General features: G+C 46.3%; 63 protein-coding genes and 4 tRNA genes (1 of these 67 cut by a window edge). 24 read left to right on the top strand and 43 right to left on the bottom strand.

Annotated features, from left to right (window positions below):
- The 6 genes from A596_RS05510 to A596_RS05485 form a co-directional block, all read right to left on the bottom strand.
- A protein-coding gene (locus A596_RS05510; protein WP_052417260.1) for an HlyD family type I secretion periplasmic adaptor subunit crosses the window boundary here: on the bottom strand, window positions 1-698 show its start. 751 nt of this gene lie to the left of the window's left edge; only the first 698 of its 1449 coding nucleotides appear in the window; it begins with the start codon at window positions 696-698; its stop codon lies beyond the left edge, outside the window.
- Window positions 698-2866, bottom strand: coding sequence for a type I secretion system permease/ATPase (locus A596_RS05505; RefSeq protein WP_052417259.1), 2169 nt, complete (start codon window positions 2864-2866; stop codon window positions 698-700). The genes A596_RS05510 and A596_RS05505 overlap by 1 nt, the downstream gene beginning before the upstream one ends.
- A 217-nt stretch (window positions 2867-3083) precedes the next feature.
- Window positions 3084-4865 carry a TolC family outer membrane protein gene (locus tag A596_RS05500; protein WP_039913164.1) on the bottom strand — a complete coding sequence of 594 codons (1782 nt, stop codon included), beginning with the start codon at window positions 4863-4865 and terminating at the stop codon, window positions 3084-3086.
- Window positions 4866-5089: 224 nt separating this feature from the next.
- Window positions 5090-5896, bottom strand: a complete 807-nt coding sequence (locus tag A596_RS05495) for a putative RNA methyltransferase (RefSeq protein ID WP_039913163.1) — start codon at window positions 5894-5896, stop codon at window positions 5090-5092.
- A 140-nt stretch (window positions 5897-6036) separates the two neighbouring features.
- The gene (locus tag A596_RS05490; RefSeq protein WP_039913162.1) at window positions 6037-6843 is read right to left on the bottom strand and encodes a PhoH family protein; all 807 of its coding nucleotides are present in this window, start codon (window positions 6841-6843) and stop codon (window positions 6037-6039) included.
- 467 nt (window positions 6844-7310) lie between these two features.
- The gene (locus A596_RS05485; protein ID WP_039913160.1) at window positions 7311-8687 is read right to left on the bottom strand and encodes a DEAD/DEAH box helicase; all 1377 of its coding nucleotides are present in this window, start codon (window positions 8685-8687) and stop codon (window positions 7311-7313) included.
- 133 nt (window positions 8688-8820) lie between these two features.
- Here A596_RS05485 and A596_RS05480 point away from each other — a divergent pair, with 133 nt between their 5' ends.
- Window positions 8821-9792 carry a tRNA dihydrouridine synthase gene (locus tag A596_RS05480; protein WP_039913159.1) on the top strand — a complete coding sequence of 324 codons (972 nt, stop codon included), beginning with the start codon at window positions 8821-8823 and terminating at the stop codon, window positions 9790-9792.
- Window positions 9793-9877: 85 nt separating this feature from the next.
- Here A596_RS05480 and A596_RS05475 read toward each other — a convergent pair whose 3' ends face one another.
- Both A596_RS05475 and A596_RS05470 read right to left on the bottom strand, forming a co-directional pair.
- Window positions 9878-10699 carry an HDOD domain-containing protein gene (locus A596_RS05475; protein ID WP_052417258.1) on the bottom strand — a complete coding sequence of 274 codons (822 nt, stop codon included), beginning with the start codon at window positions 10697-10699 and terminating at the stop codon, window positions 9878-9880.
- 344 nt (window positions 10700-11043) lie between these two features.
- Window positions 11044-11146 (bottom strand) — tRNA-Arg (locus A596_RS05470).
- Between the two features lie 253 nt (window positions 11147-11399).
- Between A596_RS05470 and A596_RS23870 the strand changes: the two genes are divergently transcribed.
- A complete protein-coding gene (locus A596_RS23870; RefSeq protein ID WP_039914262.1) occupies window positions 11400-11576 on the top strand; it encodes a type II toxin-antitoxin system HicA family toxin in 177 nt (58 codons plus the stop codon).
- 54 nt (window positions 11577-11630) lie between these two features.
- Complete coding sequence (locus tag A596_RS05460; RefSeq protein ID WP_039913158.1) at window positions 11631-12041, top strand: type II toxin-antitoxin system HicB family antitoxin; 411 nt, start codon at window positions 11631-11633, stop codon at window positions 12039-12041.
- 98 nt (window positions 12042-12139) lie between these two features.
- Here the strand turns inward: A596_RS05460 and A596_RS21955 are convergent, their stop codons facing one another.
- From A596_RS21955 to A596_RS21935, 24 genes are all read right to left on the bottom strand, one after another.
- Window positions 12140-16687: a host specificity factor TipJ family phage tail protein gene (locus A596_RS21955; protein ID WP_052417257.1), complete on the bottom strand. Its 4548-nt coding sequence runs from the start codon at window positions 16685-16687 to the stop codon at window positions 12140-12142.
- A complete protein-coding gene (locus tag A596_RS05450) occupies window positions 16671-16988 on the bottom strand; it encodes a hypothetical protein (protein WP_152600111.1) in 318 nt (105 codons plus the stop codon). Before A596_RS05450 ends, A596_RS21955 begins: the two co-directional genes overlap by 17 nt.
- A gap of 58 nt (window positions 16989-17046) precedes the next feature.
- Window positions 17047-17562 (bottom strand): hypothetical protein, encoded by a 516-nt coding sequence (locus A596_RS21950; protein WP_052417256.1) that lies wholly within the window; start codon window positions 17560-17562, stop codon window positions 17047-17049.
- Window positions 17559-19040: a carboxypeptidase-like regulatory domain-containing protein gene (locus tag A596_RS21945; RefSeq protein WP_052417255.1), complete on the bottom strand. Its 1482-nt coding sequence runs from the start codon at window positions 19038-19040 to the stop codon at window positions 17559-17561. Before A596_RS21945 ends, A596_RS21950 begins: the two co-directional genes overlap by 4 nt.
- A gap of 1 nt (window position 19041) precedes the next feature.
- Complete coding sequence (locus A596_RS05435; protein WP_039913156.1) at window positions 19042-19419, bottom strand: hypothetical protein; 378 nt, start codon at window positions 19417-19419, stop codon at window positions 19042-19044.
- A 1-nt stretch (window position 19420) separates the two neighbouring features.
- Window positions 19421-21574, bottom strand: a complete 2154-nt coding sequence (locus tag A596_RS05430) for a phage tail tape measure protein (protein ID WP_039913155.1) — start codon at window positions 21572-21574, stop codon at window positions 19421-19423.
- A gap of 28 nt (window positions 21575-21602) precedes the next feature.
- Window positions 21603-21953, bottom strand: coding sequence for a hypothetical protein (locus A596_RS05425; protein ID WP_039913154.1), 351 nt, complete (start codon window positions 21951-21953; stop codon window positions 21603-21605).
- A gap of 2 nt (window positions 21954-21955) precedes the next feature.
- Window positions 21956-22297 (bottom strand): hypothetical protein, encoded by a 342-nt coding sequence (locus tag A596_RS05420; protein WP_039913153.1) that lies wholly within the window; start codon window positions 22295-22297, stop codon window positions 21956-21958.
- Window positions 22298-22300: 3 nt separating this feature from the next.
- Window positions 22301-22738 (bottom strand): hypothetical protein, encoded by a 438-nt coding sequence (locus A596_RS05415; RefSeq protein ID WP_039913151.1) that lies wholly within the window; start codon window positions 22736-22738, stop codon window positions 22301-22303.
- Between the two features lie 14 nt (window positions 22739-22752).
- Window positions 22753-23130 carry a hypothetical protein gene (locus A596_RS05410; protein WP_039913150.1) on the bottom strand — a complete coding sequence of 126 codons (378 nt, stop codon included), beginning with the start codon at window positions 23128-23130 and terminating at the stop codon, window positions 22753-22755.
- The gene (locus tag A596_RS05405) at window positions 23120-23698 is read right to left on the bottom strand and encodes a phage tail protein (RefSeq protein ID WP_039913149.1); all 579 of its coding nucleotides are present in this window, start codon (window positions 23696-23698) and stop codon (window positions 23120-23122) included. Before A596_RS05405 ends, A596_RS05410 begins: the two co-directional genes overlap by 11 nt.
- Window positions 23679-23996, bottom strand: coding sequence for a hypothetical protein (locus A596_RS05400; RefSeq protein ID WP_039913148.1), 318 nt, complete (start codon window positions 23994-23996; stop codon window positions 23679-23681). The genes A596_RS05405 and A596_RS05400 overlap by 20 nt, the downstream gene beginning before the upstream one ends.
- Before the next feature lies 1 nt (window position 23997).
- Window positions 23998-24327 carry a DUF2190 family protein gene (locus tag A596_RS05395; protein ID WP_039913147.1) on the bottom strand — a complete coding sequence of 110 codons (330 nt, stop codon included), beginning with the start codon at window positions 24325-24327 and terminating at the stop codon, window positions 23998-24000.
- Window positions 24328-24390: 63 nt separating this feature from the next.
- Window positions 24391-26619 (bottom strand): head maturation protease, ClpP-related, encoded by a 2229-nt coding sequence (locus A596_RS05390; protein ID WP_039913146.1) that lies wholly within the window; start codon window positions 26617-26619, stop codon window positions 24391-24393.
- Window positions 26594-28108, bottom strand: coding sequence for a phage portal protein (locus tag A596_RS05385; protein ID WP_052417254.1), 1515 nt, complete (start codon window positions 28106-28108; stop codon window positions 26594-26596). Before A596_RS05385 ends, A596_RS05390 begins: the two co-directional genes overlap by 26 nt.
- Before the next feature lie 3 nt (window positions 28109-28111).
- A complete protein-coding gene (locus A596_RS05380) occupies window positions 28112-28312 on the bottom strand; it encodes a phage head-tail joining protein (protein ID WP_039913144.1) in 201 nt (66 codons plus the stop codon).
- Window positions 28313-28315: 3 nt separating this feature from the next.
- Window positions 28316-30280: a phage terminase large subunit family protein gene (locus tag A596_RS05375; protein WP_160280088.1), complete on the bottom strand. Its 1965-nt coding sequence runs from the start codon at window positions 30278-30280 to the stop codon at window positions 28316-28318.
- Window positions 30231-30764 carry a hypothetical protein gene (locus tag A596_RS23095; protein ID WP_052417252.1) on the bottom strand — a complete coding sequence of 178 codons (534 nt, stop codon included), beginning with the start codon at window positions 30762-30764 and terminating at the stop codon, window positions 30231-30233. The genes A596_RS05375 and A596_RS23095 overlap by 50 nt, the downstream gene beginning before the upstream one ends.
- Before the next feature lie 221 nt (window positions 30765-30985).
- Window positions 30986-31207 (bottom strand): hypothetical protein, encoded by a 222-nt coding sequence (locus A596_RS05365; RefSeq protein ID WP_039913142.1) that lies wholly within the window; start codon window positions 31205-31207, stop codon window positions 30986-30988.
- Window positions 31170-31553 (bottom strand): hypothetical protein, encoded by a 384-nt coding sequence (locus A596_RS23460; protein WP_039913141.1) that lies wholly within the window; start codon window positions 31551-31553, stop codon window positions 31170-31172. Before A596_RS23460 ends, A596_RS05365 begins: the two co-directional genes overlap by 38 nt.
- A gap of 2 nt (window positions 31554-31555) precedes the next feature.
- Window positions 31556-31825, bottom strand: a complete 270-nt coding sequence (locus A596_RS05355; protein WP_039913140.1) for a hypothetical protein — start codon at window positions 31823-31825, stop codon at window positions 31556-31558.
- A gap of 2 nt (window positions 31826-31827) precedes the next feature.
- Window positions 31828-32433 (bottom strand): hypothetical protein, encoded by a 606-nt coding sequence (locus tag A596_RS05350; RefSeq protein ID WP_039913139.1) that lies wholly within the window; start codon window positions 32431-32433, stop codon window positions 31828-31830.
- Window positions 32434-32618: 185 nt separating this feature from the next.
- Entirely contained in the window at window positions 32619-33029 is a 411-nt protein-coding gene (locus A596_RS05345; RefSeq protein WP_039913138.1) for a hypothetical protein, read from the bottom strand.
- 281 nt (window positions 33030-33310) lie between these two features.
- Window positions 33311-36106: a DUF5906 domain-containing protein gene (locus A596_RS21935; protein WP_052417251.1), complete on the bottom strand. Its 2796-nt coding sequence runs from the start codon at window positions 36104-36106 to the stop codon at window positions 33311-33313.
- Window positions 36107-36237: 131 nt separating this feature from the next.
- Between A596_RS21935 and A596_RS05335 the strand changes: the two genes are divergently transcribed.
- The gene (locus A596_RS05335) at window positions 36238-36498 is read left to right on the top strand and encodes a hypothetical protein (RefSeq protein WP_039913137.1); all 261 of its coding nucleotides are present in this window, start codon (window positions 36238-36240) and stop codon (window positions 36496-36498) included.
- Window positions 36499-36720: 222 nt separating this feature from the next.
- Here the strand turns inward: A596_RS05335 and A596_RS05330 are convergent, their stop codons facing one another.
- Window positions 36721-36912, bottom strand: coding sequence for a helix-turn-helix domain-containing protein (locus A596_RS05330; RefSeq protein WP_039913136.1), 192 nt, complete (start codon window positions 36910-36912; stop codon window positions 36721-36723).
- Window positions 36913-37006: 94 nt separating this feature from the next.
- On the opposite strand from A596_RS05330, the gene A596_RS05325 reads away from it, so the two are divergent.
- The 18 genes from A596_RS05325 to A596_RS05235 all read left to right on the top strand — a co-directional run bounded on the left by A596_RS05325 (window position 37007) and on the right by A596_RS05235 (window position 48120).
- Window positions 37007-37405, top strand: coding sequence for a helix-turn-helix domain-containing protein (locus A596_RS05325; protein WP_039913135.1), 399 nt, complete (start codon window positions 37007-37009; stop codon window positions 37403-37405).
- Between the two features lie 1099 nt (window positions 37406-38504).
- Window positions 38505-38774, top strand: coding sequence for a hypothetical protein (locus A596_RS05315; RefSeq protein WP_039913132.1), 270 nt, complete (start codon window positions 38505-38507; stop codon window positions 38772-38774).
- The gene (locus A596_RS05310) at window positions 38771-39187 is read left to right on the top strand and encodes a LuxR C-terminal-related transcriptional regulator (protein ID WP_039913131.1); all 417 of its coding nucleotides are present in this window, start codon (window positions 38771-38773) and stop codon (window positions 39185-39187) included. Before A596_RS05315 ends, A596_RS05310 begins: the two co-directional genes overlap by 4 nt.
- 62 nt (window positions 39188-39249) lie before the next feature.
- The gene (locus tag A596_RS05305; protein WP_160280086.1) at window positions 39250-39750 is read left to right on the top strand and encodes a hypothetical protein; all 501 of its coding nucleotides are present in this window, start codon (window positions 39250-39252) and stop codon (window positions 39748-39750) included.
- Window positions 39750-40079 (top strand): hypothetical protein, encoded by a 330-nt coding sequence (locus tag A596_RS05300; RefSeq protein WP_039913129.1) that lies wholly within the window; start codon window positions 39750-39752, stop codon window positions 40077-40079. The genes A596_RS05305 and A596_RS05300 overlap by 1 nt, the downstream gene beginning before the upstream one ends.
- The gene (locus A596_RS05295) at window positions 40076-40333 is read left to right on the top strand and encodes a hypothetical protein (protein ID WP_039913128.1); all 258 of its coding nucleotides are present in this window, start codon (window positions 40076-40078) and stop codon (window positions 40331-40333) included. Before A596_RS05300 ends, A596_RS05295 begins: the two co-directional genes overlap by 4 nt.
- Before the next feature lie 3 nt (window positions 40334-40336).
- Window positions 40337-40786 carry a phage antirepressor KilAC domain-containing protein gene (locus A596_RS05290; RefSeq protein ID WP_039913127.1) on the top strand — a complete coding sequence of 150 codons (450 nt, stop codon included), beginning with the start codon at window positions 40337-40339 and terminating at the stop codon, window positions 40784-40786.
- Window positions 40787-40949: 163 nt separating this feature from the next.
- The gene (locus tag A596_RS05285) at window positions 40950-41288 is read left to right on the top strand and encodes a hypothetical protein (RefSeq protein ID WP_039913126.1); all 339 of its coding nucleotides are present in this window, start codon (window positions 40950-40952) and stop codon (window positions 41286-41288) included.
- A 45-nt stretch (window positions 41289-41333) separates the two neighbouring features.
- Window positions 41334-42170, top strand: coding sequence for a DUF2303 family protein (locus A596_RS05280; RefSeq protein ID WP_039913125.1), 837 nt, complete (start codon window positions 41334-41336; stop codon window positions 42168-42170).
- 402 nt (window positions 42171-42572) lie between these two features.
- Complete coding sequence (locus tag A596_RS05275; protein WP_152600109.1) at window positions 42573-42917, top strand: hypothetical protein; 345 nt, start codon at window positions 42573-42575, stop codon at window positions 42915-42917.
- Window positions 42918-43187 carry a hypothetical protein gene (locus tag A596_RS05270; RefSeq protein ID WP_039913123.1) on the top strand — a complete coding sequence of 90 codons (270 nt, stop codon included), beginning with the start codon at window positions 42918-42920 and terminating at the stop codon, window positions 43185-43187.
- Window positions 43188-43550: 363 nt separating this feature from the next.
- Entirely contained in the window at window positions 43551-45044 is a 1494-nt protein-coding gene (locus A596_RS05260) for a DNA cytosine methyltransferase (RefSeq protein WP_200882875.1), read from the top strand.
- On the top strand, window positions 45044-45388 hold the full coding sequence (locus A596_RS05255) for a hypothetical protein (RefSeq protein ID WP_039913119.1): 345 nt from the start codon (window positions 45044-45046) through the stop codon (window positions 45386-45388). The genes A596_RS05260 and A596_RS05255 overlap by 1 nt, the downstream gene beginning before the upstream one ends.
- Before the next feature lie 2 nt (window positions 45389-45390).
- Entirely contained in the window at window positions 45391-45765 is a 375-nt protein-coding gene (locus A596_RS05250; protein WP_039913118.1) for a hypothetical protein, read from the top strand.
- Window positions 45762-46196: a hypothetical protein gene (locus tag A596_RS21930; RefSeq protein ID WP_052417250.1), complete on the top strand. Its 435-nt coding sequence runs from the start codon at window positions 45762-45764 to the stop codon at window positions 46194-46196. Before A596_RS05250 ends, A596_RS21930 begins: the two co-directional genes overlap by 4 nt.
- Window positions 46193-46849, top strand: a complete 657-nt coding sequence (locus A596_RS05240) for a hypothetical protein (RefSeq protein WP_039913117.1) — start codon at window positions 46193-46195, stop codon at window positions 46847-46849. The genes A596_RS21930 and A596_RS05240 overlap by 4 nt, the downstream gene beginning before the upstream one ends.
- 6 nt (window positions 46850-46855) lie before the next feature.
- Window positions 46856-47059 (top strand): DUF4224 domain-containing protein, encoded by a 204-nt coding sequence (locus A596_RS22600; protein ID WP_084128061.1) that lies wholly within the window; start codon window positions 46856-46858, stop codon window positions 47057-47059.
- Window positions 47060-47163: 104 nt separating this feature from the next.
- Complete coding sequence (locus tag A596_RS05235) at window positions 47164-48120, top strand: tyrosine-type recombinase/integrase (protein WP_160280084.1); 957 nt, start codon at window positions 47164-47166, stop codon at window positions 48118-48120.
- Window positions 48121-48429: 309 nt separating this feature from the next.
- Here A596_RS05235 and A596_RS05230 read toward each other — a convergent pair whose 3' ends face one another.
- The 6 genes from A596_RS05230 to A596_RS05205 all read right to left on the bottom strand — a co-directional run bounded on the left by A596_RS05230 (window position 48430) and on the right by A596_RS05205 (window position 51935).
- Window positions 48430-48906 carry an ImmA/IrrE family metallo-endopeptidase gene (locus A596_RS05230; RefSeq protein WP_052417248.1) on the bottom strand — a complete coding sequence of 159 codons (477 nt, stop codon included), beginning with the start codon at window positions 48904-48906 and terminating at the stop codon, window positions 48430-48432.
- Window positions 48907-48989: 83 nt separating this feature from the next.
- Window positions 48990-49352 carry a helix-turn-helix domain-containing protein gene (locus A596_RS05225; RefSeq protein ID WP_039913114.1) on the bottom strand — a complete coding sequence of 121 codons (363 nt, stop codon included), beginning with the start codon at window positions 49350-49352 and terminating at the stop codon, window positions 48990-48992.
- A gap of 402 nt (window positions 49353-49754) precedes the next feature.
- Window positions 49755-50732: a S49 family peptidase domain-containing protein gene (locus tag A596_RS05220; protein ID WP_200882874.1), complete on the bottom strand. Its 978-nt coding sequence runs from the start codon at window positions 50730-50732 to the stop codon at window positions 49755-49757.
- A 223-nt stretch (window positions 50733-50955) separates the two neighbouring features.
- Window positions 50956-51032: transfer RNA gene (locus tag A596_RS05215), tRNA-Arg, on the bottom strand.
- Between the two features lie 173 nt (window positions 51033-51205).
- Window positions 51206-51293: transfer RNA gene (locus A596_RS05210), tRNA-Ser, on the bottom strand.
- A gap of 78 nt (window positions 51294-51371) precedes the next feature.
- On the bottom strand, window positions 51372-51935 hold the full coding sequence (locus tag A596_RS05205; RefSeq protein WP_039913113.1) for a nitroreductase family protein: 564 nt from the start codon (window positions 51933-51935) through the stop codon (window positions 51372-51374).
- A 156-nt stretch (window positions 51936-52091) separates the two neighbouring features.
- Here A596_RS05205 and A596_RS05200 point away from each other — a divergent pair, with 156 nt between their 5' ends.
- On the top strand, window positions 52092-53339 hold the full coding sequence (locus tag A596_RS05200) for a hypothetical protein (RefSeq protein ID WP_039913107.1): 1248 nt from the start codon (window positions 52092-52094) through the stop codon (window positions 53337-53339).
- A gap of 144 nt (window positions 53340-53483) precedes the next feature.
- Window positions 53484-54863, top strand: a complete 1380-nt coding sequence (locus tag A596_RS05195) for an adenylate/guanylate cyclase domain-containing protein (protein ID WP_039913105.1) — start codon at window positions 53484-53486, stop codon at window positions 54861-54863.
- A 28-nt stretch (window positions 54864-54891) separates the two neighbouring features.
- Here the strand turns inward: A596_RS05195 and queF are convergent, their stop codons facing one another.
- From queF to A596_RS05175, 4 genes are all read right to left on the bottom strand, one after another.
- The gene (gene queF / locus A596_RS05190; protein ID WP_039913104.1) at window positions 54892-55716 is read right to left on the bottom strand and encodes an NADPH-dependent 7-cyano-7-deazaguanine reductase QueF; all 825 of its coding nucleotides are present in this window, start codon (window positions 55714-55716) and stop codon (window positions 54892-54894) included.
- 13 nt (window positions 55717-55729) lie between these two features.
- Entirely contained in the window at window positions 55730-56503 is a 774-nt protein-coding gene (locus A596_RS05185; protein WP_039913103.1) for an ABC transporter permease, read from the bottom strand.
- A complete protein-coding gene (locus A596_RS05180; protein WP_039913102.1) occupies window positions 56500-57447 on the bottom strand; it encodes an ABC transporter ATP-binding protein in 948 nt (315 codons plus the stop codon). Before A596_RS05180 ends, A596_RS05185 begins: the two co-directional genes overlap by 4 nt.
- Before the next feature lie 145 nt (window positions 57448-57592).
- Window positions 57593-57668 (bottom strand) — tRNA-Gly (locus A596_RS05175).
- Between the last annotated feature and the right edge of the window lie 3 nt (window positions 57669-57671).

Genomic DNA, 57671 nt, shown 5'->3' with positions numbered 1-57671 from the left:
GACTGGGTCAATTTTGCCCGCACTTCATTTAATTCTTCTGTGCGCTGGTCCAATTGGCTGCGTGCGATACTTAATTGTTCATCCAATTCCTTGCGGCTGGATTCGTACATGCTGCTTTCATGCGCTGCAATATCGGGCGCTTCGCTGGATAAATCCTGCGGCAATTTAAATGCACTGTTGGAGGTCAACGCTTGCAAACGCGCCGCACGCGCTTGCAGCGACAAATACTCAGCGCGATTTTCACGAAAGGTAGAAATAAAACGCGTAGGGTCGATGCGCAACAATAAATCGCCTTTATTAACCACTTGCCCTTCGCGTACCAATACTTCTTGTACTACACCGCCATCAAACGACTGAATCACTTGCAATTGCGATGAAGGAATGACTTTGCCTTCGCCGCGCGCCACTTCATCGAGCGGCGCAAAAGCAGCCCAGAGCAATAAAATAAAAATAATCAGGGCCATAATGCGTAGTAACAAACGCGCTTTAATTGGCTCTTGTTGCAAACGTGCCCAATCCGAATCTGTCACCCAATCTTTGGGTTGTTCATGTAAAGGATCAAGCCAACGTGCGTAAGCTTTATCAATGATTTTACTGGCGGGAATACCCAATTTATTTAACCAGCGACCAATATTGTCGAACCAGATTTTGTCGCGCGTCGTTTTTTTTACATCAGTATTAACATTTGCCTGATCCATCAGGAAGCCCTCCCGATGCGGCCCTGACGCAAGGCTTCTATCACCTGCTCCTTCGGGCCATCCGCCATAATTTTTCCGCTATCAATGACAATAATGCGATTCACCAATTCCAGTAATGACGTGCGATGGGTAATCACCAGCAGGGTTTTGTGTTCGGCGAATTGCAATAAATTGCGTTTGAATTCTTCTTCACTGGTGTGATCCATAGAACCGGTTGGCTCATCCATTAACAGGATCGGCGGATCATTCAGTAGCGCACGGGCGATACTCACGGATTGCCGTTGGCCACCGGACAATAATTGTCCGTGCTCGCCCACCGGCATAGCCAGCCCCATCGGATGCTGGTTCACAAACTCGGTAAGGCCACTTAAACGTACCGCATTTAAAATCATGTCATCAGTCGCGTGACTTGCTCCCAAGGCGATGTTGTCGCGCAGCGAGCCAAAAAATAAATTCACATCTTGCGCAACGTAACCCATATTGCGGCGCAACTCAGCAGGGTCTAATTGGCGAATATCAATACCATCCAGCAACACAGTCCCTGAACTCGCTTCATATAATCCGGCAATTAATTTCTCCAATGTGGTTTTACCAGAACCATTGCGGCCAAGAACTGCAACCCGTTCACCAGGATTAATCTTGAATGAAACATCACGCAATACTTCGCGTTCATCGTGCGGATATTTAAAAGCAACTTTTTTAAATTCAATTCCACCCTGCAAACGCGGGCGGCTGATCCATTGTTTATCCAATGGACGCTCAATGGGCTTTTCCATAATTTGTTCAAGCGCGGCCAACGCTGTAGCAGCACTGTGGTATTGCATGAGTAAACCAGCCGTTTGTCCTACGGGTGCCATAATGCGCGATGAAAGCATGTAAGCAGCAATCAAACCACCCTGGCTCAAATTGCCTTCAATAATTTGATACACACCAACAATAATAATAACTACCGAAACCGCCTGCTGGATCCAGGCGGTACTATTGCCCACAGAGCCGGACAGCAAGCGCATTTTTACGCCCACGCGCGATACCAGCAACGTTGTTTTTTCCCAAATTGCTTGCATACGCCCTTCGGCCCCCAATACTTTCAGGGCTTCCAAACTGGCAAGGCTTTCGACCAGGGTCGCGTTGCGTTGTGCAGACGCTTGCATGGAGTTTTCAGACAGTACATGCATTTTGTGTTGCACCGCTGCGGTGTAAAGCATTACCAAAACAACACCGACCACTATCGGAAAAACCAATGGCCATGAAATCAGCAGCACCACCACCATAAACAATAATACGAACGGCAAATCGACTAACGCTAAAATAGTTGCTGATGAAATAAAACTGCGCACCGCTTCAAATGATTGCAAACCCGATGCAAAAGAACCGACCGATGCGGGCCGTTCGGATAATTTCATCCCCAGCACCCGCTCCATAATAGTGGCGGACAAGGTGACATCAATACGGCTTGCAGCGAGGTCTACAAACCATGCTCGCATCATGCGCAATGCAAAATCAGCGCTAATCGCAATCAGCATTCCTATCGATAAAATCCATAATGTATCGGTCGCATGGTTGGGTACTACACGGTCATACACATTCATCACGAACAACGGTGATACCAGCGCAAAAAAGTTAATTAATAACGCTGTTAACAATACGTCGCGATACAAATATTTATGTTGCGCGATAACACCCCAAAACCAATGCGCATCGCGATTTTTCAGGTTCGCAGTTTTACCGATATCTGATGCACGCGCATCAAAACGCTCGGTGGGGCGCGTATAAATAACACGACCGGCATATTGCGCAGTCAATTCTTCCAGTGAAATGGCAACACTGGCCTCGCCCAATTCCGGGAAGATTACGCGTGCACCGTTTGCCTCCAGCGCTAATAACACACACGCATTATTGTTATTCAGTAATAACACCACAGGAAACAGCGCGGGGTTCAATTGCCCTAACGAACGTTGTGCAATTTTGCTAGTGAGGCCTGCACGCACCGCAGCACGCGCAAATAACGAAGGGGTAAGGTCATGGGTCTCCAGCGGCAAACCCGCCAGCAAAACCTCACGGGTTGCAGCCAATTGGTGCGCACGGGCAATAATCAATAAACACTCAAGCAATGGGCCGCCCTTCTGTGTCGGGATGGAATCCAATGCGGGTTGAACATCAAGGGTCATGATTGCTCCGTGTCACTCATGAAAACGCTATAAACCAGAGCCAATTCGCAGGTTACGTGATAAGGCCCCTGTAATATAGATGGCGATGTATGCTCTAGCAATTTCGCTACAGATTTTTGGCTGGGGATTTTCCCCGACCACATTATGCCGGCATAAAAAAACGCATCAATCCCGGAGAGTTGATGCGTTTTCAGGAAGCTGCCAGATAATTTCGCAATTAACGGCTACGCGTTACCGTAACATCCACACGGCGATTCGCTGCTTTTCCAGCTTCAGTATTGTTGTCAGCTGCGGGGCGAGTAGCGCCGAAACCGTCCACCGTCATCGGAATAGTTTCCAATCCGTTCAATATAAAATAATCGCGCACTCGCTGGGCGCGGGCTTTGGAGAGCGGAATGTTCAACGCGTCGGTACCGGTGTTGTCGGTGTGGCCTTCGATTTTAATTTGCACTACGTTTTGGGTGGACTTAATGCTGGCAACAACATTATCCAATTTCTGTGCAGCACCAGGCTTTAATTCAGAACTGCCAACATCGAATAATGCATCGCCACTCAATGGAGTTAAATTACTGATGAGATCTGCGCGACTTAATGCGGCGGGTGCATCATCGGGACATGCCGATTCAGAAACATTCAGTGAGTCCTCTACTTTAATCTCATGCAAAATGCCCAAACCATCGCGCACAATACCTAATGCGGGCAACAAGCTACCCATCGCAGCCAATGAGCGCGCATGCGCCACTTCCAACTCACCATTCGCAGTAATCAATGCGCGGCTTGCCTGGAAATATTCATTCTCGGCATCGAGCAAATCCAGCAAGGTGCGCTGGCCAATATTAAATTGCTCTGCGTAAGCAGTGCGTACTTTATCGCTGGATAATTTATGTTGCTCCAGCGAAATTAATTGTTCGCGAATACGTTGTGAATCGTTGTAAGCAATTTGCGTTGTTTGACGCAAATCGACGCACGCCTGATCGCGCAAATCTTTGGCTTGATTTACTTGTTCCAATGAGCGGCGCACTGCGGCACGATTGGCGCCACCACTGTAGAGATTATAAGTAATAGCCACTTCAACCGCATTTTCATCACCCCAGGAATCCGGGTCATTGCGATTATCAAAACCATTCTGGTTGCGGTTAGTCACACCGCGCGCGCGCAATTCCGCTTTCGGGTAATAACCAGAGCGTTCAACTTTTACAGCCGCCTGCGCAGCACTGATATTTTTTATTGCCGCATGAAAACCCGGGTTACCCTGATAAGCCAACACCAATGCTTCACGCACGGATGCCGGCAATTTTTGCGCCGCGAGATCACTGGGATTTAATTCTTCCGCAGGCAACTGGCCAACAATACGTAAATAACGCGCGGTGACATCATGCAAATTGGAAGCTTCCGTCAATAAGTTGGACTCTGCCAATGCCAAACGCCCGGCCACTTGCTCAAGGTCTACACGGCGGCCAACACCGGTAGATACACGCTCTTCAATTTGCGCATACACTTCGCGGTGCTTGGCGTAATTATCGCGCGCCAGTGCCACCAGATCGCGGTTACGTTTTACGTCTTCATACGCTTGTACTGCATCAAGCGCAGTGGTTTCGACGGTGTTGAGTAATTCGTAGTAGCGCACCAGGCGAATACCATCCATACGCTTCACCTCACCCGAAGTGCGGAAACCATCAAACAACATCTGGGTGAGCGTCACTTGCCCTTGACCGGTTGAATAAGTCCCGCGACCATCATAATCACGTGCAGTTTCACCTGATGTTGCAGCGAGATCGACTGACGGCAAATAGCCGGCACGTGCTACACGCACATCCAGTGCCGAGGCTTTGAATTCATGCCAGCTGGCTTGCACGTCAGGGTTGGATTCTATGGCTTTCAAGGCCGCATCTTTCACGTTATTTGCCTGGGCAAAAACGCTGGAAGAAAGTGCATAGAGGGAAACAAAAAGAAGTGACTTTTTAAACGAAACACCGGGTTGAAAGAGTGAACGGATCATTAATGTGATTTCCGATTTTATCAATGTTAGAAATTAATCCTGGTTAGCGTCCCTAACATTATGGCATTCACCCCTCCCGACCAACTTGTGAACACCTGGCAATGGCGCAAAAAACATCCAAAAATAGATTTTCATCATAACTTAGTGAACGTTTATTCCACAATAGAATTTATCTTTGTGACAAATTTCACACAACTATAACTGAAATGCTAATTTTTGCTCTATTAATTATCGCGTTGATAACAGTAGATACCGAAATCCAACTGATCAACCAAACCTTCTGCTTCAAGCTGCATGCGTACGTTTTCCGCTAACTTCCAGGCAAACGGGGTCATTGTTAACAAAGCCTGACACAGGACCTTATCCTTTATTACCAGCTCGTCTGTGAGCCTTTCGCTCGCCATCAACCTGAATCCATTTGGAACAACTGGCGATTCATGGGGACGAACTTCTGCATATATACGTTGGCGCAAGCCCAGCAGGTGGTTTTCAGCCGGTGCAACTATAACCAAAAGCCCCTCCGGCTTTATTACACGCCATAACTCCTCATCTTTACTGGGAGCATAGATACGAGTCACTGCATCCATAGATTGATCAGCAAATGGCAAATCAAAACTGGAAGCCACAGCGAACAAATTGCGGTTTTTATCAATCGCAGATTTTGCTGCAAGGCGCACGCCGGCTTTAGCAATATCCACACCGTAAACCTGGGCTTGCGGTAAAGCCTCGGCAAATGCATGGGTGAAGTAGCCTTCACCGCAACCTATATCCAGCAATGTTTGTATATCCGGGGACAGCAAAGTTTGTAATCGTTTCTTTAGCAGGTCAAAAAAACCTGCCTGCAAAAATTGGCGGCGCGCCTGCAACTGCTCTTTTGCATCACCCGGCTCGCGCGAATGTTTATTTTGCACAGGTAACAAATTGAAATAACCTTCTTTGGAACGGTCAAACTGATGACGATTTTCGCAGGTAAGTCCCAGCGAATTTAATAGCAATGGCTGTCTGCATAGAGGGCAACGCAAATCTTTCATAGTAATAATCGATACGGAAAAATTAGCGCGCAGAATGGCGACTCACTTGCGAATAAGCAAGTCATGCAAGAGGAAAAATCAGAGGGCGTGCCTGTCAATATCGGCCCGGCGCCCTCTGGTTTCTGGTTTCTGGTTTCTGGTTAACTTTCTTCAGCGATTTCGTAGCGATCAATAATATCGCGCACTAACCCGCTGCGAACAATATCTTCACGCTCAAACTCATGCACATAAACATTAGGTAAACCTTGCAAACGTTCAACTGCGTCCGCCAGACCATTGGGGCCACGAATATCGCTTTGCTTGATATCACCGTTAATAACCACTTTACAGTCCTCACCAATGCGCGTTAAAAACATTTTCATTTGCGCAGGGCTAGTGTTTTGTGCTTCATCGAGAATCACAAAGGTTTTACTGTTAAAGGTCTTGCCGCGCATGAATGCAAGTGGTGCAGCCACTATGCGACCGTGGCGCAAACAATAATCTACGGTGCCAGCCCCTAATCGCTCATTCAAAATATCGCGGAAGGCATCGATGTAGACTGAGAATTTCTGGTCCAGATCCCCCGGTAAAAAACCCAGGTTTTCTCCAGACTCCACCGCCGGGCGGGTAAGGATAATTCGCTCAATACGCCCGGATTCCAGCGCCTCAGCGGCTAACGCACCCGCACAATAACTTTTGCCAGTACCGGCCGGGCCAATACCAAACGTGAGCATGTGGGTGTTAATAGCGTTGATATATTGTTGCTGGGATTTTGTCTTCGCACGAAGCGGTTGGGGAGAGCGAGGGGGAGAGTAAGCAGTTTCAAGTTGTTGCGAGCGGGATTTGAGGTCGACGATATTGTCATCAGTCCGTGGATTCTTTCGCGACTTGTGCCGTGACGTCGAATAGTTGTTATCGTCAAAGTGTTGATGATTTGCACTGCGTCTGGCATGCGATTTTTTTGCCATAAATCATAATCCCCTTCGGTCGGTAAATAACACGAGCATTTAAGCAATACCCGTTGATGTGAGTCACCCGATTTACGCAAGTTATTTAATGTCGATTACATGGTTGTCGATACACCTCCCCTTTAATGTTAAATAACGCTGTTCAATGTTTTAGATACTCAATTCAGGCATCAGTTCACACAACAAAACATATTAAGTAAAACAAAAGGCTGTGACAGAAAGATGACGCAAGGCCGAATAAAATCTACGCGCGAACATCGTCCGCAACTACTAAATTCGTTTGTGATTCTGAACCACATCGCCTTTGAAAAAAGCAACCGATAGTGGTTCAGATTGTAGCGGGCAACTACTGGTTGTGTTCGTCACCCTTGATTTGATACTAGGCTTATTTTTGATTTGGGTCAATCACTTCTTTGTATTAAAAATGACATAGCCGGGAAGCATTAAAAGCGCGCAGCAAACCGGTTTTATTCTTCACCGGCTTCATCCAATGTTTTACTGATTTTCTTTTTCGGCGGCGCAAAACCGTCAACGATCTCCGCATTTTTAAGCGCAGTGGGAACGCGGCGATTACCAATATTTTTCTTATCTCGCTCGCGCACCTTTACCTTCGGTTTTTTATCGTCAGTCTTGATATCTTTGGACGATTTCTTTTTTGTACCGACAGCTTTGCCGGAAGCCTTTACTTTATCCGGCCCCTGGTATTTTCCTTTCAATCCAGGCATACCCGTTATTTCAAACGTTACGTTCAGGTAACGCTCAATACTTTTGCAAAGGTTCCATTCCTTTGCATCTACCAGTGTTACCGCCCTGCCCTCAGCATCAGCGCGCCCTGTACGGCCAATACGATGCAAATATTCGTCACCAGAATGCGCCACATCAATGTTCACTACCAATTCAACACCAGGAATATCCAGGCCACGCGCCGCTACGTCTGTAGCCACTAATAATTGCGTACGCCCCTGGCGGAAATGCTCTAGAGCAATTTTGCGTTGATCCTGAGTAATATCACCATGCAAGCAACTTACACGGTATTTGTTGTAGCGCAGGAAATTATCCAATTGTGTTGCGCGCACTTTGGTGTTGGTAAAAATAATTGCCTTTTCAAAGGTAGCTTTTTCCAGAAGTGCGACCAATAGTTTTTCTTTGTGTTTGTAGTCATCCGCCAACATCATTTGCTGGATGATGGCGTTGGGTTTTTCGTCGAGATAAATTTCTTCTGCATCTCCCAAAATCACCTGCTTGATTAAGTGGCGTAAGCCTTTCTGCTCCATGGTGGCGGAAAATAACAACGTCTGGCGTTCAGCGCGGCAGCTGGCGGTAATTTTGAGCACATCTTCACTCAACCCCATATCGAGCATGCGATCTGCTTCGTCCAACACCAAAAACTCCAGTCCGGAAAATTCGGTGGATTTCAGCATTACATGTTCCGCCAGGCGACCAGGGGTACCCACAATAATTTCCGGGTTTTTACGCAACATGGCTTTCTGGTATTTCAGTTCTTCACCACCGCAAATGGTTCCCACTTTCATACCAGTAAACTTCAATAGCTGTTCAGCATTTTTTACGATCTGGCGGGCCAGCTCACGGGTAGGAGTTAATATCAACATACGCGTCGAACTGGGGTTCACCGATACATTTGCCAGCATGGATTGCAGTGCAGGCAATAGGAAAGCGACTGTTTTACCACTGCCTGTTTTCGAACTGACAATCAGGTTCTTACCCGCCAGCGCCGCCGGAATCGCTTTTGCCTGTACCGGCGTGGCCTGCTCATAACCCAACAACTCAATGGCCTTGCGCAACTGGTTATCGCTAATCAGGTCATGAAAGTTGGGTAAAGTCATGGCGAACCTCAATAATAAATAAATAGGAATAGCTAAAAAGGCCGCGCAATCTACGCAGGGTTGAACAATATTTCAACCAAAACCGCCCACATACCGCTAAAATGCCGCCCTTTTGTAAAACCGAGCAAGCGTCATGAGAATTATGTTGGCCCCGATGGAGGGTGTTGTTGAACATCACGTACGCGATATCCTGACCCGCATCGGAGGGTTAGATGGATGCGTCACCGAGTTTATCCGCGTTACCGACCAAAAACTCCCTTATAAAGTCTTTTATAAATTTGCCCCCGAATTGGAAAGCGGTTGCAATACGCCTAACGGAACACCTGTTCGTGTGCAATTGCTCGGTAGTAAACCCGAGCCAATGGCTATCAACGCGCTGGAGCTGGTTAACTATGGAGCCAAAGCCATTGATCTGAACTTTGGCTGCCCGGCCAAAACTGTAAATTCTCACGAAGGTGGTGCCTGTTTGCTGCGCACGCCGGATCGCGTTTATTCCATTATTAAAGCGGTGCGCGATGCAGTTCCGGTGGAAATCCCGGTTACCGCCAAAATCCGCCTGGGTTATGAGGATCGCAGCAGCTATATGGATAACGCCCGCGCTGTAGAGGCCGCCGGTGCCAATGAGCTCACCGTGCATGCCCGTTCCAAGGTTGATGGCTACAAGCCACCGGCTTATTGGCATTACATTGCCGATATCCGCGCAGAACTTAAAATCCCGGTAGTCGCTAACGGTGAAATCTGGACAGTAGAAGATTACCTGCGCTGTTGCGAGCAATCCGCAGGCGTCGATGTAATGCTTGGCCGTGGCCTGCTCTCCCGCCCCGACCTGGCCCGTCACATCAAAGCCCACCTGAATAATGAAGATTACACACCGCTGACATGGCCGGAAATCTGCACCATGCTGTACGATTATTATCGGCTCACAACCCCACTTTATTGCGAGCGCAACTGCGGCAATCGTGTAAAACAGTGGTTAATGTATTTAAGCCGCCAGTATCCGCAAGCTACCGTGTTTTTTGAGGCGATAAAACGCAAAACAACACCATCGGAACTGGAAACTTGCTTTCAGGATGCATTGGCAGCTTGCAGCGCAATTCGGCAATAAAGAACCATGCAAGAAAAAAAGGCCCGCATCTTTCTGCGAGCCTTCGACTCTCACCGTCGTTGTAGTTAACTTTTAAAAGTCCAGGCTAGTGGATCAGCTCGTCAAAACCACCCATCAAATCGTTGGTTTCATCAATTCGCTCAGCCAGCTTCACCATATTGATTCCCAACCTGGTGGCCAAATCATTCGGGAAGTTCGCCAATAAATCAGCGTCGTTACCCTTCTCATGCACATGGACAATGTAATCAGCAATATTGATTAAGGCAGCAAAACGCGAGAATTCCGGTGCCGCTAATGGATCCAGCTGATAGCGGATGCCCGCTACGATGGCATCTGGAAACTTCCAGCGATTCGCCAGCTCAGCACCCGCCTCCGGGAAATTAAAACCCAATACATTTTTTTCGATATCGGAATTACGCGCACCGCGATCCACTACTTTCTGGATCTCCTTACACTCTTCGGGCAATAAAATGTGGATCAACAACTCACCTATGTTATGGATCATGCCGCAGGTAAACGCTGTTTCAGCGTCATCTTTGGAGAATTTTGCAAGCCATTTACAGGTCGCCGCAACAGCAAAACTGTTATGCCAAAAAGCGGGTAGATCAAAACCCTCCGGCGCCTTGAACGCCCCGGTCATCCCCGACGCCAGCACCAGGGTTCTTACAGCGTTAAACCCGAGAATAAATACTGCATCACTAACCGAACCCACTTTACGATTGCCACCGTAATGCGCGGAGTTTGCTGCGCGTAGCACTTTTGCTGTCAGCACCTGGTCAGCACTGATTTTCTTTGCAATTGCATCATTATTAATATTTTCGTCACCAAAACTCTCAATCAATTCCTGCACCACTTTAGGAATATTCGGCAACTTCTGTGCGTTATCAATTAAATTTTTAAGCTCCACAATACCCTCGCTTGCATCTCATATAGTCGCGGCAAGGCCAACATCCACCCCATAAATCCCCCTCGCCTGAGATTGGGTATAGCAAATGTTTGGCTTATCGCAATTCCAGATGTCAAAAATGGAATGCTGATACCAAATATTTCATAGCGCAAAATTCAGGCAATAACCCATCAATAACTTTTTTATTGAGCTGAAGATGAAAATAAATTTATTGATCGGCCTACAAAAGTCCGGTTACCCGCGCTGTGAAGTTAAGAAACAGAAAAGGAAATTGTGCAGAAGGGAAATAAAAATCACTGCGGCAGAAAAGAAAAAGCCCGCTATTGCTAGCGGGCTTTTTAATATGGCGCACTCGGGAGGATTCGAACCTCCGACCGCTCGGTTCGTAGCCAAGCATTATACCTTTATAAATCAAAACCTTAAACAAATAAATTTTACCCCAAACGCTACATGGCACCATTTGATTTATAAGGATTTTTTTTATTGTTTTAACCCTTGATTTGATCATTTTATGCACCAAATTGAGATGTATCAGCGACGATCGGCGGGAGGTTAAAACCCACACGCTTGCCGAAACAAAAGCTCAGCACAAGCGAAACAATGGGCGTTCTTGGCGGTCAAAAATAAAGTAAACAAAAATGTTTATAGTGTAATCTTTTTTGTTTACACTGGCCTCGACAACAACAAGAATGGAGGTACGGTGAAGCAAAGCGAATTCAGGCGATGGCTGGAGTCGCAGGGAGTAGAAGTTCAAAATGGCTCAAAGCATCTTAAGCTCTACTACAACGGCAAACAGTCAACATTACCACGTCATCCCAGCCAAGAATTAGGAGAAGGCCTGCGAAAGGCGATCCTTAAACAACTGGGATTAAACTAAAATCTAGTGATAGCCCCGTAAGGGGCTACGTCTCTAGGCAGACTAGGAAAATATATGAAATATCCAGTAATCATCGAAAAAGACGGAAACGGCTTTTTTGCTCGATTTCCAGATATCCCCGAAGCTTTAACCGGGGCCGATACCAAAGAAGAAACTTTAGCTGAAGCCAAAAACGCACTATTAACCGCTTTTGAATTTTATTTTGAAGATCAAAGAACTGTACCCGCTGCAAGTGATGGAGATTACGCCGACTGGGTAGAGATTCCATTAAGTGTCGAAGCAAAAGTGCTGTTACTTAATAGCATGGTTGAACAAAGAATTACCCAATCTGATTTGGCAAAAAGAATGGATACAACAAGGCAGGAAGTGCAGAGAATTATAGATTTAAACCATTCAACTAAAATCGATACATTAGATAGAGCAATTCAAGCAGTAGGAAAAAGATTTACGCTTGCTGCAGTATAAGTATCTTCATTAACTTACTTGGATTTAAATGGAAAAGACTCTAATTTAAGAATCAAAAATAGCTTAGTGGAAACACTAAGCTATTTTTTTATCTATCGTTAAGTGAATGCAGATAAGGCCCACTTAATACTTCTAATCTGAATTGCGTTGATATTTGGATGCCGATTAAATGGCACAGGAACCTGTATTCTAATTTGAATGTAGGAACCCGATGCCCCGTAGTTTGCAACCCTACTTACAATCGCATTGCACGGCGTTTCATATCCATATGAAGGCGCACCCCCGCTATACCAATATTCAGAATCAACAACCACGGCCTGCGCAGTCAACATCCTTCCGTTTACAACCCCAACCTCTTCCGGATTAAAAGTGGAAGTCGGAACATTCACAGTAAATTCGTAATACCCCCCTCTCCCGAATCCAGCTCCAGCAGGGAAGGATTCGTACCAGTAACCATCAACATTTTGAGAATACTCTGGTGCATTGTATCGAGATGCAAAATAGGTAGTTTGAGCACCACTTGCACCAGACCTAAAATTACCGAAGTGAGCCGTTACTGCAGTTGCTGCAGGAAGGGACAAAGTGCCCTGAGCAACCACATTGGGACGACTAATAACCAGGTTATTAAATTGCGCCGAACCATCGGAAAATAATTTCCAGCCGAGGGAATTATTTACCCAGTTGTTAGACTGCAATTCAGTAACAAAACCATTGGTCGCCTGAATATTTCTTAAAACAAGTCGCTGGCTGTTCGCATCAAAATACATCCACGCATTTGATACGGCTTTGGTGCCGGAACCATACCAGAACGGCATCGAGCTTGACGGCTGAAACTCGAAACGCCTGCCAGTGGCAGGCTCGCGAATCACTAAAGTTTGCGACGTTTTGTCATAGAAAAATTGACCGTTCGTCGCATCTTTTATGCCTGCACCAGCCCACAGAGGAAAGCTACCATTACTATCAATTTCAAGGCGCGCATCCGTGCTCGATGAAGTTGTTTTTAATAGCCCCGCAATAATGGTTCCAAGCGACGCAGAAATTGCAGAAAGATCACTAACCGATAACTTATCCGCTGTAACTGAACTTGCGGCAATTTTTCCAGCCGTGACTGCAAGCGCCGCGATTTTATCTGCAGTAACTGCGTTGGCAACAATCTTGTCACCGCTAATAGAGTTAGCGGCAATTTTATCGGCGGTGATTGCATTGGCCGCAATTTTGTCAGCTGTAATTGCACCCGCTGCAATTTTTTCCGCAGTAATTGCCAAGGCCGCAATTTTTTCTGCAGTGATGGCCAGCGCAGCAAGCTTCGGGGTGATAATTGAATTCGCAACAATCTTATCGGCATCAATTGAATTGGCAGCAATTTTAGGGGCGGTAATCGCATCGTTAGTGATATCAACCGTCTTTATCGGGAATTTTCCCTCCAACTGATCGATATCACCTTTAGCCGCGTTTAATTCCGTCTTTGCCTGATTCAGATCATTCTTGGCCTGAGCCAATGCAGCAGCCACCAAATCCAAATCAGCATCGACCCCGGCCAACTCATCCTGCAGTTCAGCCAATGCATCATAGATGGGCCCAAGGTCAATCCCCTTGCCCGTTACTGTGTATTCACCGGAGTAATTCAACCCCTGAAAACCCCAGGCATCCACTGCTGCAATACGAATATACGCAGTTTCCGCCTCATCTAACGGCACACCAATAACGGGGTTCATGGTGCGATCAACAACTAAATTTGTTTGCGAGGGAACGAAGCCGCTCGCTGGCGACTTCCAAACGCTAATACCCACCAGATCAGCAACAGTTACCGGAAATGTGAACGTAACTGAAGCCATACCGAAAAATGATTCAACAGCCAGATTTGAGAGTATTGGCGGCGCGGGGTTATTTACCGCAAGCTGCGCACTTCCCACTGACAATTTCCCGTTAAGACCAATAGCAAAAATCCTGACAGTGAATGCACGCCCTATTCCAACTTCCTGCGCACGCTCGCCAGCAAAATCCCAACTAAGCCCCTCAACTATTTCGGTATATAACGTCGCTCCCAGTACAACAATTTCAATCCTGTGGCGATAGGAATCGCTTTTCCATTTAACCTTTAGCACCGGACCAATAAACGATTCACGCAACACCAAATCGTAAGGGCTGGGAGGCGGCACAAAGCTCACATCACGCGTGTCTACAGTCACCGTTACCCAAGGGCCGCGAAATAAATTTACTGCAGCGAGCCGATAAACAATTACGCCCGGCTCAGGTCTGTGTTCATAACGATTTTGGTAAACGTAACCCGTATCGATAGGATGAAAATTAGCGCCGCCATCGAGACTAAACTGCAGGTCTGTCTTATCCGCGTTTTTTAGCGACCAGGTAAGCACCACTATTGGCTGCTCAATAGACCCGATCAAATGGGCCTGCAGCTCAGATAAAACTGGGGCCGCTGATTGCGGCCCCGGAATAGTAATTGCGTCTGGCGGAATAACATCTTCACCGAAAATATAGGGTCGCGGATCGTCAACAAATCCCTCGATTTTTAAATTAGCCCCATCCCGCTCAATCTTGGTTACTTTTGCATAGGTCACATGGTCGGCACCATCACCCAAAACAAACATTGGCCGCTTGTAATTCGACTCAAAGCGAACATGTTCCCAGTATGTGTTACCGATAACCCGCAATGAATTTTCATCAATTAATTCGACTTCATACGCCGGTAGCGGCCTGCCATCCAGATCAATCATGATGATACGCGGATTGGTAAAATATCCGGGTTTAATACGCTCACTCAATCTAAGCACATCAACACCGTCAAAATCGACGATATCACCCGATACCTGCCGTACCCCTTCGGCACCAATTAACCAATGGCTAATCGCAATACGCGAGCCATAAAACGGAATCCTGCCCTCGATGCCGGTATCAAAAAATACTTGCTTGCGCCGGTACCGATTTGTTGCCGCGATAAACATGCCCAATTCTTTTGCGCGGGTAGGATTCGTCACACCAAACAATTCAATCGTTCGCGGGTTAAGTGAGGCACTATCGGGCAAGGCGCAAGGTATCTCTCTCACTCTAAAATCGTTATCTTCATCCTGAATTTTAACGATCACCGAGTCTGCAGTTTCTTCAAGTACAGTAGCGTGCTCAATGCGAAAACTTCCACGAATAATGTTGCGCATGGTGAATGCTTGCACTGCAACAGTCTGCAGCTCATCACGCACGAATGTATAGAACCCACCCTTATCAATCGGCGTAATGCGACCAGGTGTACCGGCTTTAACAATAGCGTCCCAAACCGTTACGCCCTCAGTGTCAAAATAAGCATTAAATTCATGGCCCAACGGGTCAAGCTGTTGCGCTAACTGATAAAGTCGCTGCAGGTCATAATTCAAATCCGAACGATTACCGGCGTAATTCGCGCGGCATAAATCTGCAATGGCCCACGCGATGGAATTAGTTAATGAAAGTTCTTGATCCCAGCCATCAACCGGATTCCATTTATGCAAGTGGCGCGAACAAACCACACTCATATCGGTTAATGCGCGGTTGCCAATCTGCTCACTCGCACGGATGGCGATCGCCAATCGAGTGTTAGGGCTAGAATCTTCGGGATCATGCAAATACCCCTTTAATCCTGCCCAAGTCACGTTATCTTGAACGTACTGGGAATCGTCTTTTCTGGTTAGCCGCTGCAGTCGTACCTGGTAGCGTCCGGGATCTACAGCATATTCAAATGTGCGGCGGATTGCATCGCGCGATGAACCCGATAACGATCCAATGCCCAAAGAAAACCAGCCACCATCGGGCGCATTGGTATCAGTAATTTTTTGGGCCTGCACATTGAACTCAACAACCTTTACCGACAGCTCCCCAGTGCTACGACTTTGGACAGCAAGACCCGGCGAAGTAACATCAACCGCAATTTTTGTAACCTTTGTGCCAACGTCATTTACAACGTAAGCGGAGGTAATTGCATCGAGCAGTTCAATATTGCTGATATCGTTCGACTCAATAACGCCAGACGGAAAAATCGTGGGAACCTCACCTGGCGGAATAACTTCAATCTGCACGCCTTGGAAGTTAGAGAGCGGTGTATCTTCAAACGTAATTGAAGGCACATTCACATCTGCAATGCCTTGCGTTATTCGAAAAATTAAATGCAAGGTTTGATCATTGTTTGCATCGTAAGTAGAAAATGCGGGCTGATCAAAATCAGGAACAATCCGGAGCGTGCCGTAAAGAATTGGCCCCTTGGTATCCGGGCGATAACGGTTACCGCGCGCACTGACAGAATAAGTCGGGGAGCCCTCTTTAATATCCGCAGTTTCAGGCAATCCCGGTTCAGGCATAGTGAGAATGTAGATTGCGCTGGCAATCATCAGCACCACATAAACCCAGTAAATAAATTTCACTACTGCAGCAGCTCGCGGAAATTGCTGAATTTCTACAACGTCACCCGCTTTAATTTCAGTCCCGTAATCGGCTTCCATTAACTCTACGCCATTCAGGATAACTACCATTGGGCATTCATGCATTTTTTCCCAATAGCCACTCTCCCGCAGCCAATCCATTACAGTCATACCCACACGAATTTGATACTCTTTTGCGTCGTCACCAAAAAGTGAACCACGATAATTAGCAATTGCATTCATAAAAACCCAGTATTTTGTAAGTCTCTTTAATTTCATTAAAGGTGCTAATGACAACACCGGTCAGCTGCTCGCAATGCGTAACCATTAACTCCCCATCAATTTCAACGCACACACCAACATGGTCCGCAGATTTAAATTGCTGCAGCTCCACCACACAAAATGGTTTTGGCTTTTCGATTGGTTTGAATAGTTTTCTAAGAGGGGAATGTTTTAACGCGATTGCAGCATGAAGGGGGGTTGAGCCTTGGTAATTAACTGGCGGAGCCTTTAAGCCTTTGTAATCACGCAAAACCAGTAACACGTAATCACCACAGCAAAAAGTTTCCGCATTCCATTCCAGAAACTGATACGGCGCAATGTCAAACATCAAGAGTTCGACCGCTCAAATTTGTAAAACCAAGAGTCATTTGCACAACCAGCATGCTTACTGAAACATTTTTAACTTGCATTTCAGACGGCCTACTTACACCGATAACGGCATCCAACCTAGGCACTTGATCACGCTTTCTCAACAATCGCGTATCCAACGCAACGTATCGAACAGTCGCAGAAATTGGCTCCAACGAATCGCTGGCCACCGCCAGATAAGGCAACGCCTGCGAGGAAATACCACCAACAGACACAGAAAAATTATTACCCGGTTCAGTGTTAATTGACTCTTGGGGAGCCTTAAAGGCTACCCCCATAAAATCAACCACTTCACCAGGGTTTGCAGGTGCATAATCCTCAAGCCGTACCCTCACATCACAGTCATAAGAAATCATGCGAATTGGTTGCGGAAAAGCAGAGTGACGCAATTCAAAACTAAACAAATCAACGACACTGCTTTTAGCGCGTGCATACGCCTCTTTCTGAGCAGGAGATAAATCATTCATAAAGAAAAAGCCCCGCTGAAATAATATGTTCCAACAGCCAAACTCTGAATACCAGAAGCAAGGAGGTCCACCCTGAGTTCAACGTTATCTCCATGGGCAAACAAAACTACCACTCCATCAAGAAGAGCGGCACTACCCAGCGCTGGATTCCTCACGAACTTGAATGCACCAACATCATATCTAGGCAACGGCACCTGATTAGCGCTTGCATTGACCGGCGAAAAAAGAATATGTCTAGACTGCGCCCCAAGCGCCGTAGTAACAACAAAATAACCAGACACGCAACAGTGGTTATACAGCTTTCGAAAATGCACACCGAACGAACCTATCGAATCACTTTTGCCAGCAACAAAAGAACTTGCATCCGTTATTTCAAGGGAGTATTCAATAGGCGCTGCATCTTGGGATTTCATAGCCCAATGCTTGGAAGAGTATTTTCCTGGCTCAACTTCAACCTCTTCATCATTTTCTGCCCATTGCTCAGCTTTATCTCTTGCCGATTCAACTGCAGTCACTACACCATCAACCGAGGAAGCACTTGCAGCTGCACTAGCAGCCGAATCCGCCGCCGCAGTTGCACTGGTTGAAGCCTCGCCCGCTTTAGTTGTTGCAGTTGTTGCAGCGCCGGTTGCTGTTGCTGCTGCAGCGGTAGCCTCACCGGCTTTTGTAGTTGCAGTCCCAGCAGATTCACCTGCAAGTTCCGCCGCCGCAATGGAATCGCCTGCTGCGCCCTGCGAAGCGTTTTTAGCGGCGATAGCGTCATCTCTGGCAGATTGAGCTGCAGTCACTACGCCACCAACAGAGGCAGCGCTTGCAGCGGCATTGGAAGCCGAACCAGCAGCTGCGGTTGCACTAGCCGAAGCTTGACCGGCCTTTGTTGTCGCAGTCGTTGCAGCACCAACAGCAGTGCCTGCTGCAGTGGTGGCTTCACCGGCTTTCGCGTTTGCAGTAGTAGCAGCACCCGTTGCAGTCGCCGCCGCAGTGGTTGCTTCACCGGCTTTCGTGGTTGCAGTAGTGGCAGCACCAGCTGCAGAAGTGGCCGATCCACTTGCAGAGGTTGCACTCGCCGAAGCTGCAGTTGCCGAAGTTCCTGCAGCCATAGCCGACAATTGGGCAGCATCACGCGCCGCAATAATCTGCTCATACATTTGCTGAATTTCATTCGCAATCGGATTTTGCGCGTCTTCAGAAAATTGCAGCAGGTCATTGATTGATATTGCAGCACCCGCACTTACTTGAATGTTGCCCAAGTTCCAACGGCGGGATGGATTTCCAGCCAAAGGATGACTAATCGATACCTGGTAAAAGCCTTCATGAACACTTTGCGAATAATGGCCGCCAGCGTTAGTGGTAAACGCACCATCCAAACCTTTTACAATTCCAGCTATCTCATTCCGCTTGGAAGTGAGATAAATTGTCGCATTTGCCAATGGCGAACCATCAGGAAGAAACAATGTACCTGTTAAAAGCCTTGCCATATCAACTCCAATTAATAAATTGTTCATCAGTTTCTAACGTGAAAGAGATCTTCCACTTAACACCATGCCTGGCAATAGTTGGGTAAGTTGTAAATCTGCATAAATGCATGCCGACAGCGTTGCCGGTTAACATCGGTGCTTGAATTAAATCAGCACCAGCATTTGCATCCCTTTCAAAAAAACTCCAAAAATCTGCCATCTGTTTTTCATCAACTACGATTGAATAAGTGTTGGTTTTTATTGTCGATGAAGAAACTCGCGTAACACGATCAAGACCCGATTCCATTTGTTGCCGGCGAACTGGCAGCTCACCGGAATTAGCGAAACCGTCTCTCATAAATTGCTGGGGAAGTGACTCGGGCCAAATTGGATAACTCATTTTAATAAGCCCCCTTAACAGCTAAGCCATAGCGGCTTTCCATTTGTCGAAAAACACCACGACCATTACCAAGGTCATCTCGAAGCTGGCGATCAACCGCTTTCAAAACAATTCGCAATGTGTCTTCATTGATCATCGATGCCTCAGCTTCCATTGCCTGATTGGTTGCGCTATTAATTACTTCAATTTTTATTGACCCGCCGCCACCGCCACCAGACTTTAGGAACGATGTGAGGTCGCGGTTTTGTAGCGGACTTAAAACTCGCTCACCCTTATCCAGCAGATAAGTAGCTTCTTTGGGAACATTGTCGAGACCACCATGCGCGATCCCCGCGACATTTACCGACTTGATATCAGTAAGCACCCCAGCCGTCGCAGCCGCTACTGTAGCCATTGCAGCTAAGTTGGTTGGCCACGGGTTTGCTGCTGCTTCCGCGATACCAGTTTTAATTGCAATGGTTGCCCTCGCTATAGATGCCGCCTTTTCAGCGATCAATAACGCTTTGCGCAACCGGGAGCTTTTACTTCCAAACTCTTCAGCAAGATCACCCAATGATGAAAACAATGTTTCCGCACCGGCCAACTGTACTTGCCGCATTTTTACTTCATCTGCAGCAGCCTGTTTTTTTATCTCCTTAAGCCGACTTTGGTGGGTGGCCTCTTGCTCTTCACGCGCAGTCTGAAATTCTGCCTCCAGCTCTGCAGTCAACAGACCCTTTTTCTTTAAATCGGCCAGCTCTTTTTCGAGTTCGTCCTGTTGTCGCTTGTAGCGATAACTTTCCAAATCGATAACTTTTTTATCTGCTTCCAAAGCCTCCTCATGAATGCGAGAAAATTTTTCACGCTGAATCTGCACTTCTTTATCAGCTTCCTCGCGCGCTCGATTCTCACGGTCCATTACTTCACGCATTTCCTTTTGCTGCTCAAGCTCCCATTCGGAATTCTTTTTGGAGGACGCGCTTTGAATATTGAACGTGGATTTTTTTTCCTTTTCAGGAGGAGGTGTTTTGGCAGCATTCGCTGCCGCAGTGCGAGACGCTACCGCTTCGCGCTGTTGCGCCTGGTAAGCCTCTTTTAACATTCCATCAATCGTTTTTAATTCATCCTGCAGCCGCGCTTCCAGCTTACCCTTATCACCAAAAATTGAATCAACAAAATCAGTATTACCGCCCTTGGTGAAACGGTCCCAAATATCGCCGTTTAAGCTTGTAAGTATTTGGTCCCGACGCTGCTCCAGACGCACAATATCGTCACTGTGAATTCCAGAATATGAGGCAATTTCCTCACCGACCCATCGAGAGAAATTTGCAGCTTCAACCATTGTGTCAACGATGGCTGCACCAATATTCAAAATACCAACAGCAATATTAGTTAGCCCTTGCTGGGTGTCCGGATCATTGAAGGTGTCGGTAAGCTCGACAAGAGTAGGCAGCGCTTCCTGCGCGATAAGCAAACCTAAACCATCGATAGAGTTATGCAGCTTGTCCAAGTTATCGTTGAATTGACCAGCTGCTGCAGCGGTGTCATTACGTACAATTTTACCCATGCGCTCAGCTTCTTCCCTAAACACCTCCATACCCTCCTTACCGTCGTTCAGCATTGGTAATAATTTGGGGCCAACCGATTTGCCGAAAATATCCATGGCGATGGATGTTTCAAGCGGTCCATCTTCAAAGTCTTGAAATTTATCGGCAAGCTCGCCGATCAATTGGGCATTACTTTTTATTTTTCCGTCTGCACCTTCCGCACTAATACCCAACTTCTCAAATGCATCCGCGCCCTTGCCAACGCCCAAATAGGCATCCGATGAAGTCTTATTCAACTTCACCCAGGCAGCGTTTAATTCCTCTTGCGCCACACCGGCATATTGGGCTTGATACGCATACGCACTTAAATCTTCAGCAGAAATATTTACCCGCTGTGACTGCTCATCAAATGCGTCTGCTGTCTCAATCGCCCCCCTTGTGATTGCGGCCAAACCTGCAGTAAATGCAGCAGTGCTTCCGATTCCGCCAATGACAATACCGCTGGTTATTTTAGTAACACGCTCACCCCATTTTTCAGCTTCCTTCAGGGATTTACCAAGACCAGCACTAAATTTTGCCCCTTCCGTTTTCAGTTCAGTAATAAACGTTTCAATGATTTTCTTAGTCACTTTTCAACGCCTGTGATAATTGCAGCAGTTACGAGCCGGTTGCTTTTTTTGCGGCGGCAACCTGCCGACGCGCATAAGCTAATTGCTCATCTTCGTCCAAGCTTTCGTATTGTTCAGTGGTGAGACTTAGTGATTCGTAGGGGTCGGTAAACATAAAATCGTGATATGTCACACCTGGTTGAACGCGGCCACTAGTGAGCGCGTGGTGGTATGCATTTTTACTGGATAACATATCGTTCGCCTCAAACCCCCAAGGCTCCCGATTGTAGAAAGCACGCCATATTGGCAATTCGCTGGCAGGCACCAATTCCCCCACCTGCCAGATAGGACAACCGAACATCGCAGCGAGACGGACCCTGAACAAAAGTTCAGGGTCCATTCTTAGTTTTTTTCCGCTTCTCGCAATGCATCCGGGCCGAACCCGTTAAGCTTTAACACCTTTGAATACAACTCGCGGATTTGCCATTGCGCAAAATTGTCTACCAATATTGCGCGATCTTCTTCAGTCGGCACGTAATCAAAACCGTTCAAAAAAATTAAAAGCCTGTTGAACAAAACTATTTCCGCATCGCTGCTTTCGCCTTCATGGTCAGCCATCACTACGGACATTTGCGCTGCAGAAAACTGATGCACAATAATCGGCTCTTTCACCCCGCTTACATCAACCGGTACCGGCGCTAACTTGAGCGAGCCCTTTTTTAATTCCGAAAATGAAAATGACATACCTTAAGCCGCCGTTGACCAAACTTCATCGCCTGACTGCTTTAGAAACACAGTCGCCTTTTGTTGCACTGAACGCTCAGGGCTTGCGACCTGAACGCCGTTAGGAATTGCTACGAGAGTACAGCGGTCACCCGTGGAGTAATCAATCTGAATCTCTATCTGATCAATAGTACGATCACGCGCCGTAGCAAGAAACGTTGCATAGGCTTCTTTGCCGGGCTGATGGTTAAACTCCATCTGAAGCTCAGGTGCTGTCAAAGGACCGCGAATTGATTCTTCAGTAATCTCCATAATTGGAGTGACATCCACAAATCCGCCTTGCGCCCCCACAGGCCCAATAACTAAAGCATTTGGCAGCAACGTAAAAGCTCCGCTGCCACCACCAACTCTGTATGAAAGCTTGGCGCCTGCACCAAGCTTCACATTTTCCGAAAGTGCCATAAGATTTCTCCAGGTTAATAAATCACTAAATAACGCAAACTGATTCCATCGTAACCACGCTCACGCTCATCCAAATATTCAAAGCCAGCCGGTATAATTCCCTGCATCACACCACCAAAATCATGTGATTCCATCGCTTCCGCAATCGGATCACTTTTTTCATCTAATTGGTCATCAGTCAGTTCGTCGTCTGTCCGATAACTAATCAATACACTTGCTTCCGTTCGCGACCCAAGCCCCTCAGTAAAAACTTCTCCATCCGTGATATACACATTTACAAATTCCGTTAACTCTCGCCCATCAATCGATCGCCCGGAAAACACAGGAAAATCCAAGACGCTTTCTAAAACCTCTGTAATCGCATCGCGTATCGCTTTACGTTCATTTGGCATATTTACTAATCCTGTAAGTAAGTTGACGAATCAACTCTCGTTGAAAATCTTCACGCATAAATCGCTGTGCGATCGGCAACTGATTATTCATCACCGTCTCATCAATTTTTATCGTGATTTGCTCCAGGGGATAACGCTCTTTACCGAGCCGCCGCAAGATATAAAACTTGGAATACTTACCTGTACCCCGACCGCTGGACATTCCCACATTGATGAACGCTCCATCAAACTGTTGTCCGGCGACGCGCACACCGCGCCGGTTAGTGCCTCGCGTCCTGTTTTTTACCAGCATATTGAAAGGCAGCAGGCGAGCTGCAGCGATTGGTCGCAGATATGACTTCACGTATGCGCGTAAACTTTTTGTTGTGGCACGCGAAGTGAAAACCTGTTTGTTTAAAATTTTGGTTGGAACTTTTACGTCTTTAGAGACAGTTCTAACCAAATGTGTTTTGACTTTCCCGGTAATTTTATTAAGCGCACTGGCACTCGCACGTGGCAATTCTTTTTCGGAATAGTCCTTTAGCTTTCGCTCCAGACTTTTAATCTGTTTAGCCAGGGGTTGAGCCACGAACAAATACCTTTACGACAAAACCGTCATCACTCATCAAGTCGGTAACTTTTAAGGTTTCAGCATCAACAGTAATTAAATTTCCAGACTTAACTTCACCAACCTCTTGCTTCAACAGCGTGGCAATATTGCGGCGCTCCAATGTAAGCCCATTGTCAGCGGGCATTTGTACGTTCCGTTCAACAAGTACCAAAATTGGATCGGTAACGATGCCACCTTTTTCGAAGGTGCCAGCAACACCGCCCAGCAGGCGAAGCTGGGTCCGGGCGGTGTTGTGGTGCAAACGATCAAAGTTCACGTTACGCTGCCTTTGGAATCAGGCGCACCGGGGATTGAACACCGGGGCCACCTGCTTCGGTGTACACACCAATAAGCGCGTTACCACTTGCCACGTTCGTAGTGACCTTGTTGGTGTTATCCCAGTAGGCAGCTGCGAATTGCGCGTTAGTAATCGCGGCTTTAGGAAGTGCGAACACATCTTCAATCACAGCTTCGCCAGTTCCACCGATAGCAACATCGTTGCTATTCACACCAAACAAGGTCGCATTTAACATAACGCCGGCACCCGAAGCCAAAGCTGCAGAAGCAGTGAAGGTAACCGTCCGGCCCTTTTGCACAAAATTTTTCATTTCAAATTCCTCAATAAAAAAAGCGGCATAAGCCGCTTTCTGTAGGTCAAAAAAGATTATCTATTAAGCTGCGCCAGTGCTTTGTGCAGTACCACGATAATCCACAAAACCGGCACCGAAATCGTGGCGGATTTTCAAGGTCATGCCGTCAACCTCGAAACCCCAATCCGCTTCAATCACCGGACCTTCTTCACCTTCGAGATACGCATATTCAATGGCAGGAACCAATGCAGGATCAGCGAAAGTCCAGAATGGGTTGTTAGCCACACCATCCAATTGAGTTTCAACAATCAGATCCATGGTGCGCGCAAAGATGTTCACGTCAGAGGTTTTGGAAGGATTAACAATTTCCAAGAACTTGGCAGCTTCTACTTCACGCTCAGAGTTAACAACAAGGAACTTCGGTGCGATATTCAAAGGCTCGCCATCCAACCCCACCATTTGACGGTGAGACTTTTTCAGCTTGGTTGCTGTTGCCTCATCAATGGCAGCACCAGTCACCAGGTTTTTGCGCTTGGTATTCGTTGAATAAACAGGGATACCGTCTCTCAAGTTGGGGTTTGATTTAACCAGGTTCCAAACGATTTTGTTTTCATTGCGGCCAGCAAGCAGGCCAACAGTGTTGAAGAAACGAACCAACGCACCCACATCGTCATTGATCATTAACTGGCGAGTAAACGGAAACAGCTTTCCGTAAGTATCCAGCTTGTAGCTGTCATCACTTTCACTCAAAGAACCGGCTTTAAATTCGCCGTTCTCACCCACTTTTTCCAGACCGCTACCACCACCGATTTGCAATGAGTGTTTTGCGCGGAAATCTTTTGAGGTCGTTTTAACTGCAATCTGTTGATAGGTATTGGGCGCAAGCGCATAAGCGTTACGAAGCACTTTATTGGCGGACTCCTGCAGAATGAGCGGGAAATCACTGGTAGTGTGCATGGCCATTGCAATCAAATCTGAAACAGTTTTTCCGCTAACACTTTCACCAGCATATGCCATCACTTGCTTGATCATATCCATGACGGTAAACGTACGGAATTCTGCACTGACCTGATCAAGCTTAAACGTGCCAGGCATTGCGCGATGAAGCAACGCACCAACTAATGCACCGCGTAATGCTTCAGCCGTAACGCCTGATCCCACCCGCACGTGAGTGAAAGACGGCGATCCATCCTTATCACGCTGCGCCATCGCCTCCAATGCTTTTACACGCGCCTCGGGAACCGTCATACCGCTGTCAATCCAGGCATTTATGATCGCTACGTCGACGCTTGCCTGTACTCCCAATTCACGCAACTCCTTAACACGTTGACGCTCTTGAGCAATCGCGGCTTCCGCATCCAGGGGCTGGCCATTTGTTTGAGCGGAAGGCGTAGCGTTTTGTACCGGGGGAATTTCCAGGGCGCTTGCGATTGCCCCCAAAGTTTGCTCATCGACCTCAGATTCACCATTCAAAGCTGCTTCGGTAACTTGAATGCCTTTTTTGGCCAATGCAGCGATAATTTCTGCAGGAGTTTTATAACTATTTTCCAAAGCTGCTGTAATGGCCGGAACAAAATGCCAGCCGCCACCTTTGGCTTTGATTTTAATCTTCATCGTATTTTCCTCTGTAGTTGATGCGGCGGCCGCCGCGGTAGGTTTAAAAAGTGTTGATGCATAGGCGGCAGGAACGCCCAATGCTGCAATGTGTTTTGCACTCGCCTGAATTGAATAATCACCTGCCAACTTATCTGCGAGACCGTAATCAATTGCGTCCTGTCCACGAAAATAGTGGTCTTTGCCATCCGCTAAAAGCGCTCTTATTTCATCCATCGTTTTGCCAGTACGATCAGAATAAATTTGCAGCAGAGACCCCTCATAAACATCAAGATCATCCGCGTAATCACGCAACTGGTTTGCGTTGCCTCCAACCATCGCACTCGGCTTGTGCAACATGAACAATGCATTACTCGGGATAATGATTTCGTCGCCAGCCATTGCAATCGCGCTTGCCATGCTCGCTGCAATTCCATCGATATAAACGATGACTTTCTTACTCGACTGCTTGAGGTTGTTAAACATCGCCAAGCCTTCAGCAACACTCCCACCTGGTGACTGAATACGCACTACAATTTCACTGCCTGGCATGGCGTTCAATTGAGTAACGATGGACAGCGCATCAAGGCCATCCCACCATTCCCCGATCACCCCATACAGCAGCAGCTCGCCACTTGCACTAATGCTATTTTTTGTATCTAAGGCGCCTGCGCTCACATCACAAAAAAAGTTATGCGGCTTTTTTAAATTCTTCATCATCTTCTCCGGGAATACCTTTGTCGTTCGTTGATAGATCCACTCCCTCTGCAGCATTACCGACTGACTGCATCTGGCCGCTGCTGGTTGTTCGACGCGGATCGATATCGAGGACCAATCCATACTGGTCGAACAAATCAATATCTTCTTTGATTTGTTTTAACAGCAATTCAGGGTCAATCCCACGTTCACGACACGCGCCTTGGAAGCTATTGAGACCAGCACGAATTTCTTTAATGATTGCGGGAATTTCTGCAGCAGGGTCGAGAATTTCTTTTTTAGGAGGTGTCCAATCGAATGTCACACCAGAGAGGTCATAACCTCTTACTTTCGCTGCTTCCAAAAACCAGCGCTCAATGTTTTTGCAAAACTGTGGGATCAACATATTGAATCGCCAGCGATGCACATTGCTAAACATCTGGATGCGGCCCATTTTTCCACTAGCGAAATTCACATCGCTGTAATCACCGGTAAGCGCTTCATAAGTAATTCCCCAAGCGGTAGCAATAATTCGCTGCTCAGGAACAACAAAACTCGCATGGTCTGAACTATTGGGCGGAGTGTTAAACGCGATCCGCTCATCACCATTCAAACGTGCAAGCATTCCCGGCTCCAACCGTGAAGGAAGCACATCACCTTTCGCCGAATCGTTGTCCTCATTAAAAATAAAGCCAGCAATACAGCTGGCCATTTTTTGAAGTTCAAGACGCGCATCTTGATAATCATCTAGCAGTTTTAATCGCGTGAACGCAGATACACCACGAGGAACACCGCGCATTTGGCCCGGGCGAACCATGTCATAAATGTGCGCAACTTGGTCGGCGCTGACCGGCTTTGATGTGAGACCATGCACACCTGATTCCCCAGGATGACAATCATGGAGAAAATAGAATTGGCGAACACCGTCACGAACCTGAATACCTTGGGTTACGGTATCGCCATTTGTTAACGGGGTATCCTTAGTGTGATCAAGGAAATCACCTTCCAATAGCTGCAGCTTTAATGGAATTCTCATCGTTGGATCATTCACGAATCTGCGAACAACCAACGCTTCACCACTTAATGATTCGGTTTGCATTGATAACGCTTGCAATCCGAACAGATTAAGACGGCCATCAAAATCGCACGCAACGCTGTTAGCCCACTCAGACATTAATTCATCGGCAAGCTTTTTCTTTTTTTTGCTTGTTGGGTGACTGGCAACGGGTTTAATGCCGCTGCCAACAGTACCCGATACGACGGCCTGCAATGCACTCGCAGCGTAAGGATTATTTCGCTGCAGTTCTCTTGCATTGTTGCGCATGAATACCAATGAGCGGCGGGACTCGGCGTTTTGAGTGGTGCCACGTCCACGCATTCCACGGCGCCCGCGACCTGCAGCATCGTAACCGGCACGAACATCCAGCAAATCAATTGCCTTTCGCGCTAGCGCACGCTTAAGCGCAGCACGGGGTGCGACAGCTTCGATTAGAGATTCCAGCATTTTCATGATTTATTGATATCCGCGATCATAACCAGATGAGGTGTAAGCAGTACGCCGGCGGCCAGCAACGGAAGCCTTTGCTGTGTTCAAAAGGCGTTCCATTTCATCCAGGTCGCGAAATTCGGTTTCACGGCCATCGATTTTTACTTTTTTAACACCCGATATCATTGCAACTTCAAGTGCATCAATATCAGCTTGCGTGTAGGCCATGGTTTACCACCGTGATTCTCTGCGCTGGGTAACGCGCGTTTGGTTTGCAATTGGTGCTTCGTCAACTGCAGCAAATAAATCCGCTTGCGTTAATTCCGCCTCTAACTTTTTCCAATCATCAGATTTGTACAAATGCACGCGGCGAGCTCTTGCCGCGTGAAGGGAATAAACTTCGCAGTCCCACCCCTCGGTGCGACGCCCGGCTCTGGGTTGCCACGTTTTTTTTCCAAACTTGTTTGGAATTTTTGCTTCGGCGCACATGTGATCGAAGTAATCCAATCGCACGCCCTTGTAATAATGGAACCGGCCAGCGCCTTTTCCGTTGAGCTTCATATGACTCGAAAGCCAGTCTTTGGCTTTGTTGGTACCCACGATGAAAACTTTCACACCATGCTTATCTGCTTTGGTAGTTTTCTTCGGATTTTTATGATCAATCCCTTTCACTTTTGGAGTGACGAATATTTCAGGATCGCCGCTGCTCGCCCCCTTGATCGCCATCACCAAACGATGAGGGTAAGTCTTGGAGCGCGTTCTCACCCAGTGATAAACCGCGTCGCTGGTGGTTCCGTCTGATGAGTCGATGCTTACCGCAGAAACATAAACATTCATGCCACGCTCATGCTGGATCGCACCAAATACAATTTGGTCCAGGGCGGCCCACACCGGATCGTTTTTATCAACGCAACCTACCGATGCATAAAGAGCCCCGTAATAAACTTGCCAGCTTTCTTCCCCTTCACCCCATGCCCGGATAACGAGCTCAACACGATCATGTTGAACATCAATGCCACAGGTCAGCAGCAATCCGCTGTATGGACAAATCAGCTCTTCATGCTGCGAAGACTCATCAGCTTCAGCGCGTTTTTGAAGCGCTTCCGCATCATCGCGATCATCATCAAATTCGTAAGGGCGGCCTTGCTTTGAATTAACAAAAACAATTTTGTCATTCTCATTACCCTGGGCGCTTTGGTATTCCGCCTGAAGATATGACTTCACGAGCTCCGCTAAACCTGCGCCTGGCAAACACACATAAACTTCATTCAGTTCCATGAACCCAGCAACGCCGGAAAACTCTGCAGTTGCTACCCATCCGCAGTTTTCATCACCAGCTTCCATCGCTGCATAAACAGTGTTGCGAATATTTTCCTTCCGTTGGTAATCGTCCCATGCACTACCGCAATGCGGGCAAGCGTACACGGCAGTATCTGGTAAAGCCTTACCGTACTCTTTGTGCCACTCTTGTTCCGCTTCATCCCAGGTGACGTTGATGAAGTCGAGCACGTGGGATTCACCGCAGTCGTGACAAACAATGGGTAATACACGCTGATCTGATCGCTGGATATATCGCTCAACGCGACTAAACCCTTTGACCTTGGGAGTACCACCTAAAATGCGTTTAGGGTTGCGCTGGCGCTTTGTCCGCTCCCAGAGCAGCAACACTGAGTCGCCCTGATCCTTTACGTTCTCAGCGGCGTCGTCCGGCTCTTCAACGAAAACAAATTTAGCCGGTGTCGATTTAACATCGCCAATCGCTTTAGAAGTGATTAACTTTAAAAACCCACCAGGGAAATTTTTATGTAACGCACGGTTACCTGATTTACGCGCGGAGGTTGTATCGATCTTTCCATGAATCCGCGAAGTTTCTTTCAGAATGGGAACAAGCTTTTCATCACTGAACGCGAGCGCAGCTTTTTCTGTGGCAAACATGCCAATCATTGCTGATGGCGATACATCAACTCGCTTCAGAATGTGTGCGATCAATGCTGTAGTCCACGCAACTTGCGCGGCCTTCATGCACACAATTTCTGGAATCTTTGGGTTATCGAAAGCGGCAAATATGCCGTGAAGATATGGGGCGTAATAAAGATCGAAATCGCCCGGCGTATCGCTATTTTCTTTCGGTAGTTTTAGATAACTCTCAGACCATTGCGCCGTCGGTATGTCCGGTACTGGCTTCATCGCTGCCATCGCCTGGCGAAGTACGCGCGATAAATTCACGCGACCCGCTGATAACAGATTCGATCGCGGCGCGAAGTGGTTTACTAACATCGTCATCGTCAATGGTTATTGAATACTTTGATTCAATTGCTTCGATGATCCGCTCCTGAGCGGCCATCACGTTAAATTGCACCGCACTGCAAAAGGAATTCATTAGCGGAGCCAAGTCATCCACCAAAATAATTTTTCCAAGTTGCTTTGCGTATTCGAGTTCTTTCAAGTTTGCGGACATTTCAGTTTCGCGAATGCGAACATCGGAAAGGCGCTGGTCTTGCTCACGGCCTGCTGCTTCGGATCTCAGGCGCTCCAGGTAGGCAATTAACCAATCGGCGTAGGTTCCATTTTCAGGCAATACACCCTTGCCCTTTAACTGACTAATCGCTTGCTGCGATACACCCACCATCAACGCGAACGTTGTCTGGCTCGCTTTCAAATCGGGTTCCGGCCAGCTCATAGAAAACACCAAAAAAAAATTCTTTAAAATCAAGCTACTACTACAACCCCCCTTAGCCTCAGACCTTTAGAGAAATCCTGCGGGGCTTATTCCCGTAGGCTTTCGATTCCGGGGAAGAACCTAAAGGGCGGGGGGACTAGACCCCCGCACATGACTGCAGCTGCTTGATGTAGATCATCAATGCTGCAGTGTCATCGCGATCAAGACTGATACCGCCTCGATCATTGCTTTGCATCGACTTCAGCACTGGCTTTACTGCCGTGCAGACCTTCGGGCTGTCCGGCTTCATTGTCTGGCACGCCGCCAAACTCATTACGGAAAGCATCGACAGGATCATTGCGAATAGTTTCAACTTGTTCACGTTGCTTCTCCTGTTGCTTTACTCGAATAACCCACGTAACCAATTCACCGATAAGAACTAAAATCTTTATTAGACTTTGCATTCTTCGCTCCTAAAAAATTCAGCGCCAAGAAATCAATTGCCTTACGCAACCACAGCAGCACCCCATCATCTTTCGGCGTGGGTGTGAGTGCGGCAAAGCTCGATGCAAGTGCAACAACCAAACTCAACAACTGCAGCACATCAGGTACATTCGCAAGCAACCAGGTAATGAAACTAACTTCAGCCACTGCATCTGCTGCAACAGCTGGAGCAGATGCCACCACAGGCACACTGGCAGCAACATCAGCAGCAAGCACTGGTGACGGCACAACAGCAAACGCAACCATCAACACACAACCAACAACACAAAGAACAGCACTCGCTAAACTCGCTGTATAACGGCCCATAACTAACCCCTAAAAAGTTTTTCAATTAACGGCCCTATGTATGTACTCAGGCCACCTAACACCATTACCGCGCCCGCAAATTTCGCACGCGATAATTCCAGTCTGGAGATTCTTTTCTCCATCACTTCTTGGCGCCGTCCGAGGCGCTGTGATAATTCGGATTGAGCGACCAAACGCTCTTCAATACGTGCCAACAAAATTACAGCCTTATTCAAGTCATCAAGCTTTGCATCAATGCGATCAAAGCGTTGTTCGTGGGAATTGCTGGACACAGTTATTTGCCTCCCCACTTCAACCCGATATCAACGTCATGCACCAACGTGTAATCAAACGAATTACCCAAGGTACGTGCATGCGTGTGAGCGAGCTCAATAACGCGATCGTATTGCGCGGGCGATGCAATCACCTGGCAACCCGCCGACCACTTATCAACTTGTTTCGACTCAACATGCTCATTAGCACGATGCAACGCAATGCCATGCATCCCAACATCGAGCACACCATTCAGATCGATCTTTGAATCACGATTGCGATCACGTAAAACACCAACAGGTGATGACTGCACCAGTGCAACATATTTGCCCTGATGCTTACCCAGGCACCACAAACGCTTATGGTGTCCACGCGGCAGCACTGCAGTGCCTTTCACATTGGCCAAATTCTTACGCCAGTAAATGCCCGGATCGGTAGTAGCCTCGCAAATTAAAACGCAAGGACCATAAGTGCGGCTCATGTACGCAATACAAACCAAATCGTTAAAACTATTTGCATCAAGCTCAACGGTATTACGCACGCCAACAATGTTCAGCGCCCCAAAGTCAACGAGCCAATTAGCACCCAATGAAACCGCAGCAGTTTGCAATTGTTCGTAGAAAGTCATGGAGCACCGAAAAAAATTCAAAAAAAAGCCCCAGTGCAAAATGCACAGGGGCAAGGGTCGTGGTCACAGAAAGCACATGCAAGGCAAACAAAAAGGCCGTTAGGTTTCCCCAACGGCCTTTATCGCGTAGCTCTGCCAAGCATGCGGCAATTTATAAATTGCTTTGATCAAAAATGCAAACGATTTTATGCCACTCGTTTAAATCTCATGAACTCGTTATACATCAACGCTTCTGCTGCACTCACTTCCTGACCTGCAGCGCGGTTACTTAAGTTGTAGCAATTTTCTACATCACACATCGATTTACGACGACCACTCAAATACACAAACTGAATCATTCCCGCCGCGTATTCATTGAGTTTTCGCAACTCTTCGAAAGCCTTGTTTACTAAAGCGCGTTCCGATTCACTGGAGTTAAACCCTTTACGCGCCCTACCTTTCCCCCAAAGAACTTGAGTGCCAGACCGCGCACTAAGATCCACAATTTTCCCTCTACCGTACTCGATTCCCCACTCCTCCAAAAGCGGAATAAACCAATCTGGTGAGCAGCTTTTTTCGCCTTGCATAAATACCCCGATAATCACCAACCAAACCAAGAAATTTTTCCTCCCGTAAATCCCGTAAAGCATCCCGTAAATTAAAAACTGATAAGTTATTGAAAATTAATAAAATCCCGTAAACCCGTAATCCCGTATTTATATTTCCTCGCGTGGAAATATTTTTAGTTATCTCGCATTGCTTCCGATAGGTCGCGCGCGTGCGCGCACATATGCACGCGCGCAAAAAAACAATTACGGGATTACGGGTTTACGGGATTTCCTTATTATTCAATAAGTTAAAAAATCATCAATTACGGGATGATTTACGGGATTACGGGTTAAGCAGCAGTTTTTGTATTGGAATCTACGAAATCACCTGCATTAAGTATTTCGTCATGCCCCTGCACACATGCTCCAAGCCACTGCTGCTGGGTTTTATCTTCCGGGCATTTTCCGATAATAAAAAATGTTGCCTTCCCCTTCACACTCATCCAATCGTAATCAAGGTCGCGCCGCTTTTTCACTTTGCTACCAATGAATGAGGAAAACCGGTGCGAGCCCATACCATGCTCTTTGTTTTGGCTGCACCAGGCTTCAAAATATTTAAACAGATCACTAACGCGCACAGTGCCATACGGAACAATTTTTTTATTGTGCATCAGCGCACCCCGTTCCCACTCCTGATAAAACACCTCCCAGATCGGGCGCCCGTGCTCAATCAATCGCTCCTTCGCTTCGGTCATTGGGGGCTTGGTGTGCTCATCAAATGGAAACTCTTCATCATCGTCCTGCATTTTTGTATTCAGCAGAAATTGATAGAAGGCAGCAGCCCCACCATTCTTTAGATCTTGATCAACACCACGCTGCAGATGTTCATACAATTTCGTCTCTGGCCAAATTACCAAGAAGCGCCGGTCACTCGGCTCAACAGGCAACGGCAAAACTTCATTGGATAAAAATACTGAATTCATGTGGTTGGATTCCTCCCAACCGCTCATAAACTTTTTTTCGATCCGAACGGTTTTACCGGTAATAGTTTGTTTAATCGTACCTGTGTGGCTATAGCGCTGGCTTCTACTTAAAACCTCTTCATACACACAATAGAGAACCTTACTCATCCAATCGTTGTATTGGCCTTCAAGCTGGGCCTGACCAACAGTGCGAGAATATTCGCCGTAGATACTGCGCATAACCACATCAAAAAAGTAACTCTTACCCGAGCCATGTACATCGGAATGACAAAGCACAGACGTTTCCATTTTTGCCCCAACATTTATCAGTGGATACGCCAACCAACGACGCAACCACTTATAAACAACCATATCGTTATTGCACAGCCCCATTAACATCTGCAGGATATTGCGACACTTATCAACCTTGTCGTCGGGCTGCAAAGCAAGGCCACGAAACTGATTAATGTGGGTCTGTGTATTACACCGCTGGGTTGGATCAAACACCAGGTTACGCAAAGGAATTTCTTCTCGATCCGGATGCGCAACCCACATACCAAAACAATCAGCAATAGCAATTTTTAAATGACTCACCGCCACTAGCTCACGAGTCTGTTTATCCCACACGCTATCACTCGGATTTAAATAAACATATCTATTAAGCGCCTCAGCTAGCCCCCCGCGCCCCCGCTTTTGTGCGGCAGCAGCTTCACCCTCAACATCATCCAGCAACACAGTGCGACGCTTTTCATGCTCCAGCCACTCTCTGAACATTTTTGGGCGCACGATATTTTTAAACGCACCGGATTTAATAATTTTTTTATTAAAAGAATCCCAAACCTTCCCATCTGGATCAATTAACGCATACCGCGTAAGCAAATTTTCAATAGTAAGTTGCTCAACGGAAAGAGAGGGATCGGGAGAGGCATTATCGCCGGGGTAATCCGAATCATCAGGCAATGGAATATCACCGTAATCAGGAGGCGCATCCAGGGAATAATTTTCTACACGCTGTTCAAGCTCGCTGGTATCAGGCCAGGTCAATGCAGCCTCAAGCTGCCCTCTAACGATTGCCAAACCCTCTACCGCGTGCAGATCATTGAAGTCACTCAATCCTTCAGCATTGCCGCCAAAACTCGGAATTGACCAGGCGCCGCCGCCAATGCGCGCGGCTTCTTTACACTTCACCAGTCCAATATTTTTCTTTTTTGGATCCAGTGCCGTTTCCCAATCGTTATCGCCGGCGAAAATTTTTCTTCGCGGATCTAAGCGGAACTTTTCAGCGACTACCGGCATATTGCCCGCATCAAAAGTTACAACGGTGTCCCACGCAGTTGCCATATGAATACTGGCACCAGTGGCAAAACCCTCGCAAAACGAAAGAGGGGAATCGGGGGAGGCCTTACCGGAACTAATAACAAACCAAAGCCCGGATTTTTGTCCGTTGGTTAAAAACCGCTTTGACTTACCATCGTTATAAATTATTTGAAAATTTCGCAGCTGATTAAACTCGTTGAACATGGGAACCATGATCGAGCCGCGTTTAAAATAAATTATTGCGTCCGCATCTTCTTTGCCATTTGCCTTGTTTTTTTTCACCCGTTCAAACACAGGCTTAATGGCATCACCGGTAAGAATATCGATGGTGAAATCGGCCTTAAAATCTAAAAGAATTGCGCACGGCGAAAACAAGCATCCGCAACTATGGATTTTTTTAATACCGAGATATTTTGAATTACCAACCGTTCTTAGCATTGGCAATAATTTTTGCGAGGCTTCAGCAACTACGTCATACCAGCGCTGAATATCGGCCTCTTCTTTTGCCCAACGTTCGGCCATTGCAGCTTGTCGCGCTTCCTGCTCGCGCATAAACTTTTCTTTTTCTTCCGGAGTGAACTCCGGGCGATCAAGGGACCAACCGCGCTGGGTGGCCAAGGTAATAATGTAAGCAATGCTCACACTACCCCGACTGCTACCACCTTTAAAACTTTTCCAACGAGTGCGACATTCTTTTTCTTTGTAATCACTGTAATTACTCGACCAGGAATCCCATACATCAAAACCATCCTCGCCGAATTCTTTTTTTATCGCCATCCCCGAGCGTAACCATTCATCCGTATCGTCGGGATACAACTCGCGCAAGGCGTCCTTGATATCACCCAACGTGTACTTAAAGTTACTCATTACCCAAACCCGATCTTATAAGTAAAAATGCGTCACTCAGCTCTATGCAGAAAGCTGGTCGATAGTGTAAAAACGGGGCTGGGTGCGCCAACACCCATCCCCAATCACAATTAATCACATGGAGATTAATCATGAAAAATGAAAAATATGAAATTTTGCATCGACTCCACAGCGCTCAAGGAGACCTTGCTTATAGCCTCGCCGTATTTGGAGACACACTGGCGAAACGCGAGAAATACAAGAACCTCGGAGGAATGGATGCAATTCACTTTTATCTGATTCAGAAATTCCACTGGCTACCACGCGATGTACAGTCTATGTCTTACGAGGACATCGAATTAGTTTTGCATCAAGAGAAAGAAGGCTGGAAACTGCCAAAAGACGCCGTTTAGCTGGCCCATCCTCCACGCTCTCCGCACGCAAAAGAGCTAACCTCGCTTTTAGCTCTTTTTGCTCTACCAACAAATCACAGCAAGTCCGAATTTTTTTCACTTATCCTCCTGTATAAAAAAACATAGCCAGCCGGTGACAGCGATCATTGATGCAAAAAAGCACAATGAACTCACCAACCAGAAAGCCAGGGAAATTAGCTGCACCCCACGGATGGGAAGCAGTTAGGCAGCTTTCTTCTGAGATTCGTCGCCGTAAAGCTTCTCGATTTTTTTACCTAACTCATAACTAGTGGCTTGGTTTTTTTCAACCAAACGGTGAATCGTTGATTGCGTAGTCCCCAGTTCTCTGGCTAAAGCAGACTGAGACCAACCATGCTCAATCAGATATGACAACATCGCTTGAATGCCAATCATGTTGAATCCTCTACATTTAAACGAGCACAACTATACACAAATGTATAGATATAACAATGCAAACATGCATAGATATTTTCTGTAGTATTCGCATATGAATAGCAAAAGATTTAAAACACGGACTCTAATAGAAACCCTAACGCTAATTTGCCTGGCGAAAGGTGGCGATTACTTGCGCGCAGGAAAACCGAATCAAAGTGAGATTGGAAGGCAGGCAGGCACATCACAAACCAATGTGTCTAGATGGTTTGCAGGATCGAGTAAACCAACAGATGAAAACATCAATAGGCTCGCTAAAGCATTCAGAATTAGTCCAGCTCAGATGAGAGGCGAATTGCCGATTGATTTGCTGGATGGTGTGAGCCCTCAATCGGCAGAAGATGAGGAGTTTATGAATGCTTATCTTCATCTACCTGAGGAACTGAAGGAACAGATACGTGCTCAAACCCTGCTCTACAAGAAGCTAAATGATTCGAAGAACAACCAGAATTAATCTCCGTTAAAATCTCCCTTTTTTGCTCATTAGTTAACCTACTAAACAGTACATACACTTCAAGAAAATCCATACCAATATCCAAATCTGATCTATGATTAAACGCTTTCTGCGCGTGACTAACCATAGTTGCAAAATAGTTTATTTCTAAAAATTACAATCCCTAACAACATCAATGGAGGATACATGTCGTTAATAAAATGCCGGGAATGCTCGGGCTTAATGAGTAATTCAGCAAAGGCATGCCCTACTTGCGGTAAACCAGTGAGCACTCACTATAGCCTTACAAAAATTGCTGCAGTAGCAATCGTTGGATTCATCTGCTACCACTTCGCAACCGGACAGAACTCACACACACCAAACTATCCGACACTTCAATCAACACCTAAAAATAGCCCATGTACGGTAAGTGATTTTTCGGTAGAAATTAACAATTTCACTTTTGCCAATAAGTGCAGCCAATCAGACTGTTACTACATGGAGGGCTCCGCGACGCTAACAAATGCCTGCGCGGTTCCATCAGGAGCTCAATTGAAAATAGTTGGCCTAAACGCAAACAATAAACCTATCGCAAGTCGCAACTTTTGGCCCGAAAGCATACGAAACATTCCCGTAGGGAAAACCGTTGTATCACTCGACCAAGCACTGGATCATAATTCAGAAATCACCCAAATTACGTTGGAAGTAATAGATACCAGAGTTTGGAAATCTAAATAGCATTCCCCTTCACCATGAGGGGCTTTACAGCCCCTTAAGCCTAACTTTCCGCGACCCCACCCAGATACTCTTAAACACTTTTGAGTAGTTATTCCTCATAACTATGCATTAATGCATTGACATAACTATGCATACTTGTATAGATTTAATCAATACCTACAAACATTGAGGCAATTCCAATGGGGACTATAGGCATTCACCCATCATTCACAGCCAAACAATGGGCATATCCATTGCGAGTCTTTTTGTGGTCACAGCATTTACAGGGTTACTCCGCTGTAACCGGAAGGTATCTGCACCTTATCCCACCAGGTAAGACAGCCAAAGTTAAACAAGCCCACGCTAGTTCCCCGAAACCATTTAACGGGGGAGGCGCTGCAGCATGAGCGTACTGTCGCGGGTACATGGCATTTTTTCCGTACTCAATCTCGAAGAATGCAATGGGAATTATGAACGGCTGGTTATTGAGCGAATTGAAAACCTCGCAAAGATAAAGTCGTGCGACTTGCTGGATTTATCCCTGGGCGAAGTGCTGTCTTGTGTGGAAGCCGCTTACCTCGATTTCAATGAATTATCGCCAATTTTATTCCCTGGGCATAAACCTCGCACCGAGGCAGAAGTGCGCGCGTGTTTTGCGGAGCGCCTGCAATGAACGGCCCCACGGAACGCACAGAAACCGGATACCAATGCGGCGACCTGCACACATCCGGTCTACCGCCGCGGCAATGCCAAGTGCTGTTACTACGCGCTCGCGGCAATTCCATAAGTGAGTGTGCGCAACTACTCTGCTGCAGCCCCGCAAATATAAAACAGGCCATAACTGCACTGTTTTTAAAGCTGCACGCCGACTCCACTCCCGAATTAATTACCAAAGCGATTCGCAATGGTTACTTGCAATTGCGCTCAATTTTTTTCGTGTCGTTCATGTGTTTTTTATCTGCACTGCAAGCGGATGACAACGGAATAAATGCGCGCGTTTCTCGCACCACTCGCACCCAAACTGCTCGCGCACAACGCGCCGGCAAAAATAAAAGTTTATTAATTGATATTGAGGAAATTTGTTAATGAATCGCTTATTAGTCGGCGTCACAGGCCAGCGCAATCCAACAACCAAAGCCGTCACTCATTTGATCAGCCAGGAACTGAACCTGATCAATATCAATATGCGCCAACCTTTCCATGACGTTCTGGCAGCAGTAACCGGCCTAACGTCACAAAACGCTGCGCTGCTACCTGCAACGCAAAAAATTAATGAATTGAAATGCACTGTAGCCGCATTTGAGCGTTCTTTTTTTGCAGCGATCTACGAGCTCAATACAAATTATTTTACTGATGTTGCCGCACTGAGACTTGAACGCAGCATTGCAGGCTTTACCGAAACTCTGCAGAACATTTTTGGTGGCCATGTGATTAGTGGCATATCCAGACCAGCGGAAGCCGATTTTATTCGGAATCGCGGCGGAATCATGGTGCACGTTAAACACGGTGAAGGCTGGCCAGACTTTCACCCACTCAGCACAAACGCCACAGACATTATCGTGGACAGCAACACCCTCAATTTAAATGACCGCAAAGCCATTGCCGACTTGATGAAAAAAATCGACACCGCGAACAAAGAGGCGGCGTGATGGCGGGCCTAAAAACCATTCAGCAAGGCGCATACCTGTTAGCACTAAGCATTAAGAGCTATCGGGCCAATCACAAGCATTACCCCCGCACATTGATCGACGAAATGCTTGCGAGCGACCTCGCTCTGTTCGTGGAAATGGCTGTCCGTGTGAGCTTATTTGAAGCGCACAACAACGGCAAAAGCGGCTGGTGGATTGAAGAGGAATGCACCATAGAAAATCTTGAAAAGCTGCTGGAAAAAGCCATCAACAATAAAGACTACATCAGCATTATCAATTACAGCGCAATGATTTACGCGCGCAATAACGTGGACGGAAAGCAACTATGAAAAAGAAATTTACCATCGCGCAATTATGGGAAACGTACAAAAAAGGTGTATTGCCTGCAGACGCACTCGAAACCCAAATTAATGAATGCAAGCTCGCATTTTACGGCGGCGCCCAAGTGATGCTCGTAACCTTCACAGAAGTAGCGGAAATCGTTTCCGAAGATGAAGGCTGTCAGTTGCTTAACGATTTGCACCAAGAAATGAATCAGTTTGTTGCTTGCCTTTCGATTCCAACCAGCGACCGAGTGCAATAGCAAATGAACATACCGAATAAGAATTATGACCTCAAAGATGCGGCTCACTTATTCGGTATTAGTGAAATAGAGTTTTACAAAATACTGCGCGGTGAAAGCAAAAAATATCCCATAAAAAGGCAGTGGATTAACGCATCGAGACAAGAGCGAAACCACCCCTACCATTGGACCATCGCAGCAGGATTTTTAACTACAGAACAGCGTAAGCGGCCTTCACAACGCAACAAAAAAGTGAAGGTGCATTACGTGGTCACAGTCATCACGCGATTAGGAATCCATGAATTGGAAAATAAATTAAATATAGCAAGCTCACTACCCCCTTTAGTGCTTCCGCTCAACGAACAAAACGCTAGGGAGCTGCAGCAAAAACCGCGTAGTGCGGAAGATCAAACCGAGCGCAAAAAGTGCCTGGAATTATTGGGGAGCATGGGGCTTTTGAATAAGGCCAGTTAATGCAAAGAGAAAAACGGCCCCGCCACTGGGCCAGCGAAATCGCGGCCTTACCCACGAAAGAGCAACGGCAGGAACACTTAAATAAAGTCCCTCCACAGTGGCAAGCGTTAGTTAAAAGTCACGTTGAAATTACTTTTTTTGTTAACTCCAAGAGGAAAGAGTCATGAGCACAAATGTAGGAACTTTTTTGGGTGATTTGGATGGAGGCGTATTTGAAGAAAAACTTTCACACATCCTTTCACAAGTGGCCGGCGCCGTTTGCGATCACGGCCGTAAAGGCAAGATCACGCTTGAATTTGAATTAAAGCAAATCGGTAACGGCCACCAGGTAACCGTTGACCACAAAGTGAAATACGTCCGTCCAACCAAGCGTGGATCGGTGCAGGAAGACGAACAAACCAGCACACCAATGCATGTTGGGAAAGGCGGCGCCATGAGCTTTTTCCCCGAGAACCAAATTCCAATGATTGGAAAAAAAGGTGAAATACCCGCACAGGTATAGCCCGAATCTTTAACCCTCCCATTAACTACCAAAGGTAGATAGAAAATGAGTTTAGATAGTTCAGCAATTCAGGAAATTCGCAAAGCAGATGCAGTCGCTACCGCTAACGAAGCGATCACCAAACGCCTTGCCTCGAATGCAAAACCTGTAGCTGTAGTACCGCAAGATTTTAGCCTGGTCGAGCTGGAAAAATTTCAGCCGAAGCGCTCTCGCTTCCGTGGCCAGATGAACACCACCGTAATCAATGACTTTGTTGCATTTGTGAAAGCGCATCAAGTTAAAGGGGAATCTACTGGTTTTATTGATCCGGACAAAATGACCGCCAAAGTGTTTTTCAACTTGGGTGATGCGAACAATCCGGGCCATGGTGATTTCACTAGTGTTTTGTCGCTTGATAAGAGCGCAGAACTCCGCGCCCTGCTTAACACCGCCAACATGAATTTTTCTCAAAAGCAATTCGCCGAATGGATTGAAGACTGGGTACCCAATTTGGAGTTCCTTGATAGCGAAGGCGACATATTGGAAACGCGCAAAGTTATTTCAGCAGTGCGCCGAGTAACCATTGAATCCTCTCGCAAAGAAGATCACGAAGCACAGGACTTTAAAGCCACCAAATCTGCGCTGGAATCGATCGAAGCCAAGAGCGAGTCAGCCCTACCTTCCCTGATGAAATTCACCTGCATCCCGTACAGCGGTCTGGATGAACAAACATTCGAGTGCCGCATCGCACTGATTACCGCACATGAAGCACCAATTTTCAAAATTGCCATTCGCCAATTGGAAACCATGCAGGAAACCATTAGCGAAAACTTCCTCGACATTCTCAACGATCGCTTTGTTGAGACTGACTTGGAACTCTATCGCGGCAAGTTAGAAATTTAACACGGGAACCCACTGGCCCCTCACCAGTGGGCAACCAGAAAGGCTCTTGCAATTGGAAATAACCGAGACCGCACCCTCACAACCAACGGATGTAGAAAAACAATTCCAGCGCTACCGAGCGCAAACAGTTGTGACAGTTTCTAGGGCGGCAATATTGCAAGAGTCTTTCTGGTTGCATCAAGCCAATTAGTGGCACAGCAAAAAGAGCAATCAGCACGTCCTGTACGGGTGGCACCTGCAGGAAAGCCCAGCAAGCCCCCCAATAGAACTTCCATGGTGTGCGTATGGAGGGGAAGAGACAAAGGTTCAGCAACTGCATGCCAAGCAGGCGTCGCAATTGAAAAGCGACGAAGCCGGATGCGGGCACCACACACAATTTTTGTAAATTTTTTGGAGCACTTAATGACTACTCAAATTTTTATCCGCGCAGAAATCCATAACCAAGAAAAAGTTGTTCACGTAAAAGTGAACAATGAATTGCGCAATGTGCTGTTACCAGGTGAAAGCTGCAGTCACCACGTTTATGACGGCCAATCGATCACCATCGATGAAGTAGATGCGAATTATGCAACTGACGCTGGCACCGCCACCGGTACAGACGACAACGCCAATGGCACCACAGAAGGCGATACCGGCACCGGCGCAGACACGGCTGTCGAGACTTCAAGCGATGGCATCAACGCTCCTGCAGGCGCTGCAGAGAGCAATGCAACGACAGACACTGCCAACGCATCAGCCGCCGAGTAATTGAAGCAAGGGAACCTGCTGGCCCCTCACCAGCAGGCAACCAAAAGCACTTTATTTATAGAGTTTTTTTGGTTGGTCGGTTTAGCCAACACACGAAAGCGGTGCCCGCTGGCAACGGCGGGTTTTAACAACGATCGGAGACCTGCAGTGATCATCATTGAACCCAGCGCAATCATCGTCGGCATGTTTGCCCTACTGGTAATTTTTTCTATTTTCAGCCCTGCAGACCAATCCGATATTAACGAATGGGTGAAGAAATTTTATGAGTAAGGCACTACCAAAACCGCAGATTTCGCAACTGACTTTAGAGCGCATCAACAAAGGAATTATCAAATTCAATTTGTCCGCAGACATTAAGCCGCTAACACAGCACGAGCTTTTAAAAATTCAGGGGTTTGCTACTGAAAATTTTCCTGTTGTGCATCACATCAACCAGGCAAAGAGACAGCACCAATGAAGAGAAAACTTATAAAAATTGCGCAAATTTGCGGGTTAGTTATCGGGACTCTATTTGGCGCATTTGTGATTTACGGCCTTTTAACAGACTGCGAGCCATCACCAGGAATTTATTTAAAGCACTGCCCTATCGGATAAAAAAACGCCAGCCCATTTCCTTATGGCGCCAGCGTTGGCTTGCGGATTAATTTTAAAAAAGCGCCGGGGCTCTCCCCGGCAAATTACAAGAAGTTTCCGAAGAAACAACGCCACTTTATCGGCAAAAAAGCAGTAGATATAGCCGCAATAAGCGGAGATTTTTGTAAGCGAAATCGCACAACCACAAGGCAAAAAATGTTAACCAGTTATCGCACATCACCGCAGCAAAATCTTTGGCTTGAGCCGCTGATAGTGGACAACTTCGCGGGAGGCGGCGGCGCCAGCACAGGCATCGAGCGTGCGCTGGGGCGCCCAGTTGATATCGCTATTAATCACGATCCAGATGCTATCGCAATGCATTCAATAAACCACCCTCACACTAAGCACTATTGCGAATCGGTGTGGGACATTGATCCGCGCAAGGTAACTAATGGCCAGCCAGTGGGATTGGCGTGGTTCTCGCCCGATTGCAAGCATTTTAGTAAGGCTAAGGGTTCAACGCCTGTAAACAAGAACATACGCGGATTAGCGTGGGTTGCTAATCGTTGGGCCGCCACAGTGAAGCCACAACGGATCATGCTTGAAAACGTGGAGGAATTTGTTAACTGGGGACCAGTAGTAGATGGCAAGCCCTGTCCTAAACGCAAAGGCAAAACTTTTAACAATTTTGTCGGGCAATTGCGCGAGTGCGGGTACAACGTTGAATGGCGCAATTTGCGTGCATCTGATTATGGCACGCCAACGATTCGTAAAAGATTGTTTCTGGTTGCTCGCTGTGACGGGGAAGAAATCGCGTGGCCATCACCAACGCACGGCGATCCACGCATTTTAAACTTTAGACAGTCCGGGTTAAAAAAATGGCGTCCCGCACATGAAATTATTGATTGGTCAATTCCGGTACCGAGCATATTCGGTCGAAAGCGACCCCTTTCAGATAACACCCTACAGCGCATCTATAAGGGCATCCAGCGCTTTGTAATCGACGACCCAAAGCCCTTTATCGTTCGCATTGGACAGCAGGGCTTTGGCGGCGACGGAATGCAATACGGGCTTGATCAGCCACTAACCACTATCACCACAAAGCAAGAACACTGCCTTGTGACCAGCCACCTTATAAAACTCAAAAACAACCAGGTTGGCCAATCGCTTTTTGATCCAATGCCAACGCTAACCAACGTTGCACACGTCGGTGAAGTGCGCGCATTTTTAATTAAGTATTACAGCAGCGCAGACAGCGGTATCAGTTTACGCGAACCATTGCACACCATCACCGCGCAAGATCGCTTCGGCTTAGTAACTGTACGCGGCGAGCAATATCAAATCGCAGATATTGGAATGCGCATGCTGGAGCCACATGAGCTTTTTGCCGCGCAGGGCTTTCCCGCAGATTACATTATTGATCGTGATTTATTTGGCAATCGCATTCCCAAATACAAACAAGTTGCGAGATGCGGCAATAGCGTCTGCCCGGATATGGCCGAAGCCCTAGTGCTTGCGAATTACGATACCCGTTATTTGAGGCTGGCAGCGTAATGAAACCTTTTTTAACTTTCCGCGCGCCAGACGAATCGCATCTGCTTTACACGCCCAAGGGCCGCAAAAAATTCAAGGTTCGTATGTGGGTAAAACTGCCCAACAGAACCGAGACGGAAGAAAACGAAATTATCGTCCATGACCCTATTTTTCTAGGCGATTTAAAACCAATCCTGGACGACCACGCCAATGAGCTCATAGACATTTTGAATGCTGAAACTTTTCGCATTTGGGCAGAGTTCATGCACTCGATCAACGACTCAACCACTAACGAAGAAATCGATAATTTTTGCTTGAATTTTCCAACAAGCGGTTACGGTTTTGAGTGTTATATCTGGAGATAGCCATGCGCGAAAACTTTTACACACGCATTAAGAGCCATTTAGAAAATAGCTACCGCCACAGCCACGCCCCAAGACAGGTAAGCGTATACACCAAAGACTTGGAGGAAATGGTTTATCACTTCGAAAGGCTAGACGCGATGGCGCGCGCGATGTTCGAACATCCTGATTCAATTAAACGCCTACGCGACCAACTAAATGCCACCTGCATCGAGCACAAAGATAATTTGAATTTGGTCTCACTGGCAATTAGCCAGGAAATGACCAATCACCTTGCGAAAAAAGTGAAATCTGATCACCGCACTAAATACAGCAAGCCACCTCAACTTACTGGCACGCCCTCGATACAAAATGTGGAATTCAACGGAGAGCAAACATGATGGATAAATTCAATTATTCGCAGTTACTCACGCGCGCCAAGCTTGAGCAACTGCGCACGATCGCTGTAAGCCTTATTGCCGATGACAGCTATGCAATGACGTTCCAAACAATGGGGCAATATCGCACGGCCCTTATGAAGCGTCTTGCCGAGCTCGATCTACAGCCGCACTCGCAGCTTAATCCGGACTTGGTTGTAATGCCCAAAACGCTCACAGCAGAGAACGGAGCAAAGAGTGCACTTATTAGTGAATTCCACGTTACATCAGAACAAACGTGCTCTTATTGCGAAGGCGAAGGGAAAGCATCTGATGGCACCGACTGCATCGACTGTGATGGCGGCGGTACCCAGATTTTATTTCACGATGTCCCCTGGGACACCATCAAAAATATTTACAAAAAAGCAGTCAGCGTTTGCGAGGTAAAACCATGAAAGAACGCCCAATACTTTTCTCCGCGCCAATGATTCAAGCAATTTTGTCGGGAAGAAAAACTCAAACGCGAAGACCAATTAACCCGCTACCAGTTTACAGAAGCCCATTCTGGGAATTCCCCTGGGGAGCGGCAAGCAGTATGGATTTTTTGCCAATAGCTCCAGGTCACGCCACCTCGCACGAACACCCACAAGGTCAACCAGGTGATCGCTTATGGGTTAGAGAGGCGCATTACATTGTGTATGCACAAGGAAACCCGAACGGACACGTTATTGAAATCGATTATAAAGCCGATCCGGATTACACCAAACGCATGTGCCCTCAAAAATGGCGACCATCAATACACATGCCGCGCTGGGCGAGCCGAATATTACTTGAAGTCAAAACTGTTGGAGCCGAACGCCTGCAACAGATGACTACAGCAGATGCAATTGCAGAAGGCATTGAGGTTGTCGACTGCGAATTTGGTAGGCGCTGGCGCTGCTACACCAATCCAGATAGCTGGTATCCAGAAGGAAAAGAGACCGCTCCGCTACACAGCTTTCAAAGCCTTTGGAATTCAATTTACGGCCACAACGCATGGGATTTAAACCCTTGGGTATGGAAAACCGAGTTCAGTGTTTTGGAAACCACCTGTCAATTTTGGAAGTAGAAATAAATGAGCGCTCTACTAACAGAAGAACAATTAATGGAATGGACTGGGTACAAACGTCGGTCAAAAGTTGAAGAGTTTTTACGCCGGGAAAAAATTCCCTTCACTCGCGGTAAAGGCAACAAAATTTTAGTAACGCAAGCAGCTGTTGATCGCGTACTTGCAGGTACACCAGCAGCCAATACATCTAACGTGGATTCATTTTTCTAATGGCAAGAGATAGAGACAGAGACAACGCGCGCCTACCACCTTATGTATACAAAAATACAGCGAGAAATTGCTATTTCCATTGGGAATACTTGGGTAAAGGCAAAATGGGTAAAAAAACCAGATTGTGCTCATTAGATGCTCCCATATCGGAAGTATGGCAAGCATTTGAATCGTTATCAAAGAGCGAAACTAATACCCTGCGCTGGCTGCTAGACACCTACAACAACAGCGAAGCAAATCGAAAGAATGCAACCTCAACGCAACGTCAGCATGAAATGTATCGCAACGCACTTACAGAAGCCGTTGGAAAAAAAGGCACCAAATTTGGTGACATTCTACTCACCGATCTAAGCCGCATCACCATACGTCGTTATCTAGATATCGCCGTGTATAAAGTAGCCGCCAATCGGCATATCCAATATCTTAAGGCAGCGTGGAATTGGGCTAGCCAGCGCTACGCACAAGTACCCGTCGAGAACCCGTGCGAGAAAGTAACGTTAAACGAAGAGAAACCACGTGATCGCTACGTTGAAGACTGGGAGTATTACTTGGTACAGGAAATCATTTACAAAACTACAAAGAGCCATTACATCGCCATCATGATGGAATTCGCATACCTATGCCGTTTGCGCAACCAAGAGGTTAGAAACCTAAAGCATTCAGATATTAAAGACGGACACATCCGTATCACGCGCACCAAAGGCTCGTTAGGTGAACTCACCAAAATTAGCCATCGGTTGCGAGAAGCTATCATCGCAGCCAAATGCATTTACCCAAACGCTCCAGCACCTCCTGACGGAGCCTATATACTGCACGACGCCAAAGGTCTAAAAGTGAGCAAGAATCGCTTTGATAGCGCGTGGCAGCGCATTATGGAGAAAGCAGTAAGCGAGGGCCTGAAGATTGACGATCATATCGTGAAATTGGAAAAGCCTTTCACATTCCACGACCTGAAGGCAAAGGGAATGACTGACCATACTGAACACTGGGGCGGCCACAAATCAGAAAAAACGAGATTGGTTTACATCAGGAAGTTAAGAGTGATCGACGCGACCAGGTAAATAGTCAAAAAGGGAGCAAAGCTCCCTTTTCAACATTATCGTCTAGGCCAACTACGATAATGGCAAATTACATCTTCCCAACGTCCAAAACGAAAACGGACGTACTTCCGGACAAATACCGGCTTGCGAGAATTTGAAAACATAACAATGCCCTCAAAACATGAGGGGGGATTGATTGTCCAACACCTTAACTGTTAAACTGATTTTGCAGTTATACAATTTAAAAGCTATGGTGGTTGGCTCTAATTAGACCCCCGACTGCTAATTAGTCTTTGATGTATCCGAAAAGCGCTTTGAAATTGCCGTTTCTTAGCGCTTTTTTATTGCCCGAAACCTTCTCTGTGCGGCCATTTCCGACACATTGAAACGCAGCATAATCTCTACGTGAGATCTAATACTCTTTACCTCGTCCATTGGCATTAAAAATTCCGCAGCATAAGTATCAGCCTGCCATTCAGAATCCTCATAAACCTTGTGCGGGGGAGAGTTTTCAGATCTCGCGTAAGCTGTTACACCTTGATGCAAAAAAAGATGCCCCAATTCATGTGCAAGAGTAAATCGATCTCTCGGGTTACCTGATCGCGCGCCTTCATAAACCGACTCCCTAACTTGCATTAAAGAACTTTCAGGGTAAGTCCGAGCATAATCATTGGGTAGCTCGCAATCCTCAAGGATTTGAAGCGTAAACCCGGGCATAAGTTGCGGAAGCTGAACATCCAGCAACTCCACGATATTCCTAGCACCAGTAACTTTGGCACCAAATACAGCTAATAAATCTGATGTCATTTCCGATATATTCCGGATGTCATTACACGACATTGGCGGAACTTTATGCCCACGATTTTGCATTGATTACCTCTCACATACCCTTAGCCCTTTAGCTTTAAAATATCCCTCACTGCCTGCAATTGCTCGGCATTGAGGGTGCCCGTTTCAATACTTCTTGCAAACATTGCGACCGTTTGCTTAGTCTTGTCCTGCAAACCATTCAAGCTTATCTTTTCTTCATCTTTCGATTCTGCTGCAGCGGTAAGCAAGAGCAATTCCTGGCTATCGCTCAAATTGAACTTGAGTACTATTTGATTCAATAAATCATTAGTAATCTTTTTCTTTCCTGTTTCAACAGCAGACAAATAAGAAGCGCTGACAGAAAGTTTTTCGGCCATATCGCCCAAATTCATCGCCATATCGATCCGTAGCTTACGGATGAACTGTCCGAATTTAGTTAACATTTGCCATACCTCACTAGTTCATATATGTAGGTGCATTCCATTGGTACAGTTTTCTTCTTGCATCGGTTTAAAAAATTAACCGATTGGTTTAAATCCTACACCATGAAAATTAATCTGCAAGCATTTTTTATGTTTACAGCGATTTTTTAGCAAAAGTAGTAGAAGATAGCCTGCTGATTCATTAGCACCAGACTCTAACAAACCATAAGTGATAGAACGCCTGCAATGCTGCCAGGTTCTGGATTAGCTTATATCGAGAATTAGTATGAGAGACACTCAAGTAGTGTAATTGCAAAAAAAGGGGCATTACGCCCCTTTCTCTTCGAAATTTATGCCTGCCGTGGTGTTTGATTCTTTAACACCTGAAACTGAGCCTCATAAATTCTTTTAATTTCAGTTTGCTTAACTTCTCTTACGCTTCGGCTTTCCTGGGATTTCTTCAACATTTCCTGCATCTGTTTCTCTATCATCGACGCCTCCTTCGTTTGGCTGGTTACTAACATTTTCTACCTCCACATTTTCTGTGTCGACAGCAACGGCATCACTTTCTTCGCGAGGAATCATATCTACAATCTCTTCCCACGTTGAAACAATAGTCCGGTGCTTTCCAGAAGCCACGTCCAAACCATAGTTTGGTAAGAACGTTTTAAATAATAAATCAAATACCTTGTTCTCTACATCATTCGGACACCTAACTTCGTTAAATAATTCAGCAATTTCTTTGCGGTCTATCACAAAGCCATGAGCCGGATATGAGATTAACAATCGCTCGATACGCGCCCTGTCCGTATTGTTAAATTTAGAATTAAGGCGCTCTCCGTAAGCAACCGCAATTTGCATTGCGCGCTGATGCTCCCCCAACTTGACCGGATCAATTTGTTGAGCAATTGGTGTCACTAAACCGACAGCCATATTAGACGCAATATCAGATGCTAATTTTGTGCCAAGGCGCCCACCAAACTTCAGATCATAAAGATAGTTTTTGAAGGCAGCATTCATAGTTTCCTGCAGTGCTGACAGAGCTTGCATGATATCCAAACCTGATGAATACCCGAAAAGCTCATCTTTACTGCTAAGCTGGATATCCAACGGACCCAACTCGCCCCGATCACCGATTACCAGCTCGCTACCACCTATGCACATCAAGGTGCCAGCACTCTTACAGACCGAAGGTATGCCTACAATCACACCACTTGGGTAATAATGTCCCAGAGCCCTCGCAATACGGTAGCCCGCATTAGGATCGCCTCCGGTAGTTACCGGTATAAAAAAAACTTTTTTTGCACTATTTGATCGGTTTGCCTCGATCTTGCTAGTTAACTCTAAGTAACCAGCAACACTCACACTTCCACAATAGACAACAATATCGATTTCAGCCATGACAACTCCATCTTCCCGATTATTAGTTAAATCGAAGAGGAGCCTAGCACACAAATCAACACCCAACGATTACGTCGAGTTACGCCAAATCAACAGACAAAGAGCCCCAGCAATGGAATGGCAAACAGAGGAACTTATCGAGACGCTATAAAAGTTTTACCACATGGTTTTACCGCACATATAACAAAGGCTTAGCTGTTTCCAGCTAAGCCTTTGAATTGTATGGCGCACTCGGGAGGATTCGAACCTCCGACCGCTCGGTTCGTAGCCGAGTACTCTATCCAGCTGAGCTACGAGTGCGTTGTTGAGGCGCGCATTTTATTGATCGAGGCTTTGTGAGTCAAGCATTTATTTGATTTTCTTTTACAAAATTTTCAAATTAATGCTTTATAAATCAATCAGCTACAAATTCGATCAAGTTGTACAAACAGCATTCGATGCTGTGATGCGCGACTTGTATTTGCGTTGAAAACTGGCGGTGAGAGAGGGAGTCGAACCCTCGATACCTTGCGGTATACACACTTTCCAGGCGTGCTCCTTCGGCCACTCGGACATCTCACCGTTTTTCTTTGTCAGGGCATTTTTGCCTAGCCCTGCAAAGGCGCGCTAATGTACACAAGCGAACAGGTAAACGCAATCTTATTCCGGTGACCAATAGCTAAAAAAATCTTCCGGCTTTTGTTCTCGCGGCAGATGCACAGGAATTGATGGCGTGCCTATATACACATAACCAACCAACTCCTCATTGGTAGCTAAACCCAAAGCTGTTTTAATTTGTGGATCGTAAGCCATATCACCAGTGCGCCACACCGCTCCCAGCCCCAGGGCAAAAGCAGCGGTAATTAAATTTTGCGTCGCTGCACCGGCGGCAATAATTTGTTCAATGAGTGGCACTTTCGGATTGTCTTGCGTTTTTGCAATGCACGCGATAATCATCGGCGCACGCAACGGCATGGATTTAAAACGCTCCAGCTCTGGTTCCGTAATTTCCGGTTTGTTAGCCTGCGCAACACGGGCAAACAAGGCTCCCAATTTCACCAACCCTCCCTTTTCAATCACCAGAAAACGCCAGGGACGCATATTACCGTGATCAGCAGCGCGCAATGCGGCTTTAAAGAGCTGGTCCAGTTGCGCCTTATCAGGCGCTGGCTCCATCAGCTTGGTGATAGAAACCCGTTGGTGTAATGCTACCAGTGCATCCATAGTGTAAAAGCCTCAAGATTATTTCATTGAATCAGCCACTTAACAGGCTAATTACTGTCGTCAAAGTCGAATATTAGACAAACCTGTACCATACTTCCGAACATAGGGTTGCGTTTTGAGCGCACCCACCCACTGATTGTCTCGGCTCATAATAATATGCAAGTACCTACCCTTGTGCTCGTGGTAGCCATTGAAATTTATCTGGCATTGCTCATAGCAACCTTTGCGTTGCTCTACTTTTCTATCAAGCAAAAGAAATTAATTAAACGCCAGCAAAGCAAACTGAAAGAACTTCTCGACACCGTAAAAAACATTCAGACCCCGGCACTTCCACCAGCCAAAACCTATAAGCAATTTATTTATGAACAGTTGGATATCACTCAGGATCGCTTCAGTTTTCTGGCACCGCGTAGTGATATATCAGGAATTCAACCATTGGATGGCCCGCTCAACCAGCGCATTGTAGCCTTACGCTATGCATTTTTGCGCGCAGAAGAACTAGGCACTACCGCAGTTCCCGGCAGTGAGGGTTATTGGGATATTTTCAAACAGACATTAGAACCATTGCTTCAACCTGCAACGGAAAATCCACCAGCCGAAACTGACACCAATGAGCTTGAAACCTATAAAAAGCGCGTTGAGAATCTGGAGAAATTCAAGAAACTCTTTTTTGATCTGGAAAAACGTTGGAACGAAGCGCAAGCCAATGCACAAGGCTACTACAACGAGCTCCACGCAATGGCTGATAGCGTTGCTGATCGCGAGCAATATGAAGTGCTACTAGGGCGCTATAACGACAGCTACAACGATATTAACCATTATATTTACTCTGCCAGCAGCGCTATCAATGGCGTACCGCAAGAAAATAAAACTATTAACATTATTCGTCAGGACCCGCGCGCCGCCGATGAAATTATGAAATTGCGCAATGTCGCCGCGGATCAATACAGGGTAATCAGTAATTTGCAACGCAAGCTGGAGGAAGCCGTAAGCCCAGAGGAAAAAGATCTGGTTATAAAAGAACTCGAACAACAATTACAACGGCAAGTTCGCTTTGTGCAGGAATCAGATACTTGTGTTCAGCTCCTTGAAGAAGAGCTCAATAAAGCTAATGAGAAAATTGCTGAACAAGAACAACAATTGGACAACGAACATCATCTCGAAGAAGAAAACCAAAGAATCAAACAAACCCTTGAAGATTTCACCCAGGAAAGCAAAGAGCTGCTAGAGAATATTGAAGAACTGGAGAAAGAGAACGACGAACTCAAACATACTCGCGACGAAACTGCACCCGCTACTGCTGGCACATCGGATAACATTGAACATATCAAGACAGAGTTTGCTGAATTGCGTCGCCAATATGCCGAATTGGAAGAAAAATACCTGGAACTGAAGTTTAAATAATAAGCAGGCATAAAACGCGACGAACTTTCAGTTAACAAGTAGACATTTATAACAAAAAGCCGTTTAATTCGCAGTATCGTATATGGAGCTGGCGTCAATGCACAATGATGGACTTACTGCAGATAACAATAAGGCTTGAAACCAATGAACAGTAAGACTGATTCGCAGCTTCAAACTGAATCCCCTATCCAACAGTATTATTTTCGCGCGCTCATCTGTTTTGCCGCATCAGGGACATTAGCGTCTTTTATCAATTGGGATAACCCAAGCCTTACCCATATGGGTGTCATTGTTTTTTTATTGGCATATGCATACGGCACCTACCATTTTACCCGTAAACAATTGCCGGAATTAATGTCGCGCATCAATCGTTGGTTATCCCATGTAGATGCTGCATTGATTGGTATAGTTTTAAGCCTGACGGACTTCAGTATTCTTCCCTGTGTTATGTTCCTCACAATGATTCAATTTAACGCATTGATCAGTGGTGGAGTTAGGAAATTACTGGAAGACAACAGTGCTTTTGCGATCGGAATAGTACTCAGCCTGTTTATCCACAGCCCACAATTAATGTTATCCGGAAGTATTGAAATCAGTGCTGCCAGCCTGATTGGTGTAGCAACTTACTTTTTAGTATATGCAATTTATATGCATCAACGCTTTCATAAATTAATGCTTAGCCAAAAACAACTGGAAAACGAACAGAAGTGGCACAAAATCCGTGCATATAAATTATCACGTTATTTACCGCCTACCGTATGGCAGGCCATTAATCGCGGCGACGATAAACACTTACAGGCAGAACGTAAACGCATCAGTATTTTCTTTTCTGATATTAAGGATTTCAGCCAGCTTTCCGAGGAAATTGAAGCCGAAGCCCTCACCGAATTACTGAATCACTATCTCACCGAAATGTCCAAAATCGTTGCCCATTATGGCGGCACCATCGATAAATTTATGGGCGACGGCATTATGGTGTTATTTGGTGATAGTGCCAGCAAAGGCGTAAAAGACGATGCGACCCGTTGTGTTGCAATGGCGATAGCAATGAAAAAACGCATTAAATCGATGCAACAAGAATGGTTTAATCAAGGCATTAAAAAGCCATTGCAAGTGCGCATGGGAATTAACACAGGTTATTGCACCGTTGGCACCTTTGGCACATCCAACCATTTGGATTACACAGTACTGGGAACGCAGGTGAACCTCGCCAGCCGCCTGGAATCAGCCGCTGAACCCGATGAAATTCTGATCTCGCATGAAACCTGGTCGTTAGTCAAAGACACCGTCATGTGCAGGGACAAAGGCGAAATCCAGGTGAAAGGTTTTTCAATGCCCGTCAAGGTTTATCAGGTTGCTGATTTGCGCAAGGAAATGGGTAAAAATCAAACATACTTTGAAGATCGCGCCGAAGGTTTTTCCATGTATCTGGATATGGATAAAGTGCGCAATTATGACAAGCAAAAAGTGATTGAATCATTGGAAAAAGCTGCCGCCCGCCTCAAAGACAAAGTGATTGTTTAATCAACAAACAATCACCTCTGAAACAAAATCACTGACGAATAAGACGGATACCTTCCGGTTTTTCCCAAGCATGCGTTGAGCGAAACGGGTTAATATCCAACCCACCCCGCCGCGTATAACGTGCATAGACACTTAAATATTCCGGCTTGCACACACGCAACAGGTCACAAAAAATACGCTCTACGCAATGCTCATGGAAATCCTGATGCTCACGGAATGAAATCAAATAGCGCAACAAATTATCATGCACAATTTGATTGCCTTTATAACGAACAAATACACTTGCCCAATCCGGTTGCCCAGTGACTGGACAATTGGTTTTTAACAAATGACTCACCAGAGTTTCTTCAACTAAATCAACACCCACTTTTAATAATTCCGGTGCTGGATGATAGGCATCTATCGCCACATCCAGATCATCCAGGTATATCGCATTTGGCAGTGCGATAATTCCCAGATAATTATCCCCGCCCACACCGCGCAATGGCAGTATTTGCACATTAACATCGGCTTTGGCAGCGCGGGATAAATCCCCAATAATTATTGCGCGAACTTCGTCAACATTATTGAACCGGGTTTGGTTAAACGAGTTGAGATACAACTTAAAGGATTTTGATTCAATAATGCATTCACTATCACAAGGAATAGTAAATTCTGCCACAGCAACCACTGGCTTGCCTGATTTATCCAACCAGGACAACTCATAACCAGTCCAGATATCGACACCAAAAAATGGCAAGCCGGCATTGATATCCAATTGTTTGCGCGACTCACTGCGCGCAATAGGGAATAATAAATGGGGAGCGTATTCAGAAATATATTCTGTTTGCTGACCTAATGGATTGTGGCTCATATCAACTCCTGCATCACGCGCGCAAACGCTTACCGGTTTTCAATAAATGCAATGCAATTGCAAACAAGACCGCTACCAATACCGTCAATCCCACAAGCGCCATACCAATATGCAAATCACTAATGCCCAACATGCCGTAACGAAATGCGTTAACCATATGCAAAATCGGATTAAGTACCGATACCTGCTGCCAAAATTCGGGCAGTAAATTAATCGAATAGAAAACACCACCAAAATACGTTAGTGGTGTCAGCACAAAGGTAGGAATAATGGAGACATCATCAAATGTATTCGCATAAATTGCGTTGATAAACCCGGCCAATGAAAACACCACAGATGTCATAAACACAATAAACAATGTTGTAAACCAGTGATGAATATGTAAGTTAGTAAAAAACAATGACATCACCGTCACAATCAAACCCACAGCAACACCACGCGCAACACCACCCATTACATAACCCAGCAAAATAATATAGTTGGGTGTAGGTGAGACCAGCAGTTCCTCAATACTGCGCTGAAACTTTGCACTAAAAAAAGATGATGAAACATTGGCGTAGGCATTAGTAATCACCGCCATCATAATCAAGCCAGGCGCAACAAATTCAATATAGCTAAAACCGCTCATCTCACCGATACGGCTACCAATCAACTTACCAAAAATCACAAAATACAAGATCATGGTAATTGCCGGAGGCAATAGCGTTTGGATCCAAATACGGGTAAAACGTTTTATTTCTTTACGTAAAATAGTCAGGAAGGCGATCCACTGTTCACTGGCTGTCATGACTGCACCTCGTTTTTATTGGCATTTACCATGGCAACAAATAACTCTTCCAGACGGTTAGCTTTATTACGCATACTTACAATTTCAATTTGCTGGGCTGTTAATTGCGCAAATACACCATTTAATGACTGCCCTTTTTCTACTTCAACCTCAAATGAATGCTCATCGATTTGCGCAACATGGTGCCCACTCAATACCGGCAAATGCTGCAAATTACCTTTAACGTCAAAAATAAAAACTTCTTTATTTAATTGTTGGAGCAGATTTTTAATGCTGGTATTTTGCACAATGGTGCCACGATCAATAATCGCTATATTGCGGCACAGGCTTTCCGCCTCTTCCAAATAATGAGTGGTCAAAATAATTGTGGTGCCCGCTGCATTAATTTCACGCAGGAAATCCCACATAGAGCGGCGCAATTCGATATCAACCCCCGCAGTAGGCTCATCCAGAATTAATAATTGCGGCTCATGTACGAGCGCGCGTGCAATCATCAAACGCCGCTTCATACCGCCCGACAACATTCGCGCTGGCGTCTGACGCTTGTCCCACAAACTCAATTGCTTTAAATATTTTTCTGTTTGTATCTCAGCTTGTTTGCGCGGTAGACCATAATAGCCCGCCTGCTGCAAAACTATATCTTCCACTTTTTCAAACATACTGAAATTAAATTCTTGCGGCACCACACCCAAATGTTTTTTTGCGGCAGAAAAGTCGGTATCGGTATTTTTACCAAACACTTCAACCGTGCCCGACGTTTTGCGAACCAGCGAACTGATAATGCCAATAGTGGTGGATTTACCTGCGCCATTCGGGCCAAGCATTGCAAAAAAATCACCCGGCATTACATCCAGGCTTATACCTTTTAATGCCTCCAATTTTTCGTTGTAGGTTTTGCGCAAATTTTTAATCGAAAGCGCCGGGATAGAATCTGCCGGAGTCATAACGCCTCGCCAAAATCAAATGAAGTTAAATGCGATTGAACAATCGCAAAAAATGCAGGAAGGATAAAGCAAAGCACAAACAAAACCCATAAGGATTTTTGTAACGCTTTGATCAGAAAATACGATGACAGTAAAACTTTAAGACTGGAGCGGGAAACGAGACTCGAACTCGCGACCCTAACCTTGGCAAGGTTATGCTCTACCAACTGAGCTATTCCCGCTAT

Origin of the sequence: Cellvibrio mixtus subsp. mixtus J3-8 (assembly GCF_000766945.1) — a bacterium.
Taxonomy (GTDB): Bacteria; Pseudomonadota; Gammaproteobacteria; order Pseudomonadales; family Cellvibrionaceae; genus Cellvibrio; species Cellvibrio mixtus_A.
Note: the sequence above shows the minus strand (reverse complement) of the source record. Positions and strands in the feature narration are given on the sequence as shown.

Coding starts and splice junctions, on each gene's coding strand:
- A596_RS05505 (WP_052417259.1), bottom strand. CDS start 2,866: ATGACCCTTGATGTTCAACCCGCATTGGATTCCATCCCGACACAGAAG.
- A596_RS05500 (WP_039913164.1), bottom strand. CDS start 4,865: ATGATCCGTTCACTCTTTCAACCCGGTGTTTCGTTTAAAAAGTCACTT.
- A596_RS05495 (WP_039913163.1), bottom strand. CDS start 5,896: ATGAAAGATTTGCGTTGCCCTCTATGCAGACAGCCATTGCTATTAAAT.
- A596_RS05490 (WP_039913162.1), bottom strand. CDS start 6,843: ATGGCAAAAAAATCGCATGCCAGACGCAGTGCAAATCATCAACACTTT.
- A596_RS05485 (WP_039913160.1), bottom strand. CDS start 8,687: ATGACTTTACCCAACTTTCATGACCTGATTAGCGATAACCAGTTGCGC.
- A596_RS05480 (WP_039913159.1), top strand. CDS start 8,821: ATGAGAATTATGTTGGCCCCGATGGAGGGTGTTGTTGAACATCACGTA.
- A596_RS05460 (WP_039913158.1), top strand. CDS start 11,631: ATGAAATATCCAGTAATCATCGAAAAAGACGGAAACGGCTTTTTTGCT.
- A596_RS21955 (WP_052417257.1), bottom strand. CDS start 16,687: ATGAATGCAATTGCTAATTATCGTGGTTCACTTTTTGGTGACGACGCA.
- A596_RS21950 (WP_052417256.1), bottom strand. CDS start 17,562: ATGAATGATTTATCTCCTGCTCAGAAAGAGGCGTATGCACGCGCTAAA.
- A596_RS21945 (WP_052417255.1), bottom strand. CDS start 19,040: ATGGCAAGGCTTTTAACAGGTACATTGTTTCTTCCTGATGGTTCGCCA.
- A596_RS05435 (WP_039913156.1), bottom strand. CDS start 19,419: ATGAGTTATCCAATTTGGCCCGAGTCACTTCCCCAGCAATTTATGAGA.
- A596_RS05425 (WP_039913154.1), bottom strand. CDS start 21,953: ATGGACCCTGAACTTTTGTTCAGGGTCCGTCTCGCTGCGATGTTCGGT.
- A596_RS05420 (WP_039913153.1), bottom strand. CDS start 22,297: ATGTCATTTTCATTTTCGGAATTAAAAAAGGGCTCGCTCAAGTTAGCG.
- A596_RS05415 (WP_039913151.1), bottom strand. CDS start 22,738: ATGGCACTTTCGGAAAATGTGAAGCTTGGTGCAGGCGCCAAGCTTTCA.
- A596_RS05410 (WP_039913150.1), bottom strand. CDS start 23,130: ATGCCAAATGAACGTAAAGCGATACGCGATGCGATTACAGAGGTTTTA.
- A596_RS05395 (WP_039913147.1), bottom strand. CDS start 24,327: ATGAAAAATTTTGTGCAAAAGGGCCGGACGGTTACCTTCACTGCTTCT.
- A596_RS05390 (WP_039913146.1), bottom strand. CDS start 26,619: ATGAAGAATTTAAAAAAGCCGCATAACTTTTTTTGTGATGTGAGCGCA.
- A596_RS05385 (WP_052417254.1), bottom strand. CDS start 28,108: ATGAAAATGCTGGAATCTCTAATCGAAGCTGTCGCACCCCGTGCTGCG.
- A596_RS05380 (WP_039913144.1), bottom strand. CDS start 28,312: ATGGCCTACACGCAAGCTGATATTGATGCACTTGAAGTTGCAATGATA.
- A596_RS05375 (WP_160280088.1), bottom strand. CDS start 30,280: ATGGCAGCGATGAAGCCAGTACCGGACATACCGACGGCGCAATGGTCT.
- A596_RS23095 (WP_052417252.1), bottom strand. CDS start 30,764: ATGAGCTGGCCGGAACCCGATTTGAAAGCGAGCCAGACAACGTTCGCG.
- A596_RS05365 (WP_039913142.1), bottom strand. CDS start 31,207: ATGCAAAGTCTAATAAAGATTTTAGTTCTTATCGGTGAATTGGTTACG.
- A596_RS23460 (WP_039913141.1), bottom strand. CDS start 31,553: ATGGGCCGTTATACAGCGAGTTTAGCGAGTGCTGTTCTTTGTGTTGTT.
- A596_RS05350 (WP_039913139.1), bottom strand. CDS start 32,433: ATGACTTTCTACGAACAATTGCAAACTGCTGCGGTTTCATTGGGTGCT.
- A596_RS21935 (WP_052417251.1), bottom strand. CDS start 36,106: ATGAGTAACTTTAAGTACACGTTGGGTGATATCAAGGACGCCTTGCGC.
- A596_RS05335 (WP_039913137.1), top strand. CDS start 36,238: ATGAAAAATGAAAAATATGAAATTTTGCATCGACTCCACAGCGCTCAA.
- A596_RS05330 (WP_039913136.1), bottom strand. CDS start 36,912: ATGATTGGCATTCAAGCGATGTTGTCATATCTGATTGAGCATGGTTGG.
- A596_RS05325 (WP_039913135.1), top strand. CDS start 37,007: ATGAATAGCAAAAGATTTAAAACACGGACTCTAATAGAAACCCTAACG.
- A596_RS05315 (WP_039913132.1), top strand. CDS start 38,505: ATGAGCGTACTGTCGCGGGTACATGGCATTTTTTCCGTACTCAATCTC.
- A596_RS05310 (WP_039913131.1), top strand. CDS start 38,771: ATGAACGGCCCCACGGAACGCACAGAAACCGGATACCAATGCGGCGAC.
- A596_RS05300 (WP_039913129.1), top strand. CDS start 39,750: ATGGCGGGCCTAAAAACCATTCAGCAAGGCGCATACCTGTTAGCACTA.
- A596_RS05295 (WP_039913128.1), top strand. CDS start 40,076: ATGAAAAAGAAATTTACCATCGCGCAATTATGGGAAACGTACAAAAAA.
- A596_RS05290 (WP_039913127.1), top strand. CDS start 40,337: ATGAACATACCGAATAAGAATTATGACCTCAAAGATGCGGCTCACTTA.
- A596_RS05285 (WP_039913126.1), top strand. CDS start 40,950: ATGAGCACAAATGTAGGAACTTTTTTGGGTGATTTGGATGGAGGCGTA.
- A596_RS05280 (WP_039913125.1), top strand. CDS start 41,334: ATGAGTTTAGATAGTTCAGCAATTCAGGAAATTCGCAAAGCAGATGCA.
- A596_RS05275 (WP_152600109.1), top strand. CDS start 42,573: ATGACTACTCAAATTTTTATCCGCGCAGAAATCCATAACCAAGAAAAA.
- A596_RS05255 (WP_039913119.1), top strand. CDS start 45,044: ATGAAACCTTTTTTAACTTTCCGCGCGCCAGACGAATCGCATCTGCTT.
- A596_RS05250 (WP_039913118.1), top strand. CDS start 45,391: ATGCGCGAAAACTTTTACACACGCATTAAGAGCCATTTAGAAAATAGC.
- A596_RS21930 (WP_052417250.1), top strand. CDS start 45,762: ATGATGGATAAATTCAATTATTCGCAGTTACTCACGCGCGCCAAGCTT.
- A596_RS05240 (WP_039913117.1), top strand. CDS start 46,193: ATGAAAGAACGCCCAATACTTTTCTCCGCGCCAATGATTCAAGCAATT.
- A596_RS22600 (WP_084128061.1), top strand. CDS start 46,856: ATGAGCGCTCTACTAACAGAAGAACAATTAATGGAATGGACTGGGTAC.
- A596_RS05235 (WP_160280084.1), top strand. CDS start 47,164: ATGGGTAAAAAAACCAGATTGTGCTCATTAGATGCTCCCATATCGGAA.
- A596_RS05230 (WP_052417248.1), bottom strand. CDS start 48,906: ATGACATCAGATTTATTAGCTGTATTTGGTGCCAAAGTTACTGGTGCT.
- A596_RS05225 (WP_039913114.1), bottom strand. CDS start 49,352: ATGTTAACTAAATTCGGACAGTTCATCCGTAAGCTACGGATCGATATG.
- A596_RS05220 (WP_200882874.1), bottom strand. CDS start 50,732: ATGGCTGAAATCGATATTGTTGTCTATTGTGGAAGTGTGAGTGTTGCT.
- A596_RS05205 (WP_039913113.1), bottom strand. CDS start 51,935: ATGGATGCACTGGTAGCATTACACCAACGGGTTTCTATCACCAAGCTG.
- A596_RS05200 (WP_039913107.1), top strand. CDS start 52,092: ATGCAAGTACCTACCCTTGTGCTCGTGGTAGCCATTGAAATTTATCTG.
- A596_RS05195 (WP_039913105.1), top strand. CDS start 53,484: ATGAACAGTAAGACTGATTCGCAGCTTCAAACTGAATCCCCTATCCAA.
- queF (WP_039913104.1), bottom strand. CDS start 55,716: ATGAGCCACAATCCATTAGGTCAGCAAACAGAATATATTTCTGAATAC.
- A596_RS05185 (WP_039913103.1), bottom strand. CDS start 56,503: ATGACAGCCAGTGAACAGTGGATCGCCTTCCTGACTATTTTACGTAAA.
- A596_RS05180 (WP_039913102.1), bottom strand. CDS start 57,447: ATGACTCCGGCAGATTCTATCCCGGCGCTTTCGATTAAAAATTTGCGC.